This window comes from Brevibacterium sp. CT2-23B (assembly GCF_013168765.1).
In the GTDB taxonomy this organism is placed as follows: Bacteria; Actinomycetota; Actinomycetes; order Actinomycetales; family Brevibacteriaceae; genus Brevibacterium; species Brevibacterium sediminis.
This window is the reverse complement of record NZ_JABBYK010000008.1, coordinates 57672-114091: the sequence shown is the minus strand read 5'-3', so window position 1 is coordinate 114091 and position 56420 is coordinate 57672. Positions and strand designations below refer to the sequence as shown.

The window sequence follows — 56420 nt, the reverse complement described above, 5'->3', positions numbered from 1 at the left end:
CGTCGACGCTGTGATGGGCGAACTCGGCAGCGGGGATTCCGAAGAACGCGCGCGGTGCCGACGGACTGAAATTGATCTGGATTCCGGACATCGCGCCGGAGTGGGCAATGAGCGTCGAGCGCAGGTGGAGGCCGGCGAGCAGCACCTCGAAATGTTCGCGGCTGCCGGAGACCGCATCGACCTGGCACAGCGGTTCGTCGATCGAGACGATGAAGGTCAGCGTGCCCGAGGGCAACCCGAGATGCGTCCCCGCGGGGACGCCTGAGATGTCATAGCCGGCGTAATCGCCCACGAATCGCCGCAGTCTCGGATGCGGAGCGCGGGTGAGCGGGCCGGCGGGTGCCGCAGACATGTCCACAGTGTAAACCCGTGCCTTCGGCCGACAGTCGGATACTTGAGGGGACGTCTTGCAATGACGCCACGCCGCGCTGACTATTCAACCGCGCAGCAGCACCTCACGGCTGCCCACTCCACGGGCGCGCACATGTTTGTCCTGGGCTGCGATTCCGCCGATGAGAAGCTGAGCCACGAGCAGCACGAGGAGGGTGACGAGTGGCACCGTCCACGAACCGGTCACCGTGTGCAGCCAACCGAGGCCGAAGGGACCGAGTCCGGCGAAGAGATATCCCAATCCCTGCGCCATCGTCGAGACGTGACCGGTGTGATGTGCGTCCGGAGAACGCCACACGATATAGGACAGTGACAGACTGATTGCCGCGCCCTGTCCGAGACCCATCAACGTCATCCATACAGGCGCTCCAGCCGCGGGAGCGATGAGGAGCCCTGCGATTCCGGAACCAATGAGGATCGAGGCCGCGGCAGCACCGATCCAGCGCGGCCGGATTCTCTGCGCCAGAGTTGGCGTGAAGAGGCAGGTGAGGATCGCAGGGAATGCGGAGTACGACAGCATCCAGCCTGCTTTACCCGCAGCCATGCCGCCGTCCTGCAGAATCACCGGCACCCAGGTCAGCGCAGCGTAGTAGCTCAGCGACTGCAATCCCATGAATCCGGTGACCGCCCAGGCGATGGGATCAGTGAGGATCGAGCGGAAAGGCGGCTCCCCGGTCTCGCTCAAAGCATCTGCGGAAGCATCGTCGGCGGAGTCCGCGACGGAGGCCCGCCGGGGCTTCGGGAGGTCCGCCGAGCGACGCAGCATGTTCGGCAGCCACAGCAGCACCGCCAGAACTGCCGGGACCGCCCAGATTCCGAGGGACCACCGCCACGATCCGTCAAAGGCGGACATGATCGGCACTGTCAGACCTGACGCGAGCGCGGCGCCGAGGAACAGCGACGTCGAGTACAGGCCCATCATCAGGCCCGCTCGATGAGAGAAGTCGCTTTTGATTGCGGTCGGCAGCAGTACGTTGCCGACCGCGATGGCCGCACCGATGAGTACTGTTCCCCCGAAGAGAGCGAGCAGGCTCGGCTGCAACCGCAATGCGATCCCGGCGGCGAGGACGATCATGAGGATCCCGAGTACCCGATGCATGCCGAAGCGTCGTATGAGCGCGGGCGTGAGAAACGCGAACGCCCCGAAGGAGAAGACTGGGATCGTCGTCAGGAGGCTGCCCTCTGTGGCAGTGAGACGCAGATCGCCGAGGATATCCCCGAGCACCGGACCGACCGAGGCGACGCCGATGCGCAGGTTGAGACCGATGAGGATGAGACCTGCACCGAGGAGGAGCAGGCTCCTCCGACTCCGTTTTCCGTGCGCCGTCGATCGGCTCGGAAATTCGCCGGGAGCATGCCCCTGGTCGGTGGATGCGAGGACCTGGTCGAAGTTCTGTTCGAAGTTCTGGTCGAGTCTCTTCATTACGTCCTGTCGTTTCGCGCGGGTGCTGATACTTCTCATTCAAGCGTCATCCACTTCGGCGGAGAACCATTAAACTGACTCGATATGACCGTTTTCAGCCACACCTCGTTGAGCCCGGAACTCGTCCACCTGCTCGGGCACGATGAATGGACCCCGGCACACACTCACGACCTCGGTCACTTGGTGTATCCGGCGACTGGGGTGCTGTCCTTGGTCACTCGCGAGGGCTCGTGGATCGCGCCATCGAATCGTGTCGTCTGGGTGCCCGCAGAGTTCGAGCATCAGCACCGCGCGCATGGGGCCGCTGACATGCGCGTCGTCTTCCTCCCCGCACACATGGCAGCTTCGCTCGTAGACCGGCCCGCCGTTCTGGCGACGACCCCGCTGGCCAGAGAGGCGATGTTGGGGCTGACCGGTACACGACACCGGACGAAGGCAAGCGCCGACCGACTCCGACTCGTCATCATCGACGAGTTGACGGTCACCGGCGAACAGCCGCTGCACCTCCCCGAACCGGTCGACCCTCGGCTGCTGGCCCTGACGAAGATCGTCGAGGAGGATCTGGCGAATCCGGTGTCTCTGGCTGAGCTCGGCCGTCGGGTGGGTGCCGGCGAGCGGACTCTGACTCGGTTGTTTCAGCAGGAGACCGGGATGACGTTCCGTCAATGGCGTGCCGAGCTGCGCATCCACCGGGCACTTCTGCTCCTGACCGACGGGTGGAGTGTCTACGACACCGCGGCCGAATGCGGGTGGGCGAATCCCAGCTCGTTCATCTCCGTGTTCACCGCGCTGGTCGGCACAAGCCCGGGCCTATACCGACAATCCCTGCATGGCTGATTAGGCGCCTCGTCTCGGGCACATCCAGCACAGTCGTGTCACTGTCAGTGCTCCAAGGCGACGCCCCAGATCGGGTCGGTGAAGGTTCGGTCGAGGTCGATACCGAACTCCTCGCGGAGAACGGCAGCCAAGTCGGCGGCATCGTCCACCGTCCGCTCGAGGCGTTCGGGGTCGTCACCGGGTCGCACGCTGCGCAGCTGGCGGCCCTCGAGCGATGCCTTGCCGCCGTTGCCGAACGTCCTGGCCACCACGGGTGCGCCGGTGAAGCGCGTGCCCGGCTTCGTCGCGGTGAACCAGTTCGACACCTCGAGGTCGGCTTGTTCTCGCGGGACGTCCGCGAAAGCATAGAGGGTGCGGAACTCCTGGTCAGAGCGGGTGCGGGACTGCAATGCCCATTCGGCCTCCGCTCGCATTGCAGGCTCAAGCACAGTGTCGGCTGGAACCAGCCTGTGCTCTCCGTGCTCCGTCGTCCGCGGTTCCGACTCTACATCGAGAGCGAGTGCGACCTGCGGCGTTTCACCGCCGAACCCCGGATCGACGAGGAACCGCCGTCCGCTGAGATCGAGGATCGTCGCCTGGTGCGTCAGCCCTCCCGGCGCTGTTCTCCCCTCACCGAGGTGGACGCGGGCGAGGATCGGATGCGCGCTCAGCCCGAGCTCGCGGAGCACAGCGCGGATGAGTGTCGCGTGTTCGTGGCAGTAGCCGCCGCGACCGGCGTCCAAGAGCTTCGCCGTCAGAGAGCCGAGGTCGGTCGGGATGCCCCGCGACTCCCCTGCTGCGCATGCGGCGATGACGTCGAGGTTCTCGAAGGAGATCGACCGGACGTGGGCGGCCAGCAGTTCATCGATGAGATCGACGATTTCGTCGGCCGACCCACGCGCCCGAGCTCGCAGCACATCCTCCGAACTGTCGAGTCCGAGTCGGTCGACGTACCGGGCGACTAGCGTTGACGATGCCATTACGAGTTCTTCCCTTCTGGGCACGAGTTCACGCCCACGGTTGAGGTCGGAGACCATGGGCTCCTCGATAGTTCGGCGAAGTCGGTTCGATCCAATCGCCGAGGAGACTCTGCGCGATCCGATAGACCGTGACCTTCAACGGGTGGCAGTTCTCCACCGGATCTGACGAGCCGACCCCGAACATCGGTGCGGAGAGATCCCCGCCGGGGCAGGTGGACAAGGCCGCGAGCAGGTCCTGCTCGGCGAAGAACTCGAAGTGGTCGCCTGGTCGTGCGGGGCAAGTCTTCATGAAGTATTCGTCGTTGTCATTCAGTCCGGTGCATTGGAAGACGTTGAGCACATCGTGGACATCGAATTCGGTGAGGCCGTAAGGCAGGATCGCGCGGACGAGGTTGGAATGGCAGTGGTAGTCGAAGTCGACGCCGCTCAGCATCTGCGAGACGTATGGGTCGCTTCGGGTGCCCAGGGTGTCGTGCAGTCGGCCGCCTTCCGGGTCGGTGCCGCAATCGGACAGCGTGTCTCCGACGATGGTGGCCATTGGCCGCAGGAACGGCAGAGTCGACCACAGGCGGTCGAAGGTGGAAACGTGAGCAGCCTGCAGCTGACGGGTCCGTGCCGCCCAGAACCGCTCTCTGGGGTCGTGGCGATTCCACAGATTCAGGTCGCCGACCTGCGGACCGTCGACGGCGGATATGCGGCAGACATGGTCGGCGGGGACGTCCCAAGCCTGCCCGGAACGGATGGGAATGGTGAATTCGTCGATGATTTCCCGGGATTGGGTGTCTTCACCGATCCGTGAGTAGTAGTAGTTTCTGTCGACCTCGAGCGCGGCGCTCTGATAGGCGGCTTCCTGCAGACGGCTCTGAGTCATTGGACGCATCCTCCTCCGTAGCTGTGTTGCCTGCAACGATGCCAGCTTCTGCCCGTCTGCCCAAGGGGTTGTTAATCAGGCCTATGCTGAAAAGTAGGAATGGACGCAGTCGATTGGGCCGCGCCGTCGGATGCACCGAACCGCGTGGACCGAGCAGTGGGAGGGCGGAATGGCTGAAGAGAGGATCGACGTCGAGATGCAGGACACGGGGGAATTCCTGGCCAGCATCCACTCAGCGACGGGAACCGACGAGATCGTTTTGATGTTCGACGATGCCGAAGACGTCTCCGACGGACTCTTGGGCAACGACGAGCCCACTGTCCGCGCGACCGTGGAATTCCTCCTCAGCCATCAGCCTCCCGGAGATCTGCCGGACCGGATCGACCTCGTCGACATCGCCGCCGCCTACGACGGAGCTATCGAGTCCATCCGCGGACTGCGGGGATAGCATCCCGCGGCATTTTGCAGACAGTGAGGGCGGGTCCGACATGATCTGTCGGCCCCGCCCTCAGCTATTCAGTTCTGTTGAGACTTCAGTCCAGCAGGTCGTGACGCACGATCGACTGTTCGCGATCGGGGCCGACGCCGATGACCGACATCCGGCAGCCCGAGAGCTCCTCGAGCGCAAGCACGTACTTCCGCGCGTTCTCCGGCAGGTCGTCGAAAGTCCGGGCCTTCGTGATGTCCTCGGTCCAGCCGTCGAAGTATTCGAAGATCGGCTTCGCGTGGTGGAACTCGGTCTGCGACACAGGCATCTCGTCCTGGCGCACTCCGTCGACGTCGTAGGCCACACAGACCGGGATCCGGTCGATGCCGGTGAGCACGTCGAGCTTGGTCAGCACATAGTCGGTGAAGCCGTTGGTGCGGGCGGCGTAGCGGGCGATGACCGCGTCGTACCAGCCGCAGCGGCGCGGACGACCGGTGTTGACGCCGAATTCCCCGCCGGCCTTCTGCAGGTATTCGCCCATCTCGTCGAAGAGCTCGGTCGGGAATGGTCCGGCGCCCACACGGGTCGTGTAGGCCTTGACGATGCCGACGACGCGGTTGATCCGGGTCGGACCGATGCCTGTGCCGACGCAGGATCCGCCGGCGGTCGGGTTCGACGAGGTGACGAACGGGTACGTGCCGTGGTCGACGTCGAGCATGGTCGCCTGACCACCCTCCATGACGACGACCTCACCGCGGTCGAGTGCCTCATTGAGCATGAGCTCTGTCTCAGCGACGTAGGGGCGCAGGCGTTCGATGAAGGGCTCGAAGTATTCGACGATCTCTTCGACCGACACCGCCCGACGGTTGTAGACCTTGACGAGCAGTTCATTCTTCTGCCGCAGCGATCCTTCGATCTTCTGACGCAGGATGGACTCGTCGAAGACGTCCTGGACGCGGATGCCCAGGCGCCCGATCTTGTCCATATAGGCCGGTCCGATGCCGCGGCCAGTGGTGCCGATGGCCCGCTTGCCGAGGAATCGCTCGGTCACCTTGTCGAGAGTCTGGTGGTACGGAGCCACGAGGTGGGCGTTCGCGGAGATGCGCAGCTTAGACGTGTCCGCGCCGCGGGATTCGAGTGCGTCGATCTCCTCGAAGAGCGCCTCGAGGTTGACGACGACGCCGTTGCCGATGACCGGGGTGACGTTCGGTGAGAGGATGCCCGCCGGCAGAAGCTTGAGTTCGTACTTCTCTCCTCCGACGACAACCGTGTGGCCGGCGTTGTTCCCACCATTGGGCTTGACCACGTAGTCGACGCTGGTGCCGAGGATGTCGGTGGTCTTACCTTTACCTTCGTCGCCCCACTGAGCGCCGACGACAACGATTGCTGGCATGAGAGTGCTTCACCTCGAAGTGAAAAGGGATGTCATTACTCCCCAAGTCTACTGGGTCACACTGACGCAACCGTCAGCGGGCGAGCGCCGCCCGTCACCGCGGATGAGAAGCGCTCACACCACACAGGCCGCCCCGAGTCCCAAAGTGCGCAATCGCACGTCCATGACGCGCGATTTCCGCTGGATGCAACTACAGACGTCAGGGACAATGGACCCATGCGCACCAGATCGATCACCACCATTGCCATCGCCGGCATGCTCGCTCTCAGCGGATGTTCCGGCGCGAATGGAACCGACGAGCCCCAGACCGATGACTCGTCATCGCAGGACACCGCTTCGGCACCGAACGAGTCGACCTCCGCAACGACAGACGACGCCGATGAGTCGGCCGAGGACCCAGACGATTCGTCCGAAGAGGGCTCCCCAACAGCAGACGATTCGGCAGACTCGACCCTGACTCTCGACACCGGCGAGAAAACCGTCACGATCGAACCCACCGCTGTCTACTGCTCCGGCGAACCCGGCAGCCTCCAGCACATCATCGGCAAGACGGACAACGAGCTGCCGCTGGTCAAGGCCGAAGGCACCGACTTCGTCATGGTCAAGGTCGGACAAGGACGCCCCTACAAGGCGAACAATCCCAAAGGAATCGCCATCGGCGATGAGAGCGTGACCTTCGACGGGACCAAGCTCGGCTCGGCCACGCTCGACGGAACCATGACCTGCACCGACTGGGAGGACTGAGTCAGCGCCCACACACATACACACCGCGCGCCGCGATCCCGAAGAAGCCGGGGCCGCGGCGCGCATTGCATCCGGTCTCACTCCATGCTCATCCCCTTGGCCGGGGCGATCCGCGACATCGACCTCGCCGGTATCGCCGAGGCGAGAACGGCGGCGAGCACTGCAGCGACGACGATCAGCCCGATCTGCGTCCACGGCACGGACAGCACCGGATTCGCCGAAGCAGGCATCATCGATGCCGTTCCGACCCAGCCGAAGAACGTGCCGACTCCGGCTCCGACGATCAGTGCGATGAGCGTCATGAGCAGCGATTCGATCGTGATCATCCGCGACATCGCCGCTCGGGTGAAGCCCAATGCCCGCAGCAGGGCGCCCTCTCGGCGCCGTTCGATAACCGAGAGCGTGAGTGTGTTGCTCACTCCGATCACGGCGATGACCACCGCGGCCGCCAGCAGTCCGAGCACCACGCTCAGAGCGACCTGGAATATCGAAGCGAAATCCGCCCGATACTGCGCCGCCGTCGCATCGGCTGAGGCACCGACGGCGTCGAGTTCGGAGGTCAGGGCCTCGATCTGCGAGCTCGATGCATCATCGGCGATCTTCGCCCACGTCTGTTCGGTAGCCGTGTCGCCGGCCGCATTGTCGCCGGCCCCCTCGAGGGTCTTCGCGTCGGCACCGCTGACCAGGGCCGTCCCCGCGGGGACGTCGTAGGAGGTCTCGATCGTCAGATCGAGATTCTGATCGCCGAGGCGGACGGTCGCGCTCTGGCCGTCGACATCAGAATCCTTCTCGTCGAGTCCCACCGTTGTCGGGTCGAGGAGGATCGTGCCCTCATCGACGTCGTAGCCGTCGCTGCGCAGGACCGGGGAGTCGGCGGCCGCCTCGGCGCTGGTGATCGCCACATCACCGGAGCCGTCGGTCCCGTCGACGCTCACCGAGACGGTGGGCGCCGGAACGTTCTCGCGTTCCTCGACGATCGGCGAATCATCGAGCACGGAGGCGATCTTCTCATCGTCGGCACCGTCTTGCCCTGCCGTGGAGACCACGAGGTCGACCGGGGTGTCTTCGGCAGTAGCGAGTTCGAGGGTTCGCTGTAGGCTCGAGGAACCGACGACCACGGCTGTGACGAGGGTGATTCCGATGAGCAGGGCACCCGTCGTCGAGGCGGTGCGTCCTCCCGCTGTGCTCGCCGACCGTCCGGCCAGCTTCACCGCCGGCGAGCGCCGGGTGAGGAGGCCGACTGCGGCGGCGAACAGCGCCACCAATGGCGGCACGAAGACCTTCGCACCGACGAGGAGAGCGACGAAGAGCGCGAAGCAGCCGACGATGCCGAACAGCACGGACTGGCTCGTGGTCCCGAGCAGGCACAGCGCGATTCCGCCGATGCCGAGCACAAGCGACAGGCTCAGTCGCACCCACCGGATGCGCGGGGCAGCCGCAGGCACATCGACCGGTCGGAGCGCCTCGATCGGGGACACCCGGGAGGCCCGGATCGCGGGGATCAACCCTGCCGCGAGGGTGACGAGGATGCCGACGACGGGCCCGACGACGAACGCCGAGACGGACGGTGACATCTGGGCGAATTCCGGCATCCAGAACGCTCGGACCACGGTTGAGAGTCCCCAACCGATGAGGAGACCGAGTCCGACGCCCAGCACGGATCCGACGATCCCGAGGCTGAGGCTCTCCACCACCGCGGCCCCGCGCACCTGCCTGCGTGAGGCACCGATTGCGCGGAAGAGCGCGAGGACTCTTGTGCGGGAGGCGACGAGGACGTTGAACGTGTTCGAGATGACGAGTGCCGCGACTCCCGCGGCCAGCAGGCCGAAGGCGATGCCGATGGTCGAGAGCATGTCGGAGGTCTTCGACAGCGACTCGATCTGCTCCTCGACGACCTGGTCAACGGTCCGGACCGACACGTCGGCGCCGGCATCGGCGAGAGCGGATTCGACCGCCTCGGCGAGCCCTGCGCGATCGCTCCCATCGTCGGCGACGACGCGGATGGAGTCGGGCACGAGCTCGCCCGGAGCCGTGGCCAGCCCGTCGTCGGTGAGGTAGAGGTTCATCCCCGCCGAGGAGGAGCCGGGCATGATGCCCGAGACGGTGTAGCTCGGGCCGTCGGCGGCGGAATGTCCCGGCCCGTCGAATTCGCCGAGGGTGATGGTGTCACCGACGCCGACCCCAAGGGTCTTCGCATCGGCTTCGCGGAGCATGAGTTCATCATCCGAGTCCGGGACGGAGCCGTCCACGGTGTCGACCTGTCCCTGTGGGAGGTTCGTGGCCGACCCCGTCACCGAGGTGGACCCGGCCTCGACAGCGACGAAAGCGGACTCGGTGAGCTGGGCGGACTCGACCCCTTCGACGTCGGCCACCGTCTGACGCATGGAATCGGTGAGCGGTGAGACCTCATCGGCTGCAGCGGCCGGGTCCTCGGATACGGCCGCGGTGACGGCGACGTCGGCACCGGCCCATTCGGCGCGGACCTGATTGCGCAGAGTGTCGCCGAACGCCTGGGAGAACAGGAGCGCCGCGACGATGAAGGCCACGGACACGGCGATCGCGATCATCGCCGCACTCAGACGACCGGAGGCGCTGCGGAGATTGGACCAGGCGATGCGAATCATCGGGCACCTCCGTCTGCCGGCGCGGCTCCGGCTGCAGACCCGGCTACGGCCGCAGGCCCGGCCGACTGGCCAGCGGGTGCGGCTCCCGAAGCTGCCGAGCCTGCCGTGACATTCATGAGCGCTGCGGCCACGGACTCCGGATCCGGTTGGGAGAGCTCACCGGCCAACCGTCCGTCGGCGAGCAGGACGACGCGGTCGGCGCGGGCTGCGGCTCGGGGATCGTGGGTGACCATGACGACGGTCTGACCGAGTTCATCGACCGAGGCGCGCAGGATGTTCAGGACCTCTTCACCGGAGTTCGAGTCGAGGTTGCCGGTGGGCTCGTCGGCGACGAGCACATCGGGCTGGGCGACGAGTGCACGAGCGACGGCGACTCTCTGCTGCTGTCCGCCGGAGAGTTCGTGCGGCCGGTGGCCCAGGCGCTCGCGCAGACCGAGCAGGTCGACCATGCGATCGAAGATGCGGCGATCGGTCTTCTGGCCCGACAGCTGCGAGGGCAGCAGGATGTTCTCTTCGGCACTCATCGCGGGCACGAGATTGAAGGACTGGAAGACGAAGCCGATGCGGTCGCGGCGCAGCGCCGTGAGCTTGCGGTCGTTCAGCCGTGAGATAGCAGTGCGTCCGATGAAGACCTCGCCCGCATCCGGGGTGTCGAGTCCGGCGAGCATGTTGAGCAGCGTCGATTTGCCCGAGCCGGAGGGTCCCATGATGGCAGTGAAGCGTTCGGCTTCGATGTCGAGGCTGAGGTCGTCAAGCGGACGGACCTGCGCGTCCCCTCTACCGTAGGTTTTGCGCAGTCCGATGGCTTGGATGGCCAGCCTCGGCGCGGGGCTCGAACCCTGGCCCCGAGTCGACCCTTGCGCGGGGGTCGGGGGTGAGGTCGGGGAAGGATGGGCATCGGTGTATGTCGCTGATGTGTTCATGCCTCCAGCTTCGTCGCCGGGCCCACCCTCCCACATCGGACCTGAGGATGGTCTTCGCCGCAGAGCGCCGAGGCGGCCGTGGCCCGACCGTCATACCTGAGGATGATCTCGGGTCCCCTTGAGCGACCTGCTTGCCGATGATGAAATGGTCTCGAGCGGTCAGCCCGGGCGCGTGCGAGGTGCTTCCGACTCAGTGACCGGGCCCGACGAGACCGGCTTCGTAGGCGAACACGACGGCCTGCACACGGTCACGAGCCGCGAGCTTCATGAGGATCCGACCGACGTGAGTCTTCACGGTCGGCTGCGCGAGATAGAGCCGCTCGCCGATCTCGGTGTTGCTCAGACCGGTGGCAATGAGCACGAGAACCTCGGTCTCGCGCTGAGTCAGTGACTCCAACCGACGCATATCGGCCGCATCGAGACGGCTCGCACCGGCCCGCCCGGACGCATCCGCGCCAGCGGTGCTCAGCGCCCCCCGACCGCTCGGCGCAGAAGTGTCGACCTCGGATGATGCAGACTCACCGTCCCCGGGTGGGGTGGGCGCAACGCCCCCGGCCGATGTCGCATCGGTTTCCGAGGCCTCCGACTGCGGATCCGAATGGGGCGGATCCCCCGCGCCGAGGTGGGGCAGGAGTCGTGTCTCGAGCAGTCGTTTGGTGGTGGTGGGAGCGATGACGGCGCCACCGTCGACGACCGTGCGGATCGACTCGAGGAGCACCTCGGGCAGGGTGTCTTTGAGCAGAAAGCCTGACGCACCGGCGCGCAGCGCGCGCAGGGCGTAATCGTCATCGTCGAAGGTGGTCAGCACGATGATCTTCGGGGGACGGATCGTCCCCTCGTCGGCGAGAGCGAGGATCCGCTGGGTCGCTTCGATGCCGTCGATACGGGGCATCCGAACGTCCATGAGCACGACATCGGGTTCGTCCTGCCTGACGATGTCGAGACCTGCCGCACCGTCGCCGGCCTGTCCGACGACGGTGAGGTCCGGTTGGGAGTCGATGACCATGGCGAAGCCCGCCCTCACGAGGGCCTGATCATCGACGAGCACGATGCGAAGCGGTCCGCTCGCCCGAGCATCGGTCCGACCGTGCACGGTCGCCTCGCCATTGGCGCTCATCGGCTGCTCTCCTCGATTTCGGCGTTCTGATTCTCTCCCGCCTCGGCGGTCTGCCCTGCTGCGGCGATCTGCCCGGTTCCGGCAGACCCATTCTCCCCATGGTCGGACGAATCATGGGGGCCGGCGCCCGGAGTGACGCTGGGATCGGCTTCGGGTTCGGGACTGGGCACGGGAGCGGACAGCGGCAACCTGGCCTCGACGAGGAATCCCGTGGTCGTTCCGAAGGCGCTTCCCATGACCGCGCCGGAGGAGAACCCGGGCTTCGCATCGGTGTGTCCTTCGGACCGGTCCTTCACTCCGGTCGAACGGATCGGCCGGGCCATGAGCGTGCCGCCGTAGAGCGCAGCGCGTTCCTGCATGCCGACGATTCCGTATCCACGGCCGTGGGTCGCATTCCGTGCCGGATCGTCGGCTCCGTGGCTGTCGGCTTCTCCGCTCCTGCGGCCTGTCCCGTTTCCGGTTCCGTTGTCGCTGATGCGGGCGACGAGCTCTGCGTCCTCGGTCAGCAGCTCGACATGTGCCCGGGCACCGTCCCCGGCATGTTTGAGCACATTCGTCAGCGCCTCCTGAACGATGCGGTAGACGGCGAGCGACGCTCCTTCGGCCAAGCGGCCGCGGTCGACGTCATCCAGTTCGGTCACCGAGACCGGAAGCCCCGCCGATCGCACATCGGCGATGAGGGAGCCGATGTCGGCGACGCCGGGCAGCGGCGACGAAGAGCGCTCGTCGTCCTCCTCGGCGCGGAGGAAGCCGAGCAGCGATCGCGTCTGTGCCAAGGCTTCCCGTCCGGTCTGTGCGATGGTCTCGAGGGCTCCGACCGCGACGGCCGGATCGGTCTTCGCAGCATAGCGTCCTCCGTCGGCTTGGGCGATGACGACGGACAGGGAATGGGCGATGACATCATGCATTTCGCGGGCGATGCGCATGCGTTCGGCATCGGCGGCCAGCCGGGTCTCGGATTCGCGTTCGCGCTCCAGCAGGCGGTTGCGCTCGCGGATGCCCTCGATCTCGCGGCGGCGACGGAATCCGACTCCGCCCAACAGCCAGGCGATGAGCACGATCGACGCGCACAGTGCCACGACGACGACCAGCAACACGTACTCACCGAATGCCAGGGGTCGCGGGTTCACCCCGATCGTCGCCTGCAGGGAGACGAGGTAGAGCCAGCCGCCCAGGAAGAGTGCGCCGAGGAGGCCCAGGACGAGCACGATGCGACCGTGGTTGCGCGTCCCCCACGCTGTCGTCGAATACACGGTGATCGGCACGGCGACGATGCCGAAGGTCGGTCCCATCATCGTGAGCACGGTCAGCAGGCAGCCGACGGCGATGAGCGAAGAGCTCAGCAGCGGGGCAGTGCGTCGCAGTCCCAGCGGCAGCGTCTGGAGCAGAACGATGCCGACCTGCACTGCCACTGGCACCAAGGCGATCTCGCTCCGCTCGGCCTGGGAGGAGGTGAAGACGACAGTCAGATAAGTGATCGGCAGAGCCCAGAGCAGTGAGTCGACGATCCAAGGATGAGCGGTGAGGGTGCGACGGATGCGGTCGACGCGGTCGGGGGTGCGCTGCTGCGGCTCCGGGCGGTGGCCCTCGGTCCGGATCGATCGATTGCTCATGTCGGCCATGGTAGTTCTGCGCCGCCGGACTCACATCATACTCAGGGCTGATCCGAGCAGACGATGCCCGCCGCGGCGCTCGCCCACGGGACCGTACTCACTCGGGAGCGTCAGATCGCCGAGGCGGCTCCGCCGTCACGCACCACCCCGACTCGCCGAGGAGGTCCTTCCCTAGCGCGCGATCCCGGACCAGCCGCCGCGTCTCCCCCGTTCAGCGAGGATCTGCTCGCGGAGGATATCCGCGTGACCGCAGTGCTGGGCGAGCTCCCGCAGGACATGGAGAAGCACCCATCGCAGCGGCATCGGCCCGGCCCGATGACCGGTGAGCACGGTGTCGAGATCCATTCCCTCGATCGCCGAATGCGAGCGCTCCACGGCGGCCTGGTAGTCAGCCGAAACGCTGGCGATCGTGTCAGTGGAGTCGAGGAGGAAGGAGTCTTTTGAGTCGTGCGGCAGTCCATAGTCGACCCGGCTCCGGCCGGTGACTGCTTCACCGAACCAGACGGTTTCGACGAACACCGCATGTTTGAGCAGAGACAGCAGGCGGGTTCTGCTCGGTACCAGGGATCGCCTCGCTTCGTCTTCGCTCAGGTCGTCGAGGGTCCCGAGCAGATGCTGTCGGTGTTCGTCGATGAACGCTGTGAACTGTGCGGCCAGGTCGGCCTCTCGCATGGCGAAAGTGCTGTTGGCGTCGACTCCGTTGCCTGTCATGTCCCCACTGTAGAGCCGCCTCGGCGAGGGAGGACCGACCTGATCGACGACTCGCCCGAAATCGCAGGGGATCAGCATCCTTGTCCGCCACGTCCCCCACCCCTATGCTGAAGTGACCCACGTACACCGTCGTTCGGGCAGGAGCCTTGGCATTGTCGCCGGAGCCGTCGACTTCAGGGCATCACCGCTCAGAGGAGGTCGCTCATGTCCACCACGTCAATGCATCCGGCCACGAGTGCTTCGCAGAACCAGCCCGAGAACCAATCGCAGTCCCCCGCGCTGCCCTACGCCCGCCGCCGCGATCAGCTCGTCGGATCCGTCATCGATGCCTCCACCACGGTGCTCGCCCAATATCACCATGACATCGTCAAGTTCGGCATGGGTGCGCCGGCACCGGACATGCTCCCGGACGCGGACTTCGCCCGCATCGCCTCGGACGTCTTCTCTCCGGAGAACTTCACCTACGGGGAGACGAAGGGCGAGCCCATCCTCATCGAAGCCCTCCACGACTACCTCGCCGCCACCGAACAGATCCCGCCCGAACAGCAGGGGAACCGCGACCGTCTCCTCATCACCTCCGGCGGCATGCAGGGACTCGATCTCGGGTTCAAACTCTTCGTCACCCCCGGTGACCTCGTCGCCTGTGAGTCGCCGACCTATACGAACGGTTCGGCGACGGCCATGAGCTATGAGGCGGAGATCCTCGAGATCCCCGTCGACGACGAAGGCATGCAGATCGACGTCCTCGAGGAGCACACACAGCGCACCGGGCGCGCCCCGAAGGTCATCTACACCGTCCCGACCTTCCAGAACCCCGCTGGCGTGACCATGTCGCTGCCGCGTCGCGAGCGGCTGCTCGAATTCGCCCACCGCCACCGGTCGGTGATCATCGAGGACAACCCGTACGGAATGCTGCGCTTCGAAGGTCAGTCCCTGCCCGCGCTGAGCGACCTCAGCCCGAACGATCCCCTCATCTTCGGGGTGCGCACGTTCTCGAAATTCGTCGCCCCGGGTCTGCGAGTCGGCTGGATCGACGTCGATCCCGAGGTCCGCGAGCTCGCCGTCAACGCCAAACAGACGATGGACTCCTGCGCCCCCGTCCCCAACCAGCACCTCATCGCCCGGTGGCTGGCCGAAGGCGGCGCCGACTCGCACGTCGAGGCCTTGCGAAAGGCCTACCGCGAGCGGAAGATTGCGATGTCGGAAGGGCTGGAGAGAATCTTCCCCGGAGAGATCCGAGCCACCGATCCCGACGGCGGATTCTTCCTGTGGGTGACCTTCGAGGACGAATCCATCAACACCGAAGACCTCATGACCACCGCACTCGAGGAAGGTGTGGCCTACATTCCCGGTCCTGCGTTCTCACCGGCCGGGAACTTCTCGAACGCGCTGCGCCTGTGCTTCGCCTCGGCCGCCCCCGAGCGCATCGACGACGGCCTGCAGCGTCTCCGCCGTGCCGTCGACCGCTACCGCGCAGAGCGCTGATCACCAGGACGACACCTTCGCCGAGGCGGCTCCGACCTCGCCCGACCACGACGTCCGAGCGCTCCCGAACCGACGACCCCGCCTCGGCCGAACAGGCGGGCGCGGCCGCCTGTTCGGCGACCGTTTTCAGACCTCGCCGAGGCGGCCGATCCATTGGATGAGGAGCTGAGTCTCCGTTTCGCCCAGGATGTCCGGATTCGCCGCAGCACGTTCGATGACAGCATGACCCAGACGACCGTCGCCCGGTTCGCTCTGTCCGGTTCCGGTGATGGCGGCGAGGACGCCTTCACGGACGCCTGCCGAAAGTTCGGGATCGTTTTTGCCTTGAATGATCAGTCGCAGGGTGACGCCGATATTCGTGGCGAGCACATGAGCGGCCGCCTGCTCGTGGCCGACGACGAGCCGTCCGTCCTGTTCCGCTTTGAGCGTCAGACCGCGCAGAATCTCGCTCGGCTTCGACTGCGCCTCGGGTGAATAGCCGGGTCTGACCTTGCCGTACATGAGGGTGTAGAAACCCGGATTCTCCAGGCCGAAGGCGACGTGAGCATCCCAGCCCAGACGCAGATCCTGAATCGGGTCGCCACTGGATTCGGTCGAGGATTTGGCCGACAGATACATGTCGAAGCCACGCTCCACGACGGCCTCGACCAGTCCCTGCTTGTTGCCGAAGAAATGGTACAGAGTGGGCATCTTGACCCCCGCCGCGTCGCAGACCGCGCGCAGAGAGAAGTCCTCTCCGGGCGTCGCGGCAATGAGGTCGGCGGCCGCTTCGAGCAGGCGGGTCCGTGTATCCGTTCCCTCAACTTCTGTCATATCGCTATATTATAGTGTACCGTCGATATAGTCCGATGTAACAACGATACGGAGGTTGAGACCATGACCGATCAGACTCTGCAAGGCAAGACCATCCTCATCGCAGGAGGCGGGAAGAACCTCGGCGGACTCATCGCTCGACAGGCCGCCGCAGCCGGAGCCGATATCGCCGTCCACTACAACTCGGAATCAACGCGCCCGGAGGCCGAAGAGACACTCGCGGCCGTCGAGGCCAGCGGATCGAAGGGCGTTCTGCTCACCGGAGATCTCACCAAGCCCGCCAACGTCGAGAGGCTCTTCGACGATGCCGTCTCGGCGCTGGGGCCCATCGATATCGCGGTGAACACGACTGGCAAGGTTCTGCGCAAGCCCATTGCGGAGACCACCGAAGACGAGTACGACGCGATGTTCGACATCAACGCGAAGGCCGCGTACTTCTTCATCAAGGAAGCAGGCAAACACCTTGCCGACAATGGGAAGATCGTCACCATCGTCACCGCCCTGCTCGCCGCGTTCACCGACGGCTACTCGACCTACGCCGGCGGCAAGAGTCCGGTCGAGCACTTCACCCGAGCCGCGGCGAAGGAGTATGCCGACCGCGGCATCTCCGTCACCGCCATCGCGCCCGGGCCCATGGACACTCCCTTCTTCTACGGTCAGGAGACCCCGGAACGAGTGGAGTTCCACAAATCGCAGGGCATGGGCAACCGTCTGACCCGAATCGAAGACATCGCACCGATCGTGCGATTCCTCGCCACGGAAGGCAGCTGGATCACCGGCCAGACGATCTTCGCCAACGGCGGCTACACCACTCGCTGAGGCGGACACGACACTTCCGTCCCCTGAGCACCCATCCAACAACCACCTCTCGAAACCACAGGAGCACACATGTCAGATCTGCAGATTCCCGAACCCGTCGCCGGCTTCATCGACACCGTCAACGCTCACGATGACCAGGGTTTCCTCGACGCATTCACCTCTGACGGAGTCGTGGATGACTGGGGCCGCGAGTTCCAGGGCCGAGAGGCCATCAAGGCGTGGAGCGACAAGGAGTTCATCGGCGCAACCGGCATCCTCACGCCAGAGGAGGTCACCGTCGACGGGAACGACGTCATCGTCGTCGGCGATTGGCGTTCGACGCATGCCAACGGTCGATCATCATTCGCCTTCATCATCGACGGCGACAAACTGAGCCGGATGACGATCCGCGAAGGCTGAGGCTCGGCGAGCGCTGATACCCCAGCGGGGGCCGTCGGATGCCGGCCATCTTCGGATGCCGGCCATCCGACGGCCCTTTCGCTATGGTCCTGTGGCACAATATTGGTGTCGCGACTGCGCGGCACGGCGGTGGGGCTCGCCGTACCCAACCTCGGAAGCGGAACCTCGGTGTTCGTCTTCGACAACAGTCCCTACCTCGACCGGCTTCAGCATGCCCGAAAGGTAGGAGAGACCATGACCGCCAGCCCCGATCCGATATACGACGGGCCGCCGCGCGCCCGCATCATCCTCGGCGTCGTCCCCGATCAGCCCGCCGAGGTGATCGCCGCCGCCGCGGACTACGCCGCCCACTTCGACGCCGAGCTCGTCTGCGCCCACGTCGACGAATCCCGCTACACCGTTGAGACTCGTCCCGACGGCTCCGTGCTCTCGATGCCCATCGATCCGGACACCACCGACGAGGCAGCCACCGAGTTCGACCCCGAACTCGAGCACCGCATCGCTGCCGCCCTGGAAGGCACGAATGTCGCCTGGTCGACTCGCGCACTGGCCGGGTCACCGGCACAGGAACTCGACCGGCTCGCCGAGGCGCTCGATGCCCGCATGATCATCCTCGGCGTCCGTCGCGCAGGTGTCCGCGGCTCATTGCATGAGTTCTTCAACGGTTCGGTCGCGATCCAACTGTCAAGGCGCCAGCATCGCCCCCTCGTCGTCGTTCCGCTGGCGACAGGCACCGGTGGCATGGACGACCCCGAAGCTCCTGCGACGTCGCCGACCCCGGGCGCGTCCCCCACTACTGAGCCTCAAACCGGCGAGGGCGAGCAGTGACCCGGCCGGTCCACCTGCGCCTGTCCTATCTGGGGCTCGCGCTCATCGGCGGCGTACTCGGAACCGCGGCACGCGAGGCGATCAGCCTGAGCCTGCCGCCCCTCGGCGATGTGCCGTGGGCAATCCTCACGGTCAACATCCTCGGGGCGTTCCTGCTCGGCCTGCTGCTGGATTCCCTGGCGCGCAGCGGTCCAGATGAAGGGTGGCGTCGCCGAACACGGATCCTGGTCGGCACCGGCTTCATGGGCGGATTCACCACGTACAGCGCACTGGCCGCGGATACGGCGGGCCTCCTCGGCGCGGATCCGGGCGGTGCGAGCAACCCCGGCATCGGCCTTGCCTACGCAGTGGGAACGGTACTCATCGGCGGTCTCGCCACGTTCGCCGGCATCGCCACCGCCGGTGCCCTCCGTCGAGGAGGTGCCCGATGACCCCGCTGGTCTTCATCGCCCTTGCCGCCGCCGGCGGACTCGGCGCCTCATCACGAATGCTGATCGACGGACTCATCAAGTCCCGCATGAGCACGGCCCTGCCGTGGGGAACGATCATCATCAATGTCTCGGGATCACTCGTGCTCGGCCTGCTGACCGGACTGGCCGGAGCGAACCTGCTTCCGGAAGCCTGGCACCTGGTGCTCGGCACGGGATTCCTCGGCGGCTATACGACGTTTTCGACGGCGAGCTTCGAGACTGTTCGGCTTCTCCAGGAACGTCGCTGGGTCGCCGGCCTGGTCAACGGGCTTGGCACCCTCGTCTTCGCCACGGCGGCCGCGACGATCGGAATGTGGCTCGGCGGCCTGGCTTAGCTGCGACCGACCGTTCTGGGCTCAGCCACATCTCCACACGCTCACCCTCGGCGAGACGCTGTCCGCGCAGACGCCGAACGGCCCATTTGAAGGTGAAGAGCCCATATTCAAATCTGAGCTTTTCACCTTCAACTGGGCCGTCAGCGTATGAGCATTGAGCCGCTCCAGCGACTCTGCCTCAACTCACTTATACGCGCGGTGGTACTGAGCCGGGCGGTAGTCGATGTCGAAGCGCAGGGCGTCGGCGGCGCGCAGCGCGAAGTTCGGATCGCGGAGGTGCTCACGGCCCACGAGGATCACATCGGCCTGGCCGGTGGCCAGAATGTGCTCGCCCTGGAACGGTTCGCTGATGAGGCCGACGGCCGCGGTCGGCAGCCCCGATCCCTGCCGCACGCCGGCGGCCAGGGTCGTCTGGTAGCCGGGACCGACGGGAATCGACGCCATCACATTGCCGCCGGAGGAGACGTCGATGAGGTCGACACCGTGTTCCTTGAGCCATCCGGCGACCTCCACTGTGTCGTCGAGCGTGAGCCCGCCTTCTGTCCAGTCCGTCGCGGAGAGGCGCACGAACACGGGAACGTCCTCGCCCACCTCGGTGCGGGTGGCATCGACGATCTCAAGCAGCAGTCGGGCCCGGTTCTCCAAGGTTCCGCCGTAGGAGTCGGTGCGGGTGTTGCTCAGGGGCGACAGGAACTCATGGAGCAGATATCCGTGTGCGGCGTGGATCTCGACGAAGTCGAACCCGGCCTCGATCGCCCGGCGGGCCGAGGACCGGAAGGCCGCGACCACCTCGGCGATCTCTGTTTCGGTCAGTGCTCGCGGTTCGGCGAGGCCGTCGAAGGCCAGTGCGGACGGAGCCACGGTCTGCCAACCGCCTTCGTCGACGGGCAGGCTGCCGTCGCGGTCGGTTCCCCATTCCGGATAGGTCGAGGCCTTGCGGCCGGCGTGGGCGAGCTGGATGCCGGCGGCCGCGCCCTGGGTGTGGAGGAAGTCGACGATGGGGACGAAGGCGTCGCGCTGTTCGTCGTTCCACAGCCCCAGATCCTTGGCCGAGATGCGCGCCTCCGGAGCGACTCCGGTGGCTTCGACGATGACGGCGCCGGCTCCGCCGCGGGCCATCGCACCGTAGTGGACGGTGTGCCAAGGAGCGGGGACCCCGTCAAGAGTCTCGACGGAGTACTGGCACATGGGCGGTACCCAGATCCGGTTGCGGAAGGTCAGGCCGCGCAGTGTGAGCGGCTCGAACAGCAGATGAGACATGACACCTCGTGATCTCGTCGAAAGTAGTCGGCTGGAAGTATGAGATTTTTCGTACTTCGAGTTCGCACTTTACTACGATGAATTTCGTACTACCAAATATTTCGTACAATAGAGAGATACGGCGCTACCTGTGATCGGTGGCTGTTCAGACGACATCCACCGACGCTGACCGCCACGATGGCGAGATGGGAGGATCCAGATGCGCACACTCGACCACCCCAGCAGGGACGAGATGAGACTCGACACCGTCCTGGCCGCCCTCGCCGACCCGGTCCGCCGGACAGTCGCCTGCAAACTCAACGACGCTTTCGGCGATCATGCGTGTGCGACCTTCGAGCTGCCGGTGTCGAAGTCCACGGCGACCTACCACTTCCGCACACTGCGCGAAGCGGGTGTGATCCGCCAGGAATATGAGGGCACGAAGATCATGAATACCCTGCGCAAGGACGATCTCGACGCCCGTTTCCCCGGCCTCCTCGACGCCGTGTTCGCCGCCCAGGACATCGAACGCGCCGAGGCGACCGCCCCCGAATCTCGCGACTGACCCGACCGCTCCTCCTCCAAGCCCGAATTCGCCGGTTCGCTTCTGCGCGGACCCTCGTCGAGACGAGCGATCAGGCGCCTCTCCCCGCACGAACAAGCCCCCTCTCCCCCGCTGACGAAAGTTAAGTGTGGCCAGATTGCCCGCTGCTTGCGAGCAGACGAGCAATCTGGCCACACTTAAGTCGCAATCGGGACCACCTCGTCGTTCTGATTGAGCACCTCGACGCGGAAATCGACGATGCCGTCGGACCGGGGCTCAGCTCCTGACCGGCCGCCCCTCCTGCCGGGCCTTGGCCCGACCGCGAGCAAGATCGACCAGTCCGATGATTCCGGCGAAGACGATGACGAGCGCAATGAACCCGAAGCCCGCGACGATGGCGGCGCCGTAGCCGGCCACCGGCTGGACGACGAAGAACACGGCGGTGACGATTGCGATGCCGATGGCCGTGCCCACCCGCTGCCCGGTCTGCATCACACCGCCCGAGCTGCCCGCATACTCGACGGGCACCTCAGCCAGAGTGAGCGTCTGATTCGGGCTGATCGCCATGCCCTGCCCGAGGCCGGTGACCCCGAGTGTGAGGAGCAGCCACCAGATGCTGATCCCCCAGGCCTCATGCGCCAACACGAGGAGCGCCGAGGCGACGACCCCGGTCAGACCGATTGCGACCCCGAGGACGACCATCTTCCGGCCGAAGGTGAGCACGACACGGCCGGCCGCCTGTGCTGCGATCGCCGAGAGCAGCGCCGAGGGCAGACCGACGAGGCCCGCATGGAGGGCGGGGAATCCGAGACCGTTCTGCAGGTAGAGCGCGACGATGACCCAGATGCCGGGCATACCGACGAAATACATGGACGTCAGCGACGCCCCGTAGGCGAAGCTGCGTGTCCGGAACAGCTGCATGTCGACCATCGGTGATCCGCCTCGGCGAGAGTATCGGTTCTCCCACCGCACCCACAGCCAGACGACGGCGACGCCGACCGGGACGAGGGCGTAGATCCAGGCACCTGCGCTGCGCTCGAGGAAGGGCAGCATGACCAGCAACGTGCCCACGCCGAGCAGAACGAGCCCGACCGGGTCGAAGTCGGCGCGGCGTCGGCCGTGCGAGTCGGAATCGGTGCCGGCGCCGACCCAGGCGCTCCTCGGGAGCCAGAACCGGCCGAGGATGATTGCGGCCAGGGCGATCGGCACGTTGATGAGGAACGCCGAACGCCATCCCCACTCGTCGCCGAGAACAGCGATGAGTCCACCGCCGAGCACGGGGCCGATGCCCACGGAGACACCGACGATCGTGCCGAACATCCCGAAGGCGCGACCGCGCACCTGGCCGTGGAAGTACTGTTGGAGCATCCCCACCCCCTGGGGGCTGAGCAGGCCGGAGCCGAGACCCATGACGACACGGGCGATGTTGAGCACGAGCGGGTCCGGGGACAGTCCCGAGATGAGGGAACCGAGGGCGAAGACACTGACGCCGATGACGAAGAGCCGACCACGGCCGAAGAGGTCACCGGCTCGGCCGGCGGCCACGAGCAGCACGCCGAACGCGAGCGTATACCCCGAGAGCACCCACTGGATCGCCGAATTCGAGGCGCCGATCGAGCGCTGCATGTCGGGGAGGATGACATTGACGATCGAGACGCTCAGCAGCGACATGAACATCGGGACGAGCATCACCGCCAGGATCTTGCGCTGCTCTGCCGTCATGACCGTCTCGGAAACATTACCCATTCATATAGTTCTACGCCGCCCTGCCGACAAGCACAATCGGCCTCCGCGGTGCGTTTGCTCACGCACCACGAAGGCCGATCTGTCCGAAAAAGCTGCGGCGGGCCTACTCCCCGCGGCCGATGGCTTCCACTGCCTTCGGGTCAGAGGAGTGCAGGAATTCCTCGATTCGCGCGGCCTCTTCGCCTTCGCCGATCGCTCCGGCGGCACGGCCGAGCGCGTAGAGCGCACGGAGGAATCCGCGGTTGACCTCATGCGAATACGGGATCGGTCCAGCGCCGCGCCAACCGGCGGCGCGCAGGGCGTCGAGTCCACGGTGGTAGCCGACGCGGGCGTAGGCATAGGCGTCGACGAGGCGGCCTTCTTGGTGCGCTTCATCGGCGAGTTCTGCCCAGGCCAGGGACGATGCAGGCAGTGCGGCCGCGACATCGATTGGCTCTTCACCTGCGTCGATGCGCTTGCGAGCGTCGACGTCCGGGTGGTCGTCGGGCAGGTAGGTCGGCTGTGGGCCGAGCTGGCTGGCATCCAGGTTTCCGATATGCGACGGGTTGCCGATGGGCTGGGTCATTGCGTCTCCTTCGTAGTCGGGGTCATAGTCAACATTTTCTCGCCGAGGCGGCTGTCCGCCCCAGCGTCACGTTCAGTTCGGGGCCGCAGTCAGTTCTTCTTCACTTCGGACGGCAGCACCTTGTACGGGTTCGCACTCAGTGCTCCGGTGACCCCGGCGTCGGCGAGCTTCTCGAGCTGCTTCTTGTCCTTGACATCGGTGGCCCAGACGGCCAGGTCCACTCCGGTCCACTTCTCGGCGACATCGGCCTCTGCGGCCAGGGCCGTGTATCCGCTGCCGGACAGCGACTCGTTCCGTGTTGCCGTCAAGTCCCCGGTGAACATAGCGCCGACTCCCGCATCGGCGGCGGCACGAGCCACCTCGGGGTCATCGGTGCGCACGAGCGTCGAGTCCTCGAGCCCCGCCTCGGTGATGGTCTTCAGGGCCGGGGTTGCCACCTCGGCGGAGTCGATGGCGGGCATGAAAACGGTGTCCCCGCCGAACTCGTCGACGATCTGGTCCCAGGTGATGGGATCGCCGGGACTCGTGTCCTTGCGGGCCGGTTTGATGGTCTGGTCGAGGAATTCGTGCGCGTCGAGCTCGTCGAGGCCCTTCTTCAGGCCCATGTCCTCGGCGGCGGTCTCCGGGTTCGCGGCCACGATCGTGCCGTCGCCCAGAGCGGTGAGTGTGGGCGCGGGCAGGTAGCCGAACTTCACGTTCTCGGTGAAGGCGAGCTTCGAGTTCGCCGGGTACACCGACGATCCGCCGTCGAGGGCGCCCACGGCCGGTGGGTTGAGCGAATCGACGGTCAGCTGGTCATCGGAGCCGAAGATGTTCATCGCGAACACACCCGCGACGAGGAGGACGACGATGGCGCCGGCCCACAGGGGTGCGTTGAATTTCTTCGGCTCGGGACGATCGGGCACGGGAATCCGCTCGCGGGATTCGGGATCGACGCTCGGCAGCGGATCATTGGTGCCGCGGCCGTAGCGGTCCCGGTGGGCCTGGCTCGGTTTCTTCTTGCTCATCGGCTGCTGTCCTTCGTCGTTCCGGCTCCGGTGACGAGTCCCCGGAGGAACCCGGCGCCCCAGCACAGGTGCATGGTCGGCAGGACGATACCGAACCAGAATCGCTCGCGTCGTCCGCAGTCCTTCGCCGCCGAGACGGTGGCCAGGATTCCGGCAATGTAGCCGAAGCTGGGGACGTGGATGAGGGAGGTGAAGCGGCGGAGGAACTTCGGCCACCGCTTCGTCGATCCGGACAGTTGGAGCAGGGTCTCGATCACGGCCGCGCCCATGCCGAGCACGAGCAGCGGCGGGGCGAAGTAGCGGATGGAGTTCTGCGACCCGTAGCGGCGGATGAGTTCGGCCCGCCAGATTCCGGTGGCCCAGAACTGCTGCGCGATCTTCGACCAGGTGCCGCGCGGCCAGTACGTGACTTCCATGTCCGGGTTGAACCAGATGCGGCCGCCGGCGGAGCGGATGCGCAGGTTGAGTTCCCAGTCCTGACCGCGTTTGATGCCTTCGTCGAATCCGCCGAGGTGGTCGAACACTTCCCGACGGTAGACCCCGAGGTAGGCCGATTCGGCTTCCTGCGCCTCGTCGCCGGAGTGGTAGGCGGGACCGCCGAGGCCGACCGGGGACATGTAGGCCCGCGCCACGGCCTTCTGGAAGGAGGTCTTGCCGCGGGCGAGCATGAGTCCGCCGCAGTTCGCGGCCTTTGTCTCGCGCAGGGTGTCGATGGCCTGTCTGGTGTACTCGGCGCCGAGTCCGGAGTGCGCGTCGACGCGGATGATCACCGGGTGTCGGGTCGCGGCGATCGCGAGGTTGAGTCCGATCGGAGTCGCGGCCTGCGGATTGTCGACCGTCTGGATCCGCGGATCACGCGCAGCCATCGATGCGATGATGACGTTCGTATCGTCGGTCGAGGGGCCGAGGGCGAGGACGATTTCCTTGTCCCCGTCATACTCCTGAGCGAGGATCGTGGTGATCGCCTGCTCAATGTGTTCGGCCTCGTTGAGGACCGGCATGATGAAGGAGACACCGGGCTTCTCGTTAAGCGGCGGAAGGCCCTCCGGGGTCAGGATCTCAAGTACTTTCGACACGCCCTCAATCTTCCCACACCCGCGCGGACCCGGTCTTGAGGGGGCGTACAGGTGGGCACCGTCAACGAAGTGGCCCGACCTGGTCAGTCCTCCGACTCCGGGATGAGCGCATGGTGGAGTCCGCGTCGCAGTTCGAGATAGGCCGGATCGGCTTCGATGACCTCCCGGTCGCGAGGTCGGGCGAAGGGAACGTCGAGTTCGGCCTGGATGCTGGCCGAGGGGCCGTGGGAGAGCACGAGGACCCGGTCGGCGAGCAGGAGCGCCTCATCGACGTCATGGGTGACGAGGACGAAGGTGCGCCGTTCGTGCTCCGACAGGCTCAGCAGCTGCTGCTGCAGCGAGTACCGTGTCAGCGCGTCGAGGGCGCCGAGTGGTTCGTCGAGGAGCAGGACCTCGGAGTCCAAGGCGAACGCGCGGGCGATGCCGACCCGCTGCGCCATGCCGCCGGAGAGTTGCGCCGGTTTGAGGTCGGCGGCCTCGGTGAGCCCGACACGCTCGAGCCATCTGTCGGCGATCGCCTCCCGTTCCTCGGCGGTGTTCGCCGAGGTTCCGGCCGCCTCGAGGGCGAAGAGCACATTCCCCTTCGCGCTCAGCCACGGCAGCAGCACGTGCTGCTGGAATACCATGCCCATGCCCCGGGTCGGCCTGCGCACGGGTTCACCGGACAGTGAAACCTGCCCGCGATCCGGAGTCTCGAGTCCGGCGAGGATCCGCAGCAGCGTCGACTTCCCCGACCCCGAAGGACCGATAACGGCGACGAATTCACCATCGGCGATCTCGCAGCTCACGTCGACAAGGATCTGCTGTCTCCCGCCCTTGGGCCGGCGGAAGCTCTTCGAGATTCCATTCAGACGCAGCTGCGGGGCCGCCTGCGCGGGGGTCTGTTCCGGGGCCGCACGGGGCTCAGAGGTCTGTGGGGTCTGTGGGTGAGTCTCTGCGCTCATGATGCGGGCACCAATCGGTGGAGCTGGGCGACGGCACGGTCGAGGAGGAATCCGACGATGCCAATGATGAGGATGGCGACGACGATCGAGTCGATGTTCATGGCGTTCCATTCGTTCCACACGAAGGTACCCATGCCGCGGTTGCCGACGATCATCTCGGCGGCGATGATGACCAGCCACGCCGTCGACAGGGAGGTACGCAGTCCGGTGACGATCGACGGGATCGTCGCGGGCAGCGTGATCCGCACGATCCGGCGCAGCGGTGTCGTCTCGAGCGTTCGGGCGAGGTCGAGGTAGGCGGGGCTTATCCGGTGGACGCCGTCGATGGTGTTGATGAGGATGATCCACAGCGAGGCCATGAAGATGACGAACACCGCGGTGGCTTCTGAGTCGCGGAGGATCGCGAGGCCGATGGGCAGCCAGGCCAGCGGGGAAACGGGACGAAGCACCTGCACGATCGGGTCGAGGGCGGCGTCGAATGTGCGGCTGTTGCCGAGAACCAGGCCGAGTGGGATCGCGATGAGCGCCGCCAGCCCGAAGCCCAGCAGCACACGGCGCAGGGAAGCCGCGAGGTGGAATACGATGCCGACGTCGTTCGGCGGCTGGAAGACGAACGCGGTGGACAGGACTTCGATGAGCCGGTGCCAGCTGGCGGCCGGGGTCGGGGCGAGGCCGCCGTCATCATAGCCGGCGGTCACCAGCAGCCAGGCGAGGACGATGGCCGCGAGGACGATGAGGAATAGCCCGACGCGAGTGGCGATGGCGTGCAGGCGCTTGGCCGCAGCCGTCCGCGGCGATGTCGGTTCGCCGGTGATGTCGGCTTGACCGGCTCCGTCTGCGCGGTCCGGCGCGTCGGCCCCGTCGGTCCTCTGCCCCCGCTGTATCAGCTTCGTGCTCATGGTCTCAGACGCTCCATTTCTCTGGATGGCGTGGATCGAAGGTGCGGCCGAGCACGGTCTCGCTCGTGTGCTCGCGCGTCGTCCCGCCGAGGCGGTCGAGCACTCCGGTCGCCGCATGCGAGTCGAAGACGGTGGCCACTGCGTCGCGGTAGTCATCAGCTCGGGAGAAGCGCTGGTCGCCGGTCAGGCCCTGGCGCTGCATGGCATCGAGCATCCACACTCCGTAGGACTCGTGCGGATAGGGCTGGAAGCCGATCCGGTCGGGCACGGATCGCTTCTTCCCGGTTCCGTCGGGGAACTTCCCCGTCAGCACTGCTGTGAGCACTGGCTGCGGCATCCCCAGGGCCGAGCCTTGGGCCATGAGGCCGGCGGTCTCGGCTCGGTGGGCGGGGTTGTCGGCCCACAGTGCGACGTCGCCGAGAGAGCGCAGCAGCGCCGTGTAGGTGTTCGGGTTCGCGGTGGCGAAGTCGTCGGCGACAGCGAAGCTGCAGCACGGGTGGTCCGGCCACAGCTCCTTGGTCAGCAGGTGGATGAATCCGGCCTTCTCGGCCACAGCGCGCTGGTTGAATTGGTCGGGCAGGCAGAAGGCGTCGAGTTCGCCCACGGCCATCGCGGTGACCATATCGGCCGGGCGCATGATCCGCAGGTCGACGTCATGGTCCGGGTCTAGTCCGCCGGAGGCAAGGTAGTCGCGCATGAGCAGGCTGTGCACGGAGTAGTCGAAGGGCAGGCCGACGCGCAGGCCGCCGAAGTCCTCAGGTCCTTTGACCTTGCCCAGCAGAGATCGCGAGACGCTGATGCCGTTGCCGTTCGTGTTGGTCACGTACGGCAGCCGCAGGTCACGTCGACCGGAGGCGAAGTTGTGGTGGATGGCCAGCGGCATCGGTGCGAGCATCTGCGTGGCGTCGAGTTCGCCGGCGACGAACGCGATCCACAGCTCTGCCCATCCGGTGTACCGGCGCAGGGTGACGTCGAGTCCGTACTTCTCATAGACGCCGAGGGCGGCGGCTGTGACGATCGGTGTGCCGCAGGTGATCGGCACGTATCCGATCGTCACTGCTGTCCGTTCGATCCCCGCAGGCCTGTCGAGGGAGGGGGTGAAATCCGCCGAGGCGGTGCCGCCCGTTCCCGTCGGTCCGGGTGCGCATGCGCTCAGCAGCGCGGCGGCGGAGACCGAGGCGCCCAGCCCCAGAAGGCGTCGTCTCGACAGCGCCGATGCGGACGTCTCCCCCATCATCTTCTCCCTGTGTGCCCGGTGTCGGTCATTCGTCGGTCGCGTACCGGCCGTGCTGCGGCTCAGCCCAGCCGGCCGAGTTCCCACCGCAGCTGCGGTTCCGACGGCGACTGCACGGGAATGAAGGTCGCTTCCCTGAAGCGCCGATTCGAGTGGGAGCCGACCGCGTAGCCGCGGCCGCCTGCGGTGCGGATCTCGAGCGCCGAAGCAGCGGTCGCGAGCCGTCCGGCTTCGAGGCGCAGTGAGAGCACCTCGCGCGGTTCGGGCCGCTCGGCGGTGCCGATACGTCCGATGATGTCGACAAGGCCGCTCTTGGCGTCCACGAGAGCCTGACCTTCTCGGACGACGTCGTCGGTGAAGACTTCGTTGATGCCGCGCAGTCCCGCCTCGGCGCCGGCGTGGGCGGCCGCCGCCAGGCCGAGGCAGAAGCTCGACTGGAGGACGGCTGCGACGGGGCGCCAGCGGGCGAGCAGACCGGAGAAATCCTCGCCGATGACCTGCGCGGAGGCGAGATCGGCGATGTCGACGCCCACCGAGGTCGACGCGGTGCCCTTGAGCGCAAGCAGGTCGAGCTCGGGGCCGGCGGTGACGCCGTCCTCGGACAGTGAGAACGCGACGATCGACTTCGGGCCCGACCGGCGATCGGTGGAGCCGATGGCGTCGGCCGGCGAACCGTAGGCGGCCGAGACGATAACCGCGTCGGGGTAGAGGTTCGACGCCCAGGCGAGTTTGCCGCGCAGGGCCAGACCGGTTCCATCGGAGCCGACTTCGAGTCCGAGTTCACCGGCACCGGCGGAGGCTTTGAAGGCCGGGGCCATTCCGGAGACGCCGACGGTCTCGCCGCAACGGAGTCCGTCGAGGTGGGCCCCGGCGAAGCTGCCGCCGGTGGTGGCGAGGTACTCGATGGCCATCCGCTGGCCCCAGATGGAGAATGCGAGGCTCAGCGAGTGTCGGGCGATGGTCTCGATGACCGCGGCCTGGTCGAGCAGCGTCCCCCGCGCAGACTGACCGTCGGTGCCGGGTACACCGAGGTCGAGGAGTCCGGCGCGGCCGAGCTCCGGGAGGAATTCGGCCACTTGCCGGTCACCTCGATCGAGGGCGGGGGCCGCCTCGGCGATCGTCTCGAGCAGTTCGGCGGGGACGATCTCCGAGGTGAGTGCGTCGGCCGGGCTGCTGATGGAGTCGACGCTCATGGTCAGGCGTTCGCCCCGGTGGTCGTCGAGGTCTCGAGTTCCACGGGGCGGATGAAGGTGTTGGCGACCGGCGACCATCTGACGGCGTCGTCGCTGATCTTCTGGAGCGTTTCGTCGTCGGCGTCGCCGTCGAGGGAGATGTTCGCGCGCACCTTGGTGATGCCCAGTTGCTTCTCCGGGTCGAGGTCGCCGACGCCCCAGACGGCGGAGATGTCGATTTCGCCCTCGAGGGCGATCTCGAGCTTGGTCAGGGTGACGCCGCGGTAGGTGGCGATGGCCTGGATGCCGACGTTGATGCAGGAGCCGAGGGCGCCGAGAGCGATCTCGGTCGGGTTCGGGGCCTTGTCATCGCCGAGGAGTGGGTGCGGTTCGGAGATGAGGAACGGTTCGTGGTCGCGGGCGTAGTTGAGATTGCGGAATCCTGACTCCGTCACGGAGCGGACCTTGATCGTCTTACGCCCCTGTTCCGGGGTGGCCTTGTTCTTCTCCGAGAGATCCTTCAGGCGATCGACGTCGATGTTCTTGGTGGTATCAATGCTCATCTGGCTCACACTCCGTTTCAGTCGGACGAGGTTGTCGATGCCAAGCTATCGACATGAACTGTGAAGCGGAGTCACTTCGTCATCTTTCGACATAAATTGCTCAACAGTTCAGGCATTTCAGGCTGCACTCTCAATCTGAAGACGATGCAGTACCCGAAATCCGCCGAAGTGAGGCACAAAGGGACGAGGGATGTGTTGAACCATTCGATCAGCGGACATCGCTGTCGCCGCCTGCACCTCGAACAGCGAACAGCCCCGCTCCGTCCGTGCCCGCCCCGGGGATTCCTCGGCGGACCCATCCGGCGATTTCAGCCGGCAGCTACGGGCTCGATCGGCAGGTCGTGCTCTGCGGCGAAATCCACCCAGTGCGCGGTCGGCTTCCCGGCGAACGTGCTCTCGAGCACGGCCTCCTCGGTGCCGATGTGCGCGGCCAACGCCTTCGCAAAATGGGGCTCGAGGCAGGCGACGGCGATGTGCCCATCGGACGTCGGGTAGGTCCGATAGAACGGCGATCCCCCGCCGAGGTGGCCCCCGGGTGAGCTCAGACCGTGCCGTGCCGGTCCTGCCGCCCATGCGGCAGCATCATCGAGGACGATCCGCTTGACGATGCCGCCGGCGGCACCCAGCTGCTCCTTCTGGCGCAGACCGGCGAGCGCCTCGAGGGCGGCGTGTTCGCCGCCGAGGACGTCGGCGATGGGCACGGTCGGCATCGTGCCAGGTACGAGTGTGGAGTGTGCTGCCTGATAGGTGAGGTCGTGGCCGGGCACATCGGCGCGGCCTCCGGCAAAGCCGACGATCTCGACATGGACAAGTCCATGCTGTTCGACGAGCTCGGGCAGGCCGAGAGCGGCCGCCGCCCGCGGTCTCATCGCCGTCAGCAGCACCTGGGCATCGGCGGCGAGGGCCTCGAGCTCTGCCTTGCCGGCAGGATCCTTGAGGTCGATTCTGCGGATGTCCTGGCCGACGGTCAGTTCTCGGTAGTACTCGGGCACAGCGGCATCGAGAGGGTCGCCGGTGAGCGGTTCGACCTTGATGACCTCGGCTCCCAGGGCGCTCAATCGGGCGGCGGCCAAGGGGCCGGGCAGGTTCACGGCGAGACTGATCACCGTGACTCCGTCAAGTGGTTGCTGGTCGGGCACCGCGTCTCCTCGTATTCGGCCATGGAATCGGCTCACAGCACGACTGCTGCACGTCATCGTCTTTCACCGAATGTATTGGAAACTGAAAGAGTGTTCAATAAGCGGCGCCCGATTGTCGTCGGCCCCACATGATCCACCCACCCTCACCTGCGCAGATATCACACCCGCCGTCTGCCGGGTTGTGCCGTGCCGCACATTCCCGTACATTCACAACATAGGACATCATACGTCTTACGTGTTGGTCTTCTATGTCAGATGGGACTTCCGCTCGCACTCACGCCCGCGCCGGTCCCCTACGTTCATCCACGTGAGGAGGGAGCATGGACGCTCGGGGACTCGGCGGCCTCAACTGGGCTGTGATCATCATCTACCTCTTGGCCACCCTCGGCATCGGAGTCTGGTTCACCAAGAGAGCAAGCGGCGGAACAGAGGAGTTCTTCAAGGCCAGCGGGCGGATCCCGGCCTGGGCGGCGGGCTTCTCCATCTACGCGACGACGCTGTCGGCGATCACGTATATGTCCACGCCCGAGCAGGCCTTCCTCGCCGACTGGTCCTATGCAGCCGGCAATATCGCGATCTTCGCGATCGTCCCGCTGCTCGTGCTCTTCTACATCCCGTTCTTCCGCAAGCTCGACGTCACCACGGCGTACGAGTACCTCGAGGAACGCTTCGGCCCGAGCATCCGCGTGCTCGGCTCGGTTCTCTTCGTCCTCTTCCACATCGGCCGCGTCGCCATCGTCATCTACCTGCCGACACTGGCCATCAGTTCGGTCACCGACATCAACCCGGCGCTCGTCGCCGGAGCCGTCGGCGTACTCTCGGTCGTCTACACCTTCCTCGGCGGCATCGAGGGCGTCATCTGGTCCGATGTCGTCCAGGGCATCATCCTCCTCGTGGGTGCTGCGGTCATCCTCGTCTTCGGCGTCATGGCCATCGACGGAGGTCTCGTCACGGTCGCCGCCGACGCCGCAGCCGATGACAAGTTCATCTCTGCCGACAACTGGAAGTTCGGCGGAGCCGCAGCGGCCATCCCGATCGTCTTCCTCGGTTCGGTCTTCAACAATCTGCACCAGTACACGGCCAGCCAGGACGTCGTCCAGCGCTACCAGACCACGGATTCGCCGAAGTCGACGGCCCGTTCGCTCATCGTCAACGGCTTCCTCGCCCTGCTGACGATCCCGCTGTTCTATGGCATCGGCACTGTGCTCTACAGCTTCTACCAGCACTCGGAGGCCCTGCCGGAAGGCTTCAACACCTCGGCGCTCGTGCCTTACTTCGCGGTCACCGCTCTGCCGGCCGGTGTCTCGGGTCTGCTCATCGCCGCGATCTTCGCTGCCGCGCAGTCAACGATCTCCTCGAGCCTCAACTCGATCTCGGCCTGCGTGACCGTCGACATCCGCGACCGCTTCTTCCCGCCCAAGGACGGCCGGCCCCGCACGGGAGTCGGCTTCTCCCGCGCCGTCATCGTCATCGTCGGTGCCCTGTCCGTCGGGGTTGCGCTCTACCTCTCGGCGACCGATCAGGCCCAGACCTGGGACCTGTTCCTCTCGATCACCGGACTCTTCGGCGTCCCACTGGCCGGCGTCTTCGCCCTCGGTATCTTCACGAAGCGGGCGAACACCTCGGGAGTGCTCGCCGGCCTCCTGCTCGGTGCCGCACTGGCCTGGGTCGTCCAGGAGCAGGCCGGACTCACACCGTTCGCGGTCTCCACCGTCGCGTTCATCGGCGCCATGGTCTTCGGCTACCTCATCTCCCTGCTCACCGGAGCGATGCAGCGCGGCCGCGGCGACCACGATGTGCTGCCGCTGACGATCTACGGTAAGCGCTCGGCCTACACTCGCCGAGTCCCCACCGAACCTGCCCGGGAGCCTGCCGCATCCGTGGCTTCCTCCCCCGCAATCTCCGCCGACTCTGCCCCGACGATCGGATCGGCTCCGGCCGACTCCGGGGCCGCCTCGGCGAGCAATGAGAAGTACGACAAGTAAGGACACGACCATGACTGACTTCCACGGAATCATCCCGCCGCTGCTGACTCCGCGCACGGAATCCGGCGAGATCGACCGGGCGGGCATCGCCGCCCTCGTCGACCACCTCGTCGCCGGCGGTGTGCACGGAATCTTCGTGCTCGGGTCCTCCGGCGAGGTCCCGTACCTGACGAACGCCGAGCGCGACCTCGTGCTCTCCACCGCAATCGAGGCCGCCGCCGGCCGGGTGCCAGTCCTCGTGGGCATCAGCGAGCAGACGACGACCCGCGTCCTCGAAGAGGCCGACCGTCTGCTGGCCATCGGCGGTGACGCGGCCGTCGTGACCACGCCGTTCTATGCGCTGTCCGATGCCGCCGAGGTGGAGCGCCACCTCCGAGCCGTCGCCGCCCATATCAGCGTGCCCCTGTACGCCTATGACGTGCCGGTGCGCACGCATATGAAGATGCCGCTCGACGTCCTCGTCCGCCTCGCCGAGGAGGGTGTCATCGCCGGAGTCAAGGACTCCTCCGGCGACGATGTCGGCTTCCGCCGTCTGCTCCTCGCGACGAAGCACCTGCCGGACTTCGCCGTCTTCACCGGCCACGAGGTGGTCACCGACGGTGCGATGCTCGGCGGCGCGGCGGGCATCGTCCCCGGGCTCGGCAACGTCGACCCCGCCGGGTACGTGCGCATCTATGATGCCGCGAAGGCCGGCGACTGGCAGGCAGCGGCCGCCGAGCAGGACCGCGTGGCGGCTCTGTTCGACATCACCGGAGCCGCGACCCCGGGACGCGTGTCCGCAGGTGCGGCGGGCCTCGGCGGATTCAAGACGGCCCTGCAGCTCATGGGCGTCATCGGCTCGAACCGGATGGCCGAACCGATGGAAGCGCTCAACGCCGATGAGGCCAAGCGCGTCCGCGAGATCGTCGCCGCCGCAGGACTGCTGTGACCCTGCCCGCCACCGTCGCCGTCGATGTCGGAGGCACGAAGATCCGTGCCGGCTCCGTCATCGACGGCGAACTTGCGCACGTGCGCAGCGTGCCGACGCCCGCGGCAGATGGTGCCCAGGCGGTTCTTAACACCATCGCCGAGGTGGCCGCCGCCGTCATCGCGGAGACGTCGGGTTCGCGTGGCGCCGGGTCCGGCGGCCGTGGCAGTGCCGGATCCGGCGGTCTTGCCGGGGGCGGGGACGGCTCGGGTTCCGAATTCGCATGGCGGATCGGCATCGGCGCGGCCGGGGTCATCGATCCTGTGACGGGAACTGTGGTCTCGGCGACGGAGTCGCTGCCCGGATGGGCCGGAACGGACCTGGTCGCTGAACTCACTGCGCGCACCGGCCTACCCGTGCGCGTCGTCAACGATGTGCACGCTCATGCCCTCGGCGAGGCCGCCGCCGGAGCTTCGCGCGACTCTCGGAGTTCGCTGCTCGTCGCGGCGGGCACCGGCATCGGCGGCGGGTTCATCACCGATGGTCACCTGCTCACTGGCCGGAATTCTGCCGCCGGTCACATCGGGCATGTGCCCTCGGCAGCCGCGGCTGGCCTGGCCTGCCCGTGCGGCGGCACCGGTCACGTCGAAGCCATTGCCTCGGGGCCTGCCATCCTCAATACCTATCGGCGTTTAGCCTGCGGCTCCGCCGAGTCCAATACCGAGCCCGCGGAACCTGCGGCGCAAGGTCAGTCCCACAATTCGGCATCGGCGACAGCGTTCCGCGCCCCCACCTCGACGCCGAACTCACGGTCCGATCGCGCTGGGGCGGCGCCGGCCCCAACGAACACCCGAGAATTGGCGGTGGCCGCCTCGGCGGGGGATGCATTGGCGCTTCGCGCCTTCGACATCGGGGCGCGTGCCCTCGGCTCGGCACTCGGTGGGATCGTCAACGTGCTCTCCCCTGAGGTCGTCGTTATCGGCGGCGGACTCGCCGATATGGACGAGACCTGGTGGGCACCTCTGCGCGAGGCTTTCGCCGCGGAACTCATCCCCGCCGCCTCCGGAATCCCGCTGGTGAAGGCAGAATTGGGGCAGGACGCCGCGCTCATCGGCGCTGCCGGCCCCTGGAATGACGAGCCCGGCCAGAAGCACTGAGAGCTTCCGCTCCATCACACCAACGAACTGCCCACCTCACCAACACACTGACGAACTCGCAGAACCGCCAGAAGAACCGCCAGTAGAAGGAGACTCACTGATGCTGTCGAAGACCGAGATCCTCGAGGCGCTGCGGGGACGGCTCATCGTCTCCGCTCAGGCCTATCCGGGCGAGCCGATGCGCGATCCGAGGACGATGGCGCAGGTGGCGGCCTCGGCGGTCAGCGGAGGAGCATCAGCCGTACGAGTGCAAGGTCTCGGCGACATTCAGGCAACCCGCTCGGCCGTCGACGTCCCGGTCATCGGGCTGTGGAAGGACGGCAAAGACGGAGTCGTCATCACCCCGACCTTTCAACACGCGTATGCGGTTGCTCTGGCTGGATCCCACATCGTCGCTCTCGATGGGACGCGGCGGGAACGACCCGACGGACTGAGCCTGGCCGACACGGTCGAACGCCTCCACGAGCAGACGAACGCCCTGGTCATGGCCGATTGCGGCAGCCTTGACGATGCAAAGGCAGCGGCAGATGCGGGAGCGGACATCGTCGGCACGACTTTGGCCGGGTACTCGGGAGAACGACCGGCCACCGAAGGCCCCGACCTCGAGCTCATCAGTGCCATCCGCGCGGCAGAACTGCCTGCGCTGCTCGTCGCCGAAGGCCGCATCCACACCCCGTTGCATGCCACCGCCGCGCGTGAAGCCGGCGCCCACTCCGTGGTCGTGGGCACCGCGATCACGCATCCCGCGACGATAACCTCGTGGTTCACCGAGGCCGTCGAGGGCTGAGTTCGCAGGTAAGCGGCCCGGGAGGAGCTGACCGGCTACCCGCCCGGGTTGATCTCGCTCCGAGGCCCCGCCAGCTGCCTGCCCGGGGCGAAATCGTTCAGAGGCTCTGCCACTCCGGTTTGTTCTCAAACGCGTGGCGGTAATAGTCGCCGAGCTGCAGCCTCGACGCCGCCGCATCATCGAGCATGACAGTGACATGCGGGTGCATCTGCAGCACGGTCGCGGGCCACATCGCCGATATCGGCCCCTCGACCATCTGATGCACTGCCTCGGCCTTGTTGCCTCCGGTCGCGACGAGCACGAGATGCTTCGCCTCCATGATCGTGCCCAGCCCCTGGGTCAGACACAGCTTCGGCACCTGCTCGACGTCGCCGTCGAAGAACCGCGCATTGTCGAGCCGCGTCTGATGCGTCAGGGATTTCACCCGTGTCCGCGAGGCCAGGGATGATCCGGGTTCGTTGAACGCGATGTGACCGTCGCTGCCGATCCCGAGGATCTGCAGGTCGATCCCGCCCGCCTCGGCGATCTTCCGTTCATAGTCCGCCGAGGCGGCCGCCAGGTCATCGGCGGACCCCTCGGGACCGTGGACGGCCCCCTCCGCGAAATCGACGCGAGTGGCGATCTCAGCGTCGATGACGTTGCGATAGCGCTGCGGATGGTCGTCGGCGATTCCGACGTATTCGTCGAGCATGAACGCCTGCGCGCGGGCGAAGGACAGCCCTTCGTTCTTGTGGCGGGTGGTCAGCTCGTCGTAGATGCGCAGCGGGCTCGAGCCGGTCGCCAGCCCGATGACCGGTGCAGCCTCGGTGCGCAGCAGCGCCTCGATCGCGTCGGCGGCGAGCTCCGCCAGCGTGTATTCGTCGGCGATGACGACTTCCATGTGGTCTCCTTCGGCGTTCAGTCAATCATTTCTGTTCGAGGGCTCGCATGATCGGCTCATAGTGTGCGGTGATCGCGGCGCGGAAGGCTTCGGCATCGCCGGATTCTGCCGCTTCGAGCATGAGGCCGTGGGCACGCGCGGTCTTCTCCAGGTCGGCGGCCACGGCGACGTTGAGTTTGGGTAGGACGGCAGTATGCACATCCCAGAACGCTGCGACGAGTTGGCCGACGAGCGAGTTTCCGAGTTTCGCGAGCAGTCCCGTGTGGAAGGCGCGATCCTGCTGCGGGAAGGTCTTGCCGTCAGCGGCGAGCGCGGTCATCTCGTCGACCAGATCCTTGAGTTCGGAGTTCTCCGTGCCGTTGAGGGCGTGGACGATCTGCTCGGACATTCCGTGGTCGAGGGCCTTGCGCACTTCGACGACATCGCGCAGTGCGTCGAGGTCGTCGCCGGGGCTGAGGACGCCTCGGAAGACGAGGGCTTCGACGAGCGCGTCGAGCGTCATCTCGCCGACGTAGGTGCCGTGACCGTGCCGGACGTCGACGATGTCGAGGGTCGAGAGTTTGCGGATGGCTTCCCTGACGTTCGACCGCGAGACGCCGAGGCGGGTGCACAGTTCGCCTTCGGTCGGCAGCAGGTCTCCGGGACGCAGACCATCGGAGAGGATGAGATCCTTGATCCTGTCGGAGGTCGTCACTTTCCGTCCGGTTTCCGCCGTCTCCGTCATGATCACCTTCTGCTGGTCGTTCCACGCTGAGCCTCCAGTATACGTCTGACATCAGATGTGTCGGCAGTCGTTCTTCGATGTCGAGACGCTTGGACCGTGACGTCAACCGGCCTTGGCATATGCGGATGTCGTCCTGGCTACTAGGGTGGTAGTCACAGGCGGTCGCTCGGCGGCCGAAATCTACGACGCATTGGAGCACCCATGACTGGATTGGTGGCCACATTCGCCATAATCATCGTCATCCTCATCATCGCCGTTCTGCTTTTCGGCAAGCTGCGCACCAGCATGTTCTTCACGGTGAAGACGCAGGAGAACGTCATCGTCGAGCGATTCGGCAAGTTCAAGAAAGTGGCAAAGCCGGGATTGAACACGAAGGTGCCGTTCATCGAGACGACGAGCCGGCCGATCTCGCTGCGCGTCCAGCAGCTCGAGGTCAACATCGAGTCGAAGACGAAGGACAACGTCTTCGTCACGGTTCCCGTCGCCGTTCAGTACGTCGTCGAAGAGAACAATGTCGCCGACGCCTACTACAAGCTGGCGAACTCCGAGGAGCAGATCCGCTCCTACGTCTTCGACACCGTTCGTTCGGCTCTGTCGGGCCTGACTCTGGACACGGCGTTCGAGTCGAAAGACGATATCGCGGAGAACGTCGAGGGACGGCTCTCGGAATCGATGAAGCGCTACGGCTTCAAGATCGTCAGCAGCCTGGTCACGGATATCACCCCGGACCCGAAGGTCCGCGATTCGATGAACTCGATCAATGCCGCACAGCGTGACCGTGTCGCCGCTCAGTCGCTCGCCGAGGCGGACAAGATCAAGCGCGTCACCCAGGCTCAGGCGGAGTCCGAGGCGATGCGCCTCCACGGCGAGGGTGTCGCCGCTCAGCGCAAGGCGATCGCGACGGGTATCGCCGAGCAGTACGCGAAGCTGCAGGAGGTGGGCATCGACAAGACGGCCGAGCAGCTGCTGATGATGACCCAGTACTTCGACACCATGCAGAACGTCGCCCAGGAGGGCCGGTCGAACGTGCTGTTCATGCCTTCGAACCCGGGCGGGCTGGGCGAGATGGGCCAGGAGATCCGCAACGCCCTGTTCGCCGCCAACGCCGCCGAGGATGGGGCGACCTTCACGGCGCCCGAGAGCAGGTACACCTCGAGCCACCGCTCCGATCAGGCCAGCGTTCCCCCTCAGCCGTCCAACCCGCCGAGCTCGGGTGGCTCCAATGGCTCCGACGGCTCGGGTCATGACGGTCGGTCAGGTGGCCCCGGAGGTTCCGGCCAGTCGCTCGGCCAGTCCGTTCGCTCTGCAGCCCAGTCGGCTCAAGCGGCCGCTCAGCAGTGGAAGAACTCCAAGCAGAATCCACAGCAGTAACCGAGGGCCGAGCCGGGCCGCAGCAGTGACCGGGGGCCGAGCCAGGGTGCCGACGCGACGCCGGAGCTGACCGGGCGCCGACGCACGACACCGAGTGCCGGCGAACGACTGAGGCACCGCACTTTAGAGGGGCGGGCGAAGAGAGATCTTCGCACGCCCCTCTGCTATGTTCACCTCGATCCGCGCTCATCCACCTTCCGATTAATCAGTTGTGCACAATTGAATTGTGTGCGACCATTTTGGCATGGATGCGCTCGACCTCGACAGACAGCTCTGCTTCGCTCTCTACTCGGCGTCGCGTGCAATGACCGCGTCATACAAGGATCTGCTGGCCGAGCTCGGCATCACCTATCCGCAGTATCTGGTGATGCTGGTGCTGTGGGAGGAGAATTCCGCGCCCGACGGCGTGACCGTCAAGCACCTCGGCGAGCGTCTGCAGCTCGATTCGGGCACGCTCTCTCCGCTGCTGTCGCGGCTGGAATCGCTCGGCTACGTCACCCGTCACCGCTCCGCCGAGGACTCGCGCAGTGTGTTCATCCGCCCCACCGCCGAGGGCGCCGCAGCCAAGGAGCGCGCCGAGTGCGTTCCGGCCCGGATCGGTGAGCGCACACAGCTCGACTCGGCCGCGATGCCCGAGCTGCTCGAGACCCTGCGCACCCTGACGAGGAATCTGCGCGCGGAACCCGCGCCCGTCGAGTCCCCTGGCCCCGTTCCGCACCATTGAACTCACATCGCACTTGTAGCTTCACAGTGCGCCACTGAACCCGTACTGCACCACTGACCCCACATTTCACCACCGACGCCACTGATCACCACTGATCCCACAACGCACCGCCAACGGAAGGAAGAATCATGAAGGCTCTCTACACTGCAGAGGCACTGGCTACCGGCGAAGGCCGCGACGGCCACGGTCGCACAAACGACGGAAAGGTCGATGTCGATCTCGCCACACCAGCGGAGATGGGCGGCAGCGGCAACGGCACGAATCCCGAGCAGCTCTTCGCGGTCGGCTACGCGGCCTGCTATCACTCGGCGCTGCGCCTCGTGGCCGGTCAAGCCAAGGCGAACGTCGACGACTCTGCGGTCGGCTCACGAGTGAGCATCGGCAAGAACAATGAGGGCGGGTTCCAGCTCGCTGTCGAACTCGAGGTCACCCTCCCGCACCTCGACAAAGCCGAGGCGCAGGCGCTGGCCGACAAGGCCCACCAGGTCTGCCCGTACTCGAATGCCACCCGCGGCAACATCGACGTCTCCATCACCGTCACCGACGACTGAGTTCCGACCGCGTCTGCCTGGCATGGGCGGCAGTCCTCCGCTGGCCAACCGACGGCCGCCGGTGCCCGACCACCTGTGGCACACGGCCTGGAGCGGAACGCAATCAGCACAGCAACCGACACACAGTTGAGGGGCGGGTGAAGATCACTCTTCACCCGCCCCTCAGCCGTATTCGGCCGCCTCGGCGACAATTCCGAGTCGGCGATGGCCCACCGACGAAGCGTCAGCGCTTGGCCATGGCCTCGAGCGCGGACTTCTCGACCGCCTCGGCGACGGCCGGAGCGACACGCGAATCGAGCGCACCGGGCACGATGTAACCGGGCTCGAGATCATCGCCGACGAGATCGGCGATCGCACGAGCGGCGACGAGCTTCATATCGTCGGTGATCTCGTTGGCATCGGCGTCGAGCGCGCCGCGGAAGATTCCGGGGAACGCGAGGACGTTGTTGATCTGGTTCGGGAAGTCGCTGCGCCCGGTGGCCACCACGGTGGCGTACTTGGCGGCGACGTCGGGGGCCACCTCGGGGTTGGGGTTCGACAGGGCGAAGATGATCGCATCGTCGGCCATGTTCTCCAGATGCGCCTCGTCGATGGTGCCGCCGGAGACGCCGATGAAGGCATCGGCACCGTCGAGGGCTTCGCCGATCCCACCGGAGATTCCGCGCGGGTTCGTCGACTCGGCGAGGAACTGCTTGGTCTCGGTGAGGTCGGAGCGGCCGGATTCGACGACTCCCTTGGAATCGAGGACGACGATGTCTTTCACGCCGGCGTCGGCGAGGATCTTCACCACGGCCACACCGGCAGCACCGGCGCCTGAGACGACGACGCGGACGGACTCGAAGGACTTCTTAACCACGCGCAGAGCATTGGTCAGCGCTGCGAGGACGACGACCGCGGTGCCGTGCTGGTCATCGTGCATGACGGGGATGTCGAGGGCTTCCTTGACCCGGTCTTCGATCTCGAAGCAGCGCGGAGCCGAGATGTCCTCGAGGTTGATCGCACCGAAGGTCGGGGCCATGCGGACGATGGTTTCGACGATCTCGTCCGTGTCATTGGTGTCGAGTACGATCGGAATCGCATTCAGCCCGGAGAAGGACTTGAACAGGGCGCACTTGCCCTCCATCACCGGCAGCGAGGCGGCCGGACCGATGTCACCGAGGCCGAGCACAGCCGACCCGTCCGAGATGACCGCGATGAGCCGGCCGGTCCACGTGTGCGTGCGCGCCAGCTGCGGTTCATCCTTGATCGCGGTGCAGACCTTGGCCACGCCCGGCGTGTACGCGATCGAGAGGTCGCGTTGGGTCTGGAGCGGTGAGGTGAGCTCGGCGGAGAGCTTGCCGCCTTCGTGCGCCTCGAAGATCTCAGCGTCGGTGATCGGGCCCTTCGAGCCCTGGTCGGAGGCGGCGGAGTTGTGAGCGGTGGTCGTCATGGTTGATCCTCGTGGTTGATGCGGCGGCGGTTCGTGAGCTTACGAAGCTCGTGAGCACTCGGTTGGGCGAGCACTCCGCTCGATGATCGGATCATCGGTGCAGCCGGCAGTGATCGTCTGGACGTCGGCCGGCGCGGACACGGTCGACCGTGAGCGCAGGCGATGGTCTGGGCGAAGAACTGGTCACCAGTGAAGGATGGTGCGGTGACGTCGACGCGGCCCGCGACATGGCCCTAGGTGAAGGGCGACGCGGTTGCGCGCAGTGCGGATACGGCTCGCAAGAGGCGAGTACCGACCTCATGGGTCGCATCCGACAACTCGATCATCATAACCGATGCTGTGACCCGTTTCACCCGATAATCCGGCCCCACCGAGGCTGTCCCGCCGTTCCGGTGGCATGTTCTCCAGACCTTTGGACCGGCGCAAAACAACCCCTGACCTGGCCGAACGAGGCCGAACGCCCTCATGTCAGCACCGAGTGCAATGATAAGTAGAGAATCAATTCACTATCAATATGTCATCGAAACTTATTCGAATCTTTTTTCTTTTTACTATTGTGAATGTCAGCTTGACCGGCTAAGATCTGATTAACAGCTTTTCAAGTCAGCACCACTTCCCCGACAACGAAGTCCGAGGCAGGTGAAAGAGCAATGAAGGGCACCACCAACCGTTCGACCCCCGACCAGGCAGACGAGCCGGGTGTGACACAGCCGTCGCCCCGATTCGCCATCCGCTTCGAATCAAGCATGTCTCGCTTTGCCGAGAACGCTGTCGCTTCCGACCGTGCCCATTTCTCCCTCCTCGAGTCCGTCTCCTCAGTTGTGTTGGAACAGGTCTTCATCGCCCTCGAACTGCCCATGCCCGAGGGCTCCGAACCGTTTCGCTGCGAGACGATCTCCGCATCCTTTGATCGCCGCGCCAAAGAGTCCGAAGAGAACACCGTCTTCGGCGCTGCGGAGAAGTCGGAGACCTCGTCCAAGGACGCGTCGTCAACCAAGGACCCGTCGTCGCCAGCGGACGACAAGACCGGCACCGGCGGCTCACCTTCCGCGACAGTTGTGCTCTATGACGCCGACTTCGCCCGCGAACAGTTGCGCAAGGCGACTGAGTCCGAGGCGAAGGTCCTGCCCGAGTTCCCGGAGCTCGATGAGGGCATCTGCTTCTCGAAATGGGTCTATGACAATGTCGACGCTGAGGACCTCGTCGAGATCTCGACAGTGCTGGGGACCAACACTGCCCGTACCTACCGTCAGCTCACCGGCGCGATGACGATCTTCTATGGTCTGCCGCGCTTCGCCGACCGTGTCCGCGCCAGAGAGTTCACCCAGGCACATGTCGATGTGGTCGCTCGCCAGTGTGCTGATGTCGCGTTCGACTTCCTTCCGAAGCTCGACATCTTCCTGGCCGCGAGGCGCGCCGATATCACCTGCGAGACCCTGCGCCGGGATCTGGCGAAGATGATCGCCCTGCTCGTTCCGCCGGTCGACAACACCGAACTCGCCACTAAGCGTCGCCGCGTCGATGTCGAAGGCTATAAGGACGGCTCCGCCTGCCTGACCGTCAGCGGGCCTTCAGCGGAGATCTTCGCCTGCTACAACCGAATCCAGGGCATGGCGCTGGCCGTGCATGGAAAGAACAAGTCGGCGTTCAATCTGCCCCTGGGCGTTGAGATCAGCGATGACCGCTCCATCTCTCAGCTCGAGTACGATCTGTTCACCCGGCCAGTGCCGGAACTCAAGGTCAAGGTCATTTCAGTCGACCCGATCACGGGTATCCAAACCACCGTAGAGAAGTCGCTGCTCGACACCGACGGCGAGCTCATTCCGGATATGGACTCCGACGACGCCGTCGCCGACTTCGCGAAGCACGTCGCTTCGGACTCGGCCGACAGCGCCACAGGGTCGTCCGCCGGGCGCTCGTCCGACAGCAGCACAGAGTCGTCCGACGGATTCTCTGTCGCCAACCGACCGAACGGTTCGGCTTTCCGACCCGACTGCAGCGTCGAAGGTGAGGACCCTGACGGTCCCATTGAATATGTCGTCAAGCTGCGTATGCCCACAAGCGCGTGGTGGCTGTCGCATCAGGCCGCCACCGTGGTGACCGTTCCGTTCCTCTCGCTCACTGGAGACTCTGACCTGCCCGGCACTTTCGCCGATGGCTCACCGGTACCCGTCGAGGTGGCTCGCAACATCGCCGGCCGGTCGAAGAGCATCCAGCGGATCCTCACCGATCCCGCCACCGGCACTCCCATCGACGCCAAAGCGACCACTTACCAGGTCCCCAGGGATCTTCGGAAGACCTTGGTCGAGCAGTGGACAGTGTGCACCGTTCCCGGCTGTGTTCGTCGGGCTGAGAAGTCGGAGATCGACCATGTCGTTCCGTTCTTCCATCTGGATCCGCTCAAGGGCGGTCTCACTCGGTTCGGAAACCTTCATCCTCTGTGCAAGAAGCACCATGCGTTGAAGACCGCCGGCCGCCTTCGGGTCACTATGCCCAAATCCGGTGAGCTCGATTACGAGTTCAAGCACGGAATCTCGACCACTGTGTCGGCGCCGGGCCAGCCGATCAATGTTGCCCAAGCGCTCGAATTCGATTCCCTGGGACGACTGGGTCTCAAGCGGTGGAAACTGCCCTGGTCGATGGTTCCCGCAGCACCAAGGGTGCTCGAGCTCATGCCTGGCGAGTCGACGATTCGTCAACGCGACGAAGAGAAGCGCCAACGGGAGGAACGCGAAGCACACCAGCGACGTCTTTCGGAGGCGTATCGGGAGCAGCAGGCTGAAATCAGGCGGCTGCGGCTGGAGCGTTGCCTCAATTGGGCGAACTCTGACCACCAGCGCAGTCTGCCCACCGGAAGCGACCCCGCGGCTCGGAAGCAGCTAACTGGAGACCGTCATAAGGCCTACCGAATTCGGATGGCTCAGATCAATGCGGAACGAGCACGCTTACGGAAGGAAGCGGCGCGGAAGAAGAAGGAAGCCGCAGCCAAAGAGGCCAAGGTCGCAGCCCGGGAGAAAGCCGCCGTCTCCGAGGCACTCGCTGACGTCTCGCCGAGGTACACCCCGGACAGCTCGGGAACCACTGACCCGTGGGATTCCCGCTACGTACCTGAGAAGGTCAGTTGGGACCACGACCTCGAGTTCAATCCCCCGCCGTTCTGACCTCTCGCGCCGCTCAGCTGCACCGGTCTGCCCCAATCCCGTTGCACAATCACCAGTGTGCAGCTCACTGGACAACTCCCACCGCACTAACACCGCCGCGCACATGCCACCGCACAATCACCGCTGCACCCATGCCACTGCACAAACACCGCCGTACCGAGGTTGGTCCTCGGTGCGGCGGTGATGCTCCACGGTTTCGCTTCATGATTCGTTGGCACTCATCCGAAGCGATCCGATGGTGTGAGGGCCTGCGATCAGGGCACTCGGTCGTCCTCACAGCTGGTGCCCGATCCTGTGAGGTCAGCGCGCCACCTTGCTACCGGGAAAGGGTGAGCCGCCCTGCCGTCAGGCCAGTGTGAAGCGCAGCGGGATCGACGCCCAACCGCGCAGAGCGTTGTTGTGGTGGCGGCGGACGCCGTGTTCGCAGGCGACTTCGATCTTCGCGACCTTGGGGATGAGCTGCTCGAGCAGGCAGCTCGCCTGCAGACGGGCGGCATGTTGACCGACGCACTGATGGATGCCCATGCCGAATGCCAGGTGACCCGACGGGTCACGAGAGAGATCGAACTTCTCGGGGTTCTCCCACCGGCGCGGGTCACGATTCGCAGCACCGAAGCACATCATCACTCGGGTATCCGCAGGGATGATGCAGCCGTCCACATTGATCGCCTCAGACGTCTCACGGAACGTCTGCTGAACCGGCGACTCCCATCGCAGCGACTCGTCGAAAGCCACACGTTTGAGACCGGGATTCTCACGCAGCGCCTCCCACTGTTCGGGATTCGTCGCGAGCCCGTAGAGCATGCTCGAAATGCCGTACACCGTCGTGTCCACGCCCGCGGTGATGAGGGACCTGGTCAGCAGCGGAGCGAAGTCATGGAGAATCTCACCGCGGTCGGCTGCAGCCCAGATGTCGGCACCGAAGCCTTCCTCCTTGAGGTTCTCCCGCTGGCACTGCTGATTCGCCCACTCGGCCATCTCGCCGGCAGGACACTTGTTCTCGGTGACGAGTTCATTGGGCGGACCGACCAGGTTGAAGATGTAGTCGGCGTACTCGACGAGCCCTTCCTTGCCTTCGTCACTGATTCCAGAGGCATCGGGGAAGAAGTTGACCGGGAACACCGCGCCGATGTCGCCGAATGCATCGACGTCGACCTGATCACCGGAGTTCTTGCCGGCCAGCAGTTCATCGATGAGTGTGCCGGCGCGCTTCATGCACTGATCGGTCATCGCACGCAGCACTCGAGCGGAGAGGATCTCCTGCAGAACTTCCCGCGGAGTGTCATGCTCGGGCGGATCCATCTGCAGCAGCCCACGTGCATGCCACGGCTTCTCGAGACCGACGCCGCGGCCGGATACGAAACCCTGCCAGTCCGAGACGGCAGCAGACAGATGCTCGAAGCGCCCGATCGCGTAGGCATCATACTTCGACAGATAGACGACGGGCCCGGCTTCGCGGAGTCGTTCTTGGAAGGGCAGCGGATTCTCCAGCGTCTCCCGGGAGAACGGGTCGTCGTCGAGAACCGGGACCGAACGGCCCTGATCGGAGGCTGCCGGATCAACAGCGGTGGTGGTCATGAATGATTCCTCTTCTTACAGGTCGAGTTCGAGGCGGTCGCTGACGGCGCGGGAGACGCAGACGAACATCCGGTCGTTCTTCTCGCGTTCGGCATCGTTGAGCAGCGAATCGCGGTGTTCGGGTTTGCCCTTGAGCACGGCGACTTCACAGGTGCCGCAGACTCCCTCGTTGCACGAGGAGAGCACGGGAACTCCGGCGTCGGTCAGCGCCCCCAGGACAGTCTGATTCGTTCCGACCTCGACGCACTTCTTGCTCCGCGCGAGGTCCAGCATGAAGGGTTCGGTGCGCACAGGCGCAGGCAGAGTTGCGGGCACGAAGCGCTCGAAGCGCACCGCCCACGACGGCCAGTTCTCGGCGGCTTTCTGCACGACGTTGAGCAGCGGTTCGGGACCGCAGCAGTACACGCGTCCGTCTTCGACGGGCTCGGCCAGGTAGGACAGGTCCATGAAACCCTTCTCGTCCTGTGGCCAGAAGGTGACCTTGTCGCCGTACTCGGCGAGCGTATCGAGAAACGCCATCGAGTCGGTGGACCGGCCGCCGTAGTTGAGGTGCCACGAGACACCGAGCTGCTCAGCTGCTTCGACCATCTTCAAGATCGGAGTGATGCCGATTCCGCCGGCGATGAACTCGATGTGCTTGGCCTGCGACAGCGAGAAGTTGTTGCGGGGAGTGCCGACAGTGACCATGTCACCGACGTCGAGTTTCTCGTGGATATAGGCCGATCCGCCCTTCGATTTCGGCTCCCGCAGAACCGCGATCTCGTAAGCGTGAGGGTCCCAGCGATCGCCGCACAGCGAATAGTGGCGCGACAGCGCATCCCCGTGGGTCTGCGGAACCACGATCTCGATATGAGCACCGGGCGTCCAGAACGGCACCCGTCCCCCGTTGGGATCAACCAGTCGCAGCTTCACGATTCCATCGGCGACCATGTCCTTGCTTTCGACCCGCAGCGTCTGGATTCCGGGCTTGCCGGCTACAGCGTTCCGAGTCGTCGCAACATCCTTGTTGTCAACAGCGAGCGTTTCCATGTGTTCATCATTCCCGGCTCGCCGCGGCGGCACAACGTCGCATCCCCTATCAAGGCGATAGACAAAGTGACCCACACCTCGATCACCGAGGCGGCCCCGCACTTCCGCAAGCCCCTGATCCCGCATCTCGCCGAGGTGGCCCCACCGTTCCGTCCGCCCGTCCCCTTGATTCGCGGGCGGCGAGGTTTGGAAACTGCCGAGTTGAAAGCATGGGAGGTGGAATTTAGATCAATTGAACACAGCCGTGGCCCGAACTTCTCACGGAGTTCGGGCCGCAATCGCTGACTGCAGGTCGGCGCCCGACCGACACCTCAGGCGCTGATCCAGCGTCCGGTCGTCGCAGGAAAGGTCCGGTCGTCGATGGAGAGGCTCGGTCGTCGATCGAGAGGTCCGTTCAGTCGACGGAGGAGTCCGTTCAGTCGAACTCCTTCAGAGCCTCGTGACCAATCTCGATGAGCAGGGGAACGGCGTTGCCGACATTCTCGAAACCATCCCCCAGCATCTGTCCTTTGAGGTGGCGGTAGCGCACGCCTTCGGAGATTCCGGCGAGCTTGAAGCAGGCGAGACCGAGGTGGAAACCGAACCCGTCGAGGTCACGACCGCTCTCGGCGGCGTATTGTTCGATGATCGCGTTCTCACTCGGATACCCGGGAGTCAGCGTCGCATCCGCAGGACCCTTGAGATTCTCAGGCCAATCGGCGACCAACCGGGCCCGCTTCTGATACGTGAGCATGAGTGCGAGGTCCATGAGCGGTTCCCCGAGGGTCGCGAGTTCCCAGTCGATGATCGCTGCGGGCCGGTCGTCAGCGCCCATGAGCACATTGTCGAGTCGAAAATCCCCGTGGACGATGCCGGCCGCGGAGTGCGCAGGCACCCGCGCCTCGAGTTCGGCGTGGAGCTCATCGGCACCCGGCAGCTCGCGGGTCCTCGACGCGTCGAGCTGCTTCTTCCACCGGCTGACCTGGCGGGCGAGGAACCCCTCCGGTCGGCCGAATTCGGTCAGCCCCACCTCGGCGGGATCGACCTGATGCAGGTCGACGAGGATGCTGATCAGGCGTTTCCCGATCGCCTCCACCTGCTCGGCACCGAGCGGCTCGAGTTCCTCACGGAACCGGTAGGGCACCCCGTCGATGCGCTCCATGATGTAGAAATCCGCGCCGAGCACATCATGATCATCGCAGTACGCGATCATCTCCGGCACCGGGACGGCCCCGCGCAGGGCACCCGCAATCGTGAACTCACGCTTCATATCATGGGCGGTAGCCATGACCTTGCCCAGTGGCGGACGACGCAGGATCCAGTCGTGGGTACCGTCGGTGAGCTCGTAGGTGAGGTTGGATTTGCCGCCCTCGATGAGTCGCACGGACAGGTCACCGGCGATGAGTCCCGAGTGCTCGGCTTCCAGCCACGTAGTCAGCCGCACCAGGTCGACGCCGCTGCGGCTATCGGACGCGGACTCGAGCGTTGACGTCTGCTCATTCACAGTGATCTCACTTTCTCAGTTCTGCTCAAGTGGGCACGGTCGTTCAAGGTCAGACATGGTCCCTCGCCGAGGCGAGTCTGCCGAGTCGCTCAGGCGCGGGCGAATTCCGGGACGAGGCTCTCGTAGGTGACTTGGCCCTTCTCGATGTTTCCGAAGCGCTCGGCCAGCTTGATCATCCGCTCGGTCGACTCCCTGGGGGCTTTGAACATCGGCTTCACCTTCGGCTTGATGTTCTTGGCGTAATGCTCGATGTACGCCTCGGCGATCGGCAGTCCCTTGCCGTTCATGCTGGTGGTATCGAGCAGCTTCGCCGCATCCGCCCGGTTCTCGAGCATCCACGTCTCAGCCTCTTCATTCGCGGAGATCCACCCCTTGACCCGATCCAGGTCGTTCTCCAGCGACGATTCCTGCACGGCCAGACCGACCACGGCCTGGTTGCGCATGACGTCAGGCATATTGTCGGCGGAGAACTCCGCGAGGATCGAGCTTCCGGTGGCTTCGCAGAGGAACCTCGTCGACGTCCACTGCACGGACACGACCGCGTCGACGCGGTCGTTGTTGAGGTTCGGGATCATCTGAGCCGATGTGCCCACAGCCAACGAAGTGATGTCGTCGTAGGTCAGCCCGGCCGTTTCGAGCGCGAGCCTCAGCTGCAGGTCCGAACCCGCACCGATCGCCGTGACTCCGACCTTCTTGCCCTTGAGCGCACGGATCTTCTCCTCGAAGCTTGCGTCCTCGCTCGGCCATTTGACGTTCTTGTTGCCGATGATGGCGTAGCTCGACTCCGGCATTCGGGCCCCGACCATCATCGGACGCTTGCCCTTGCTCGCATTGCCGTGTGAGGCCACGAGCAGAAGAGTGTCGACGGCGGTGGCATTGAGCGAACCGGCCACAAGCAGCTGCATGCCCTGCACACCGCTCTGCGCGACGAGATGTTCGGACACGGTGAGTCCGTGCTTCGCGTACTGCTTCTGAGCGAGGTTGATCGTGTCGAAGAAGTAGGAGTCGCCCGGGAACGCCCCGATGGCATATTCGCCGGCAGCCGCGGCAGGCTCCTCTCCCCCGCAGCCCGCCAGGAACGGGGTGGCGCCGAGCGCTGCCGCGCCCGCACCGAAGTACTTGATGAGCGAACGCCGGGAGACCGACGCCTCGCCCCCACGGCCGGAACGGATCCGACCGGGCAGGTGCAGTGGTGCATTCATGGTGACTCCTTTGTCATATCGCATGAGTTGTGGTGGCCGGTGGGTCAGATCCGGGTTCCGAAACGAGTCCGTGCCAGATTCTCGATCAGCCCCAGGCCTGCGACCCACAGTCCGGTCATGCTCCGGCGCCGTGTTCCATGACGACGCGTCCGACCGTCTCACCGTCGGCGAGGCGCTGCAGACCTGCGGGCACCTCGGCCAGTTCGATCGTTTCGCTGACGAACGGTTCGATGAGGCCCTCGTCGGCGAGCCGGGTCAGTTCCGCGTGGCAGTCGTCGACGGCCTGCGGGTTCCGCGTGTTGTACAGACCCCAGTGGATGCCGAGGATCGAGTAGTTCTTCACCAGCGCATGGTTGAGCTTCGCGGACTGGATCTCTCCCCCGGCGAAACCGACGACGATGATGCGTCCCTCGAAGTTGATGCACTTCGTCGACCGCGCATAGGTCTCACCGCCGACCGGATCGAAGATGACATCGGCACCGCGGCCCTCGGTCTCGGCCTTGACGATCTCCACGAAGTCCTCTGATCTGCGGTCGATGACGACGTCCGCGCCGAGCTGCCGAGCATACTCGGCCTTCGCAGATCCGCCGACGACGCCGATGACTCGAGCGCCCGCGGCCTTGCCCAACTGGATCGCGGCGCTGCCGACACCGCCGGCCGCCGCATGGACCAAGAGGGTCTCGCCCTTCTGGATGCGCGCCAGTCGATGCAGACCGAACCACCCGGTCTGATACCCGATGAACAGGCAGGACGCCTTCGCATTGTCGAGCGACTCCGGGGCCCGGTGGACGATTCCCTGGTCCATGATCGCCAGTTCGGAGAACCCGCCGTACGGCAGAGTGGTCAGTCCGATGACCCGGTCCCCCACCTGCGCCCGGGTGACCCCGGGACCTGCGGCGATGACCTCGGCGCAGACCTCGCGGCCCGGGGTGAACGGCAGATCGGGTCTCTCCTGGTATTCACCGCGGCACATGAGCACATCGGGGAAGTTCGCCGCCGAGGCGAGGATCCGCACGAGCACCTGCCCCTCCCCAGGAGTCGGGGTCTCGTTCGTGCGCAGTTCCAGCGCCTGGCTGGGTTCGCCGAGTTCCGTCACCGCCCACGCCGCGAAGTTCTCCGGCACGGACGTATCCGAAGCGGATCCCATCACCGAGGCGGCCACGCCGTCGGCGGCGGCCGTCCCATTCGCGTCGGCGCAGCGTTCCCCGCCCGCGTCGGTGCGCACGGTCTCGTCGACTGCTGTCTGCGTCATTCTCACTCCGCTTCGATGTCGTAGAGCGGCTGCCCCGGCGTCACCGAGTCACCCTCCTTGACGTGGATCTTCACGATGTCGCCGCCGTCTTCGGCCATGACGGGAATCTCCATCTTCATGGCTTCGAGGATGAGCACGACGCCGTCCTCCTCGATGGAGTCGCCTTCGTTCGCGATGATCTTCCAGACGTTGGCGCCCATATCGGCGTTGATGGTGTCGGCCATGTCATGCACTCCTCTGCGCTTGTTTGGCGAGCTTCGCCAAACGCTTCTGTTCTGCCTGGGTCGCCTCGACGAGCCCGGTGTCATACTGTCCGCTGCCGAATTCCTCGGTCTCGAGGAGGACTTCGAGGAACGGCGCGTTCGTCGTCAGTCCCTCGATCTCGAGCTCGGCGAGTGCGCCTTTCGCGCGTTCCAACGCGGTCTCCCGGTCCGGACCGAAAGCACAGACCTTGGCCACGAGGGAATCGAAGTGCTGCGTCACCTCGGTGCCGGCAGTGAAGCCGGAATCGACGCGGATTCCCTCACCCGACGGCTCGGTATAGATGAGGATCGGTCCAGGGCGGGGGTAGAACCGCTTCGGGTCCTCGGCGCAGATGCGCAGCTCGATCGCGTGGCCGTTCTGCTTCGGCGCGAAGTCCGGCGTGGTTGTGCCCGTGGTCGCAATCGCCAGCTGCTGTTCGACGATGTCGACCCCGTGGGTGAGCTCCGTGATCGGATGCTCGACCTGGATGCGCGTGTTCATCTCGAGGAAGACGAAGTCCCCCGTGGTCGTGTCGACGAGGAATTCCACGGTTCCCGCATTGACGTATCCCACCGCCGAGGCGGCCGCGACGGCGGATTCGATGAGTCGTTCTCGTATGGCCGGGTCGAGGTTCGGTGCCGGGGATTCTTCGATGAGCTTCTGATGGCGGCGCTGCGTGGAGCAGTCGCGTTCGCCGAGGTCGACGATGGTGCCGTCGGCCCGGCCGAGGATCTGCACCTCGACGTGGCGTGCGGCTGCGATGAAGCGTTCGACGAAGACGCGGTCGCTGCCGAAGCTGCGGGCGGCCATCGACCGGGTGTTCTCGAACGCGGTGCGCAGCTCCTCGTCGTTGTGAGCCACGGCCATGCCGATTCCCCCGCCTCCGGCGGAGGCCTTGACCATGACGGGATAGCCGATCCGATGGGCCTCGGCCACCGCCTCGGCGGCGGAGTTCTGGGCCGCTCCGGCGTCACCGCTGATGGGCACGCCCGCCTCGGCGACGGCACGACGGGATTCGACCTTGTCGCCCATCTTCACGATCGCCTCAGCCGACGGACCCACCCAAGCGAGTCCCGCCTCGGTGACGGATCGGGCGAAGTCCGCGTTCTCGGCGAGGAATCCGTAGCCGGGATGGATCGCGGTCGCACCGTGCTCGACCGCGATCGTCAGTATCTGGTCGCCGTCGAGATACGACTTCACGGGGGTCTCGCCGTCAAGGGCCACCGCTTCGTCGGCCTCTTTCACGAAGGGCAGCTTCACGTCGACGGGATCGTGGACGGCGATGGTGCGCACACCGAGTCGCTTCGCGGTGCGGATGATGCGGCGGGCGATCTCGCCGCGGTTGGCCACCAGCAGGCAGTCGGGGAGTTCACTCATATTCTTTGCCTTTCTCCGGATCTCGATGGAGGTCAGTAGCCGGTGGGCCACATGCTCAGGTTGTGTTCGCCGATTCCGCTGGTGCGGGCGTTGTACTGGTCGGCGAGCGCGTTGATGATGAACTCGCGGGTGTCGGCCGGGTCGATGACCTGTTCGAAGCCGTAGACGCCGGCGACGTCGTAGGCGGAGGTGCCCTTCTCCATTTCGGCGAGCTTCTCCGCGTAGAGCTCCGGGTCCTCGTCGGGTTCGATTCCGTGGACGACGGACACTGCCGAGGTGGGGTCCATGAAGCTGACTTCGGTCGTCCACCAGCCGGCGGTGGCATCGGCGGTTCCGCCGCCGCCCATGTTGATGAAGGCCTGGCCGTAGTTCTTGCGCATCGTCACCGCGATCTTCGGCACGGTCACCAGTGACAGTGCGTTCATCCAGTTGATGATCTTGCCGGCGACCTTGCTGCGTTCGGCCTCCATGCCGATGAGGAAGCCCGGTTGGTCGGTGAGCATGACGACCGGGATGTTGTAGGAGTCGCAGAGGACGAGCAGCGAGGTCGCCTTGTCGCAGGCCGCCGCGTCGAGGGCGCCGCCCTTGAACTGCGGGTTGTTGGCGATGATGCCGACGGTCTGGCCGTTGATACGCGCGAGGCAGGTGACCAGGGATTTTCCGTAGCGGGCCTTGAGCGGGAACACCGAGTCGATGTCCGCGATGCAGTCGATGACCTTGCGGACGTCGTAGGTCTGGGTGCGGGATTCGGGGACGATGTCGTTGATCTCATGACCACGGTCTCCCGACCCCTCGGGCACCTCGGCGAGAGGCGGCATCTCGTTGTTGTGCTGCGGCATGTACGAGAGGAACTGCCGGACGAGGTCGATGGCCTCCTCGTCGTCCTTGGCCACTGCGTCGGCGTAGCCGGTGATGTCCGCATGGACCTTCCACCCTCCGAGCTCCTGCTCATCGACCTTCTGGCCGGTGGCGCGGGAGACGAGTCCCGGGCTGGACACGGCCAGCACGCTGCTCTTGGTGAACACGGCGAAGTCCGAGACCATCGTGTGCCAGGCAGCCGAGCCGAAGCAGTATCCGAAGGTGGCCGCCGCCCAGGGGCTTTCGCGCTTGCGCAGGAACCGGGTCGCGGAGTTCGCATTGCCCATTCCGGTGCCGCCCATGGCGTCGGGCATGCGCACGCCGGTGGATTCGTTGAGGTAGACGAGAGGCGTGCCGGTCTTCGCCGACAGCTGCTTGAAGTGCGACATCTTCTTGTCGGCCATCGGTGAGGACGATGCGCCTTTGACGGTGAAGTCGTAGCCGATGACGAAGCTGCGGCGGCCATTGATCTCACCGGCGCCGGTGACCTTGCCGTCGGCGGGGGTCTTGTCTTTGTCGGCCGGGACGGCAGAGGTGACGAACACTCCGGACTCGCGGAAGGTGCCGTCGTCGACGAGGCGGTCGATGCGTTCGCGGGCGTTGAGTCTGCCGGCAGCGCGGCGGGCATCGAGCTTGTGCTGAGCACCCATGGCCTGGGCCTTCGCCAGTCGGCGCTGGTGGTCTTCGACGTAGCTGAGATTCTCGCCGGTGCTCGCGGTGTCCTGGTCCTTCATGTCATTCGCCTTTCCTGCAGCGGTCTGCGTTGAACGCTGTTGCGGGGTTGGGGGTGTGCGAGGCCACGGCGCGATGCTGTTCGCCGACGGCACGGGCGGCGACCGCGGCGTCTTCGAAGGCGCCGAAGACGGGGATGCCGAGTCCGCGGGCGCGCTTCGTGTAGTCGTCGATCATCGCCGCGGTCTCGGCGCTGCCGTCGCCCTTGAGGACGAGCATCTGCTGGGTCGGGGTCGCCGAGGCGGCCGAGGCCTCGGCCACGGACGCGATGATCCGGCCGGTGACGTCGCCGAGGATGTCACCGAGGTTGCGCTGGATGATCCCGACGTTGAGGTGGGTGATCATCGTGGCAGCGGGAGTGCCGGCCGCCTCGGTGCCGTCGAGGACGAGGGAGACGATATCGCCGGCGATCTCACCGGACTTGACCGCCAGGGTTCCGGCGGGCACGTCGATGGGGTTGGCGAAGCCGTTGCCCGGCGGCACCTCGAGGCTCTCAAGAGAGTCGACGAGTTCGGCGGGGAACGTCGGCGTGGCCTTGCCCTCACGGTCAAGGGCGTCGGCGGCGAGCACGCTGGCTCCGCCGCCGTTGCCGAAGAGCACGACGTCATCGCCGTAGATCGGCTTCGACAGATCCAAGGTCGACAGGGCGTGCAGGGCGGATGCGAAGTCACCGAGCGAATCGACAAGCGTGATGCCGGCCTGCCGGGCGAAGGCCGGCCACAGGCGGTGGTTTCCGGCCAGGGCACCGGTGTGGCTGCTGGCAGCCCGCGACCCGCCTGCGGTGCGACCGCCGGCCAGCAGAACCACGGGTTTGCGCTGCGGTGAGGCCCCCAAGGTGCGCAGCACTTCGGCTGCGATGACAAGCGACTCGAGGTAGAGACCGATGACCTCGACCCCGTCGTCATCGAGGTGAGCGCGGACGAGTTCGGCAGCGGAGACATCGGCGCTGTTGCCGATGGACACGACGCTGTGGAAATCGATTCCGCGGTCGGCACCGACTCGCAGGATGTCGACGCTCAAGCCCCCGGACTGAGAGACCACGGCGGTCGATCCGGGGGTCAGCGGCGCCTCGGGGATGAAGGACAGATGGGCGGCGGAGACGTGCGTGCCCAGGCAGTTGGGGCCGATGAGGCGAATGCCGGCTTCCTTGACCGCGGCCGTGAGCTCGGCTTCGAGTTCGATGCCTTCTTCGACCTCACCGAAGCCCGAGGAGATGACCTGAGCGAAGCGGAGCTTCCCTGCGCCTTTGGCCAGTGCCTCAGCGACCCGGGCACCCGGCAGGGCGACGTAGGCGTAGTCGACGGGTTCGTCGACGGCACCGAGGTCAGCGGCCGTCGGCAGGCCCTCGATCGCCTCGGCGGTGGGATGGATCGGGATGATCGTGCCGGAGAACCCGCCCTCCTGGAGGTTGCGGATGTACCGGTTGCACATGTTCGGGTTCTTCGCACTCGCCCCGAGGACTGCGACTCGACGGGGGTTGAACAGCGGACCGAAGTCCGCGGTGCTGGCAGCGGGGGCGGGCCGGGGGCCGGGAATGGCCTCGCCGACGAGGAAGCGCGCGTCGACGGCGATGGCACCGGATTCGGAGACGATGATCGGGTTGAGGTCGATCTCGACAACCTCTTCGGGCAGTTCGGCCAACAGCCCTGCGGGTCCGGCGAGGTTCGAGATGAGGTCGATG

The 56420-nt window shown here is 65.6% G+C and carries 53 protein-coding genes (2 of these 53 cut by a window edge); 19 read left to right on the top strand and 34 right to left on the bottom strand.

From position 1 onward, the window contains the following. Positions 1-352: the 5' end (the start) of an AraC family transcriptional regulator gene (locus HIM68_RS17970; protein WP_172174977.1), read on the bottom strand. 500 nt of this gene lie to the left of the window's left edge; the window shows 352 of its 852 coding nt (coding positions 1-352); its start codon is at positions 350-352; the stop codon falls past the left edge of the window. 84 nt (positions 353-436) lie between these two features. Continuing rightward, positions 437-1813: an MFS transporter gene (locus HIM68_RS17965; RefSeq protein ID WP_172174974.1), complete on the bottom strand. Its 1377-nt coding sequence runs from the start codon at positions 1811-1813 to the stop codon at positions 437-439. Positions 1814-1897: 84 nt separating this feature from the next. Here HIM68_RS17965 and HIM68_RS17960 point away from each other — a divergent pair, with 84 nt between their 5' ends. Continuing rightward, a complete protein-coding gene (locus HIM68_RS17960) occupies positions 1898-2650 on the top strand; it encodes a helix-turn-helix domain-containing protein (RefSeq protein WP_172174971.1) in 753 nt (250 codons plus the stop codon). 44 nt (positions 2651-2694) lie between these two features. Here the strand turns inward: HIM68_RS17960 and HIM68_RS17955 are convergent, their stop codons facing one another. Both HIM68_RS17955 and HIM68_RS17950 read right to left on the bottom strand, forming a co-directional pair. After that, entirely contained in the window at positions 2695-3609 is a 915-nt protein-coding gene (locus tag HIM68_RS17955) for an arylamine N-acetyltransferase (protein WP_172174968.1), read from the bottom strand. Positions 3610-3637: 28 nt separating this feature from the next. After that, positions 3638-4480 (bottom strand): urea carboxylase-associated family protein, encoded by an 843-nt coding sequence (locus HIM68_RS17950; RefSeq protein WP_172174965.1) that lies wholly within the window; start codon positions 4478-4480, stop codon positions 3638-3640. Positions 4481-4649: 169 nt separating this feature from the next. On the opposite strand from HIM68_RS17950, the gene HIM68_RS17945 reads away from it, so the two are divergent. Further along, positions 4650-4928, top strand: coding sequence for a hypothetical protein (locus tag HIM68_RS17945; RefSeq protein WP_139906952.1), 279 nt, complete (start codon positions 4650-4652; stop codon positions 4926-4928). An 85-nt stretch (positions 4929-5013) separates the two neighbouring features. On the opposite strand, the gene HIM68_RS17940 is transcribed toward HIM68_RS17945, so the two are convergent. Next, positions 5014-6300, bottom strand: coding sequence for an adenylosuccinate synthase (locus HIM68_RS17940; RefSeq protein ID WP_172174962.1), 1287 nt, complete (start codon positions 6298-6300; stop codon positions 5014-5016). Between the two features lie 216 nt (positions 6301-6516). Between HIM68_RS17940 and HIM68_RS17935 the strand changes: the two genes are divergently transcribed. Further along, on the top strand, positions 6517-7044 hold the full coding sequence (locus tag HIM68_RS17935) for a hypothetical protein (protein WP_172174959.1): 528 nt from the start codon (positions 6517-6519) through the stop codon (positions 7042-7044). Between the two features lie 77 nt (positions 7045-7121). Here the strand turns inward: HIM68_RS17935 and HIM68_RS17930 are convergent, their stop codons facing one another. From HIM68_RS17930 to HIM68_RS17910, 5 genes are all read right to left on the bottom strand, one after another. Beyond that, a complete protein-coding gene (locus HIM68_RS17930) occupies positions 7122-9668 on the bottom strand; it encodes an ABC transporter permease (protein WP_172174956.1) in 2547 nt (848 codons plus the stop codon). Next, positions 9665-10591, bottom strand: coding sequence for an ABC transporter ATP-binding protein (locus HIM68_RS17925; protein WP_172174953.1), 927 nt, complete (start codon positions 10589-10591; stop codon positions 9665-9667). The genes HIM68_RS17930 and HIM68_RS17925 overlap by 4 nt, the downstream gene beginning before the upstream one ends. 190 nt (positions 10592-10781) lie before the next feature. After that, on the bottom strand, positions 10782-11708 hold the full coding sequence (locus HIM68_RS17920) for a response regulator transcription factor (protein WP_172174950.1): 927 nt from the start codon (positions 11706-11708) through the stop codon (positions 10782-10784). Further along, complete coding sequence (locus HIM68_RS17915; protein ID WP_172174947.1) at positions 11705-13321, bottom strand: sensor histidine kinase; 1617 nt, start codon at positions 13319-13321, stop codon at positions 11705-11707. Before HIM68_RS17915 ends, HIM68_RS17920 begins: the two co-directional genes overlap by 4 nt. Before the next feature lie 171 nt (positions 13322-13492). Further along, positions 13493-14032 carry a DinB family protein gene (locus HIM68_RS17910; protein ID WP_253904051.1) on the bottom strand — a complete coding sequence of 180 codons (540 nt, stop codon included), beginning with the start codon at positions 14030-14032 and terminating at the stop codon, positions 13493-13495. Positions 14033-14236: 204 nt separating this feature from the next. Between HIM68_RS17910 and HIM68_RS17905 the strand changes: the two genes are divergently transcribed. Continuing rightward, a complete protein-coding gene (locus HIM68_RS17905) occupies positions 14237-15517 on the top strand; it encodes a PLP-dependent aminotransferase family protein (protein ID WP_253904050.1) in 1281 nt (426 codons plus the stop codon). Between the two features lie 126 nt (positions 15518-15643). On the opposite strand, the gene HIM68_RS17900 is transcribed toward HIM68_RS17905, so the two are convergent. Then, the gene (locus HIM68_RS17900) at positions 15644-16330 is read right to left on the bottom strand and encodes a TetR/AcrR family transcriptional regulator (RefSeq protein WP_172174944.1); all 687 of its coding nucleotides are present in this window, start codon (positions 16328-16330) and stop codon (positions 15644-15646) included. A gap of 63 nt (positions 16331-16393) precedes the next feature. On the opposite strand from HIM68_RS17900, the gene HIM68_RS17895 reads away from it, so the two are divergent. From HIM68_RS17895 to crcB, 5 genes are all read left to right on the top strand, one after another. Further along, entirely contained in the window at positions 16394-17149 is a 756-nt protein-coding gene (locus HIM68_RS17895; protein WP_172174941.1) for an SDR family oxidoreductase, read from the top strand. Between the two features lie 69 nt (positions 17150-17218). Then, positions 17219-17548, top strand: coding sequence for a nuclear transport factor 2 family protein (locus tag HIM68_RS17890; protein ID WP_139469895.1), 330 nt, complete (start codon positions 17219-17221; stop codon positions 17546-17548). A gap of 234 nt (positions 17549-17782) precedes the next feature. After that, positions 17783-18376 (top strand): universal stress protein, encoded by a 594-nt coding sequence (locus HIM68_RS17885; RefSeq protein ID WP_172174938.1) that lies wholly within the window; start codon positions 17783-17785, stop codon positions 18374-18376. Beyond that, on the top strand, positions 18373-18807 hold the full coding sequence (locus tag HIM68_RS17880; RefSeq protein ID WP_172174935.1) for a CrcB family protein: 435 nt from the start codon (positions 18373-18375) through the stop codon (positions 18805-18807). Before HIM68_RS17885 ends, HIM68_RS17880 begins: the two co-directional genes overlap by 4 nt. Next, complete coding sequence (gene crcB / locus HIM68_RS17875; RefSeq protein ID WP_172174932.1) at positions 18804-19181, top strand: fluoride efflux transporter CrcB; 378 nt, start codon at positions 18804-18806, stop codon at positions 19179-19181. Before HIM68_RS17880 ends, crcB begins: the two co-directional genes overlap by 4 nt. A gap of 183 nt (positions 19182-19364) precedes the next feature. Here crcB and HIM68_RS17870 read toward each other — a convergent pair whose 3' ends face one another. Continuing rightward, positions 19365-20441, bottom strand: coding sequence for an NADH:flavin oxidoreductase/NADH oxidase (locus HIM68_RS17870; protein WP_172174929.1), 1077 nt, complete (start codon positions 20439-20441; stop codon positions 19365-19367). 199 nt (positions 20442-20640) lie between these two features. On the opposite strand from HIM68_RS17870, the gene HIM68_RS17865 reads away from it, so the two are divergent. Next, a complete protein-coding gene (locus HIM68_RS17865) occupies positions 20641-20985 on the top strand; it encodes a helix-turn-helix transcriptional regulator (protein ID WP_139469891.1) in 345 nt (114 codons plus the stop codon). Positions 20986-21240: 255 nt separating this feature from the next. Here the strand turns inward: HIM68_RS17865 and HIM68_RS17860 are convergent, their stop codons facing one another. The 10 genes from HIM68_RS17860 to HIM68_RS17815 form a co-directional block, all read right to left on the bottom strand. Continuing rightward, on the bottom strand, positions 21241-22710 hold the full coding sequence (locus HIM68_RS17860) for an MFS transporter (RefSeq protein ID WP_172174926.1): 1470 nt from the start codon (positions 22708-22710) through the stop codon (positions 21241-21243). 103 nt (positions 22711-22813) lie between these two features. Then, on the bottom strand, positions 22814-23275 hold the full coding sequence (locus HIM68_RS17855) for a DUF3151 domain-containing protein (protein WP_139469889.1): 462 nt from the start codon (positions 23273-23275) through the stop codon (positions 22814-22816). Positions 23276-23364: 89 nt separating this feature from the next. After that, positions 23365-24282 (bottom strand): hypothetical protein, encoded by a 918-nt coding sequence (locus tag HIM68_RS17850; RefSeq protein WP_172174923.1) that lies wholly within the window; start codon positions 24280-24282, stop codon positions 23365-23367. Then, the gene (locus HIM68_RS17845; protein WP_172174920.1) at positions 24279-25358 is read right to left on the bottom strand and encodes a glycosyltransferase family 2 protein; all 1080 of its coding nucleotides are present in this window, start codon (positions 25356-25358) and stop codon (positions 24279-24281) included. Before HIM68_RS17845 ends, HIM68_RS17850 begins: the two co-directional genes overlap by 4 nt. 83 nt (positions 25359-25441) lie before the next feature. Continuing rightward, positions 25442-26302 (bottom strand): ABC transporter ATP-binding protein, encoded by an 861-nt coding sequence (locus HIM68_RS17840; protein WP_172174917.1) that lies wholly within the window; start codon positions 26300-26302, stop codon positions 25442-25444. Next, complete coding sequence (locus tag HIM68_RS17835; protein ID WP_172174914.1) at positions 26299-27201, bottom strand: ABC transporter permease; 903 nt, start codon at positions 27199-27201, stop codon at positions 26299-26301. The genes HIM68_RS17840 and HIM68_RS17835 overlap by 4 nt, the downstream gene beginning before the upstream one ends. 4 nt (positions 27202-27205) lie before the next feature. Beyond that, complete coding sequence (locus HIM68_RS17830) at positions 27206-28435, bottom strand: ABC transporter substrate-binding protein (protein WP_172174911.1); 1230 nt, start codon at positions 28433-28435, stop codon at positions 27206-27208. A gap of 62 nt (positions 28436-28497) precedes the next feature. After that, positions 28498-29628, bottom strand: coding sequence for an acyl-CoA dehydrogenase family protein (locus HIM68_RS17825; RefSeq protein WP_172174908.1), 1131 nt, complete (start codon positions 29626-29628; stop codon positions 28498-28500). A gap of 2 nt (positions 29629-29630) precedes the next feature. Beyond that, on the bottom strand, positions 29631-30170 hold the full coding sequence (locus HIM68_RS17820; RefSeq protein WP_172174905.1) for an OsmC family protein: 540 nt from the start codon (positions 30168-30170) through the stop codon (positions 29631-29633). A 308-nt stretch (positions 30171-30478) separates the two neighbouring features. Beyond that, positions 30479-31309, bottom strand: coding sequence for a CoA transferase (locus HIM68_RS17815; RefSeq protein WP_367647583.1), 831 nt, complete (start codon positions 31307-31309; stop codon positions 30479-30481). Between the two features lie 320 nt (positions 31310-31629). Here HIM68_RS17815 and HIM68_RS17810 point away from each other — a divergent pair, with 320 nt between their 5' ends. From HIM68_RS17810 to HIM68_RS17795, 4 genes are all read left to right on the top strand, one after another. After that, entirely contained in the window at positions 31630-33294 is a 1665-nt protein-coding gene (locus tag HIM68_RS17810) for a sodium:solute symporter (RefSeq protein WP_172174899.1), read from the top strand. A 10-nt stretch (positions 33295-33304) separates the two neighbouring features. Beyond that, positions 33305-34222 (top strand): dihydrodipicolinate synthase family protein, encoded by a 918-nt coding sequence (locus HIM68_RS17805; RefSeq protein ID WP_172174896.1) that lies wholly within the window; start codon positions 33305-33307, stop codon positions 34220-34222. Then, complete coding sequence (locus tag HIM68_RS17800) at positions 34219-35358, top strand: ROK family protein (RefSeq protein ID WP_367647582.1); 1140 nt, start codon at positions 34219-34221, stop codon at positions 35356-35358. Before HIM68_RS17805 ends, HIM68_RS17800 begins: the two co-directional genes overlap by 4 nt. 100 nt (positions 35359-35458) lie before the next feature. Then, on the top strand, positions 35459-36145 hold the full coding sequence (locus tag HIM68_RS17795) for an N-acetylmannosamine-6-phosphate 2-epimerase (protein ID WP_172174893.1): 687 nt from the start codon (positions 35459-35461) through the stop codon (positions 36143-36145). Between the two features lie 97 nt (positions 36146-36242). Here HIM68_RS17795 and nagB read toward each other — a convergent pair whose 3' ends face one another. Further along, a complete protein-coding gene (gene nagB / locus HIM68_RS17790) occupies positions 36243-37025 on the bottom strand; it encodes a glucosamine-6-phosphate deaminase (protein ID WP_172174890.1) in 783 nt (260 codons plus the stop codon). Between the two features lie 25 nt (positions 37026-37050). Further along, positions 37051-37749 carry a FadR/GntR family transcriptional regulator gene (locus HIM68_RS17785; RefSeq protein WP_172174887.1) on the bottom strand — a complete coding sequence of 233 codons (699 nt, stop codon included), beginning with the start codon at positions 37747-37749 and terminating at the stop codon, positions 37051-37053. Between the two features lie 201 nt (positions 37750-37950). Here HIM68_RS17785 and HIM68_RS17780 point away from each other — a divergent pair, with 201 nt between their 5' ends. The 3 genes from HIM68_RS17780 (at position 37951) to HIM68_RS17770 (ending at position 40395) form a co-directional block, all read left to right on the top strand. Beyond that, positions 37951-39120, top strand: a complete 1170-nt coding sequence (locus tag HIM68_RS17780; protein WP_253904049.1) for an SPFH domain-containing protein — start codon at positions 37951-37953, stop codon at positions 39118-39120. A 244-nt stretch (positions 39121-39364) separates the two neighbouring features. Beyond that, the gene (locus HIM68_RS19230; RefSeq protein ID WP_172174884.1) at positions 39365-39844 is read left to right on the top strand and encodes a MarR family winged helix-turn-helix transcriptional regulator; all 480 of its coding nucleotides are present in this window, start codon (positions 39365-39367) and stop codon (positions 39842-39844) included. Between the two features lie 128 nt (positions 39845-39972). Next, positions 39973-40395 carry an organic hydroperoxide resistance protein gene (locus tag HIM68_RS17770; protein ID WP_139906927.1) on the top strand — a complete coding sequence of 141 codons (423 nt, stop codon included), beginning with the start codon at positions 39973-39975 and terminating at the stop codon, positions 40393-40395. Positions 40396-40618: 223 nt separating this feature from the next. Here the strand turns inward: HIM68_RS17770 and HIM68_RS17765 are convergent, their stop codons facing one another. Continuing rightward, complete coding sequence (locus HIM68_RS17765; RefSeq protein WP_172174881.1) at positions 40619-41824, bottom strand: NADP-dependent malic enzyme; 1206 nt, start codon at positions 41822-41824, stop codon at positions 40619-40621. Positions 41825-42474: 650 nt separating this feature from the next. Between HIM68_RS17765 and HIM68_RS17760 the strand changes: the two genes are divergently transcribed. Then, entirely contained in the window at positions 42475-44985 is a 2511-nt protein-coding gene (locus HIM68_RS17760; protein WP_172174878.1) for an HNH endonuclease signature motif containing protein, read from the top strand. A 345-nt stretch (positions 44986-45330) separates the two neighbouring features. Here the strand turns inward: HIM68_RS17760 and HIM68_RS17755 are convergent, their stop codons facing one another. Together HIM68_RS17755 and HIM68_RS17750 are read right to left on the bottom strand one after the other, a co-directional pair. After that, positions 45331-46563 carry a cytochrome P450 gene (locus HIM68_RS17755; RefSeq protein ID WP_172174875.1) on the bottom strand — a complete coding sequence of 411 codons (1233 nt, stop codon included), beginning with the start codon at positions 46561-46563 and terminating at the stop codon, positions 45331-45333. A gap of 15 nt (positions 46564-46578) precedes the next feature. Next, entirely contained in the window at positions 46579-47592 is a 1014-nt protein-coding gene (locus HIM68_RS17750; protein WP_172174872.1) for a PDR/VanB family oxidoreductase, read from the bottom strand. On the opposite strand from HIM68_RS17750, the gene HIM68_RS17745 reads away from it, so the two are divergent. After that, positions 47593-47877: a hypothetical protein gene (locus tag HIM68_RS17745; protein WP_172174869.1), complete on the top strand. Its 285-nt coding sequence runs from the start codon at positions 47593-47595 to the stop codon at positions 47875-47877. Positions 47878-48007: 130 nt separating this feature from the next. On the opposite strand, the gene HIM68_RS17740 is transcribed toward HIM68_RS17745, so the two are convergent. From HIM68_RS17740 to HIM68_RS17710, 7 genes are all read right to left on the bottom strand, one after another. Next, positions 48008-49075: a phosphotransferase family protein gene (locus tag HIM68_RS17740; RefSeq protein WP_172174866.1), complete on the bottom strand. Its 1068-nt coding sequence runs from the start codon at positions 49073-49075 to the stop codon at positions 48008-48010. A gap of 89 nt (positions 49076-49164) precedes the next feature. Then, complete coding sequence (locus HIM68_RS17735) at positions 49165-50277, bottom strand: ABC transporter substrate-binding protein (protein WP_172174863.1); 1113 nt, start codon at positions 50275-50277, stop codon at positions 49165-49167. Between the two features lie 115 nt (positions 50278-50392). Continuing rightward, on the bottom strand, positions 50393-51529 hold the full coding sequence (locus HIM68_RS17730; protein WP_253904048.1) for an NADPH:quinone oxidoreductase family protein: 1137 nt from the start codon (positions 51527-51529) through the stop codon (positions 50393-50395). Between the two features lie 2 nt (positions 51530-51531). Further along, a complete protein-coding gene (locus HIM68_RS17725) occupies positions 51532-51753 on the bottom strand; it encodes a biotin/lipoyl-binding carrier protein (RefSeq protein WP_172174860.1) in 222 nt (73 codons plus the stop codon). A 1-nt stretch (position 51754) separates the two neighbouring features. Further along, entirely contained in the window at positions 51755-53149 is a 1395-nt protein-coding gene (locus HIM68_RS17720) for an acetyl/propionyl/methylcrotonyl-CoA carboxylase subunit alpha (RefSeq protein WP_172174857.1), read from the bottom strand. Between the two features lie 32 nt (positions 53150-53181). Beyond that, positions 53182-54741, bottom strand: coding sequence for an acyl-CoA carboxylase subunit beta (locus tag HIM68_RS17715; RefSeq protein ID WP_172174854.1), 1560 nt, complete (start codon positions 54739-54741; stop codon positions 53182-53184). A 1-nt stretch (position 54742) separates the two neighbouring features. After that, positions 54743-56420 carry the 3' portion of an acetate--CoA ligase family protein gene (locus HIM68_RS17710; protein ID WP_172174851.1) on the bottom strand. It continues 578 nt past the right edge of the window, so 1678 of the gene's 2256 nt are visible here — the last part of the coding sequence; its start codon lies off the right edge, out of view; its stop codon occupies positions 54743-54745.

Bases quoted from the DNA above. Each gene is read 5' to 3' on its own strand.
- HIM68_RS17935 (WP_172174959.1), top strand. From the start codon at position 6,517: ATGCGCACCAGATCGATCACCACCATTGCCATCGCCGGCATGCTCGCT.
- HIM68_RS17860 (WP_172174926.1), bottom strand. From the start codon at position 22,710: ATGGGTAATGTTTCCGAGACGGTCATGACGGCAGAGCAGCGCAAGATC.
- HIM68_RS17730 (WP_253904048.1), bottom strand. From the start codon at position 51,529: ATGACGCAGACAGCAGTCGACGAGACCGTGCGCACCGACGCGGGCGGG.
- HIM68_RS17900 (WP_172174944.1), bottom strand. From the start codon at position 16,330: ATGACAGAAGTTGAGGGAACGGATACACGGACCCGCCTGCTCGAAGCG.
- HIM68_RS17715 (WP_172174854.1), bottom strand. From the start codon at position 54,741: ATGAAGGACCAGGACACCGCGAGCACCGGCGAGAATCTCAGCTACGTC.
- HIM68_RS17960 (WP_172174971.1), top strand. From the start codon at position 1,898: ATGACCGTTTTCAGCCACACCTCGTTGAGCCCGGAACTCGTCCACCTG.
- HIM68_RS17755 (WP_172174875.1), bottom strand. From the start codon at position 46,563: ATGACCACCACCGCTGTTGATCCGGCAGCCTCCGATCAGGGCCGTTCG.
- HIM68_RS17825 (WP_172174908.1), bottom strand. From the start codon at position 29,628: ATGAGCGTCGACTCCATCAGCAGCCCGGCCGACGCACTCACCTCGGAG.
- HIM68_RS17850 (WP_172174923.1), bottom strand. From the start codon at position 24,282: ATGAGCAAGAAGAAACCGAGCCAGGCCCACCGGGACCGCTACGGCCGC.
- HIM68_RS17920 (WP_172174950.1), bottom strand. From the start codon at position 11,708: ATGAGCGCCAATGGCGAGGCGACCGTGCACGGTCGGACCGATGCTCGG.
- HIM68_RS17950 (WP_172174965.1), bottom strand. From the start codon at position 4,480: ATGACTCAGAGCCGTCTGCAGGAAGCCGCCTATCAGAGCGCCGCGCTC.
- HIM68_RS17820 (WP_172174905.1), bottom strand. From the start codon at position 30,170: ATGAGCATTGATACCACCAAGAACATCGACGTCGATCGCCTGAAGGAT.
- HIM68_RS17785 (WP_172174887.1), bottom strand. From the start codon at position 37,749: ATGACGGAGACGGCGGAAACCGGACGGAAAGTGACGACCTCCGACAGG.
- HIM68_RS17735 (WP_172174863.1), bottom strand. From the start codon at position 50,277: ATGAATGCACCACTGCACCTGCCCGGTCGGATCCGTTCCGGCCGTGGG.
- HIM68_RS17905 (WP_253904050.1), top strand. From the start codon at position 14,237: ATGTCCACCACGTCAATGCATCCGGCCACGAGTGCTTCGCAGAACCAG.
- HIM68_RS17725 (WP_172174860.1), bottom strand. From the start codon at position 51,753: ATGGCCGACACCATCAACGCCGATATGGGCGCCAACGTCTGGAAGATC.
- HIM68_RS17870 (WP_172174929.1), bottom strand. From the start codon at position 20,441: ATGTCTCATCTGCTGTTCGAGCCGCTCACACTGCGCGGCCTGACCTTC.
- crcB (WP_172174932.1), top strand. From the start codon at position 18,804: ATGACCCCGCTGGTCTTCATCGCCCTTGCCGCCGCCGGCGGACTCGGC.
- HIM68_RS17795 (WP_172174893.1), top strand. From the start codon at position 35,459: ATGCTGTCGAAGACCGAGATCCTCGAGGCGCTGCGGGGACGGCTCATC.
- HIM68_RS17895 (WP_172174941.1), top strand. From the start codon at position 16,394: ATGACCGATCAGACTCTGCAAGGCAAGACCATCCTCATCGCAGGAGGC.
- HIM68_RS17810 (WP_172174899.1), top strand. From the start codon at position 31,630: ATGGACGCTCGGGGACTCGGCGGCCTCAACTGGGCTGTGATCATCATC.
- HIM68_RS17965 (WP_172174974.1), bottom strand. From the start codon at position 1,813: ATGAAGAGACTCGACCAGAACTTCGAACAGAACTTCGACCAGGTCCTC.
- HIM68_RS17910 (WP_253904051.1), bottom strand. From the start codon at position 14,032: ATGACAGGCAACGGAGTCGACGCCAACAGCACTTTCGCCATGCGAGAG.
- nagB (WP_172174890.1), bottom strand. From the start codon at position 37,025: ATGGAAGTCGTCATCGCCGACGAATACACGCTGGCGGAGCTCGCCGCC.
- HIM68_RS17770 (WP_139906927.1), top strand. From the start codon at position 39,973: ATGAAGGCTCTCTACACTGCAGAGGCACTGGCTACCGGCGAAGGCCGC.
- HIM68_RS17765 (WP_172174881.1), bottom strand. From the start codon at position 41,824: ATGACGACCACCGCTCACAACTCCGCCGCCTCCGACCAGGGCTCGAAG.
- HIM68_RS17915 (WP_172174947.1), bottom strand. From the start codon at position 13,321: ATGAGCAATCGATCGATCCGGACCGAGGGCCACCGCCCGGAGCCGCAG.
- HIM68_RS17780 (WP_253904049.1), top strand. From the start codon at position 37,951: ATGACTGGATTGGTGGCCACATTCGCCATAATCATCGTCATCCTCATC.
- HIM68_RS17855 (WP_139469889.1), bottom strand. From the start codon at position 23,275: ATGACCCAGCCCATCGGCAACCCGTCGCATATCGGAAACCTGGATGCC.
- HIM68_RS17835 (WP_172174914.1), bottom strand. From the start codon at position 27,201: ATGAGCACGAAGCTGATACAGCGGGGGCAGAGGACCGACGGGGCCGAC.
- HIM68_RS17885 (WP_172174938.1), top strand. From the start codon at position 17,783: ATGACCGCCAGCCCCGATCCGATATACGACGGGCCGCCGCGCGCCCGC.
- HIM68_RS17925 (WP_172174953.1), bottom strand. From the start codon at position 10,591: ATGAACACATCAGCGACATACACCGATGCCCATCCTTCCCCGACCTCA.
- HIM68_RS17930 (WP_172174956.1), bottom strand. From the start codon at position 9,668: ATGATTCGCATCGCCTGGTCCAATCTCCGCAGCGCCTCCGGTCGTCTG.
- HIM68_RS17830 (WP_172174911.1), bottom strand. From the start codon at position 28,435: ATGGGGGAGACGTCCGCATCGGCGCTGTCGAGACGACGCCTTCTGGGG.
- HIM68_RS17940 (WP_172174962.1), bottom strand. From the start codon at position 6,300: ATGCCAGCAATCGTTGTCGTCGGCGCTCAGTGGGGCGACGAAGGTAAA.
- HIM68_RS17945 (WP_139906952.1), top strand. From the start codon at position 4,650: ATGGCTGAAGAGAGGATCGACGTCGAGATGCAGGACACGGGGGAATTC.
- HIM68_RS17865 (WP_139469891.1), top strand. From the start codon at position 20,641: ATGCGCACACTCGACCACCCCAGCAGGGACGAGATGAGACTCGACACC.
- HIM68_RS17805 (WP_172174896.1), top strand. From the start codon at position 33,305: ATGACTGACTTCCACGGAATCATCCCGCCGCTGCTGACTCCGCGCACG.
- HIM68_RS17720 (WP_172174857.1), bottom strand. From the start codon at position 53,149: ATGAGTGAACTCCCCGACTGCCTGCTGGTGGCCAACCGCGGCGAGATC.
- HIM68_RS17955 (WP_172174968.1), bottom strand. From the start codon at position 3,609: ATGGCATCGTCAACGCTAGTCGCCCGGTACGTCGACCGACTCGGACTC.
- HIM68_RS17760 (WP_172174878.1), top strand. From the start codon at position 42,475: ATGAAGGGCACCACCAACCGTTCGACCCCCGACCAGGCAGACGAGCCG.
- HIM68_RS17840 (WP_172174917.1), bottom strand. From the start codon at position 26,302: ATGAGCGCAGAGACTCACCCACAGACCCCACAGACCTCTGAGCCCCGT.
- HIM68_RS17890 (WP_139469895.1), top strand. From the start codon at position 17,219: ATGTCAGATCTGCAGATTCCCGAACCCGTCGCCGGCTTCATCGACACC.
- HIM68_RS19230 (WP_172174884.1), top strand. From the start codon at position 39,365: ATGGATGCGCTCGACCTCGACAGACAGCTCTGCTTCGCTCTCTACTCG.
- HIM68_RS17750 (WP_172174872.1), bottom strand. From the start codon at position 47,592: ATGGAAACGCTCGCTGTTGACAACAAGGATGTTGCGACGACTCGGAAC.